Source organism: Flavimarina sp. Hel_I_48, from assembly GCF_000733945.1.
In the GTDB taxonomy this organism is placed as follows: Bacteria; Bacteroidota; Bacteroidia; order Flavobacteriales; family Flavobacteriaceae; genus Leeuwenhoekiella.
The window spans coordinates 2,900,482-2,958,152 of the sequence record NZ_JPOL01000002.1; the positions used below are offsets into that span (position 1 = coordinate 2,900,482).

Genomic DNA, 57,671 nt, shown 5'->3' on the forward strand with positions numbered 1-57,671 from the left:
TTAGTAAGTGCAGCACTCTCAATTTTATTGATCTCCATACCCATTTCTGGCATGACAAAGAAATCGGGATTGTCTTTTCCTGAAAGGTGATCTATACCTTTATCGGTTAATTCAATTTGATTGTTTTTCTCATCAATGGTAAAATACAGGTCCACGTCAATTTTTGGCATCTCGCGGTTATTGTCCTGCATGTAGTGATTTTCGGTCTTTTGAAGTAACTGCTTAATACCTTCTTCACTTAAGTATTTAATAAGCGGTTTGTTTTTTGGAAGTCCGCGGTATACCCGGTATAATAAATCTGCACCTTCTTTAGTATTACCGGCCTTGATCATTTTTTTAGCTTCGGCTAGCGTAGTGGTAAGCTGCTGACGCTGAATATTAACCAGATCATCAATTTTCGGCTTTAGGGCATCAAATTCGTGTACGTCTCCTTTCGGAACGGGTCCAGAAATAATAAGCGGGGTACGGGCATCATCTACAAGCACACTATCCACCTCATCTACAATGGCATAATTAGGGGCACGCTGCACAAGATCACCGGGGGAATGTGCCATATTATCACGCAAATAATCAAAACCAAACTCGTTGTTTGTTCCATAAGTGATATCTGCGGCATAAGCCTTTCTTCGGGAAGCGGAGTTGGGGCGATGGTAATCAATACAATCTACGGTAAGACCATGAAAGTTAAATATGGGCGCCATCCAGGCACTATCCCGTTTGGCAAGGTAATCGTTTACCGTTACCAGATGCACGCCACGACCGGTCAAGGCATTAAGGTACATGGGGAGCGTAGCCACAAGCGTTTTACCTTCACCCGTTTGCATTTCTGCAATTTTACCCTGGTGCATGGCGACACCACCTATAAGCTGTACATCGTAATGGATCATATCCCAGGTAATAGGCTTACCTGCGGCGTCCCAACTGTTAGACCAGATCGCCTGATCATCTTCCAGGGTCAGGTAGTCTTTGTTTGCGCTCAATTCCCTGTCAAAGGCACTAGCCGTAACTTTGATTTCGGTATTATGAAAAAAGCGGGTAGCGGTTTCTTTTACAACAGCAAAAGCTTCGGGAAGGATATCATTGAGTACCTCTTCACTAATTTCGTAAGCTTTATCTTTAAGAGCATCTATTTCTGCATAAATGTCTTCCTTGCGGTCAATATCCTCATTAGTATCTGCTTCGGCTTCCAGCTCTGCCATTTTTGCGTTGACCTCACTGAGTGCATCTGCAATTTTTGCTTTAAATTCAATGGTTTTTGCCCTTAGTTCATCATGGGAAAGTTTTTTTATGGCTGCTTCATAACTTTTAACTTTCTCAACTATTGGCATAATGGAGGCAACATCCTGCTTGGATTTATCGCCTACAAATACTTTTAAAACCTTATCTAAAAATCCCATGGTTGGTATGATCTTTTAATTGTAATTATTCCGTTCAAATTTAAGCAAAAAAAAAGCCTCTAAGTGAGACTTTATAGTTGTTTATGGTATGGGTATATTTAATACTCGTCCTCGTTCCAGAGATAATCATCTTCTGAAGGGTAATCTGGCCAAATCTCATCTATAGAATCATAAGAGTCACCCTCATCTTCCATAGCTTGTAGATTTTCCACAACCTCCAGAGGAGCTCCAGTCCTAATTGCATAATCAATCAATTCATCTTTTGTGGCCGGCCAAGGGGCGTCGCTCAAGTGAGATGCCAATTCTAAAGTCCAGTACATAGCGTAGCGTGTTTTTAATTTTTGCAAAAATAAATTTTTGAACGCTAAAACCAAGTAAATAATCAATTATTATCAAAATAATTTATAAGAACGTCTGTGCCGGCCTATTAATGCTGAAAATGAGGTCTAAAACACTAGTTTTCCTTTTCGGGAATCCATTTAATTTCTTCTGCTTGTAGTTCATGGGTCAACATTCGTGCCAGCATAAACAGATAGTCAGATAGTCTGTTGAGGTATTTCAATGAAAATTTATCAAAGGGTTGTTGCTCATAAAGTGCTGAGGCATTGCGCTCAGCCCTGCGGCAGACGCAGCGGGCAATGTGACAGAATGACACCGACTGATGCCCTCCCGGAAGCACAAAGTGCGTCATCTGGGGCAGATGGGATTCCATGCGGTCCATCTCATTTTCCAGGTGTTCCAGATCAGCTTCTTTTATTTTTTTAATATCCAGACGCTCTTTTCCATTTTTGAGAGTCGCTTTTTGTGGATCTGTAGCGAGAATGGCGCCAACGGTAAAAAGATTTTTTTGAATCTGGAGCAGGTTCTTTTTGTGAAGCTGGTCAATTTCCTGATCGCGTATAAGTCCCAGATGTGCATTGAGTTCATCTACCGTTCCATAGCTTTCTATGCGCAGATTGTGCTTAGGTACTCGTGTACCGCCAAATAGGGCAGTAGTGCCTTTATCACCCGTTTTCGTATATATTTTCATGCCGTGAGGAGTAATTTTTGATTTGTGTTAGCAGCGTTTATTTTCTTTGATATTCATGAAGATTCACTTTAGAATAATAAGAAAAGCTGTTTATGTTTTATTGCGTTTTTCTTCTTCCTGCTTGCGCTCCATATAATTTTCGCGAAAGCTCCTGCGTCTTCTGTCACTGTTCTTTTTAGTATTTTTTCGGTTGTTTGCGACGACTATTAAAAACAATACCGCAACAACGACAACGATTAGAATGCTTTGCATTTCTTCGGAAATAAAATCGAACATTTTATTAGTTTTTAAGAAGTTCTGACACTTCTTTTTTTAAAAGAGGTATGTCATTATGAATTATGTTCCACAGAATATCGTAGGAAACAAATTCATAGCCATGCGAGATTCTACAGCGGGTATCAATTATATTTCTTATCTGACTGATCTTTTCGGCTATATTTTGATCTTCTTTTAAAATTTTATTTGAAGCTTTACCTATTATTTTTAAGTTTCGTTCTACGGATTTAATGGTTTTGATGTCTCTTGAGAAATCATCAAATTGCGTTATTGCACGTATAAAAATCTGATTTCATTAATAGATCTATGAATATCATACAGGCAAGTTTTGATTTTGATGTTCATATACTAGAACTTTTGTGCGATCAAGTTCTTCTTTAAAATATGGATTACTGATCGCTCTTTCTTCCAATAAATCTATATTTCTGCCCAAAAGTTCAATTAATTTGAATTTTAGGTCAAAATATTTATCATTATAATTAAATGGATCCTTTTCCTCAATACCAACCACGAGATCAATGTCACTGGCGTCACTGAATCTCTCAGTAAGAACAGAACCAAATGCAAAAAGGCTCTTCACTTGATTTTTCAAGCAAAGTTCACGTATTTGATCCGCATGATCGAGAAGGATTTTCATACCTTAAAAATAAGGATTTAAGCTGAATTTCTTCCGTAGAAATCACAAAATCAAGCTTCGTTACATCTGCTGGTGCTTTGCGTAATTGCGCCATTTTTCAAAACAAGCTTGCATATCTTCTGGTATTTCACTGTCAAAGCTTTTCCATTCGCCACTAACTGGATGCTCAAAACCAAGGGTTTTTGCATGCAGCGCCTGCCGTGGAAGCACTTTAAAACAATTATCTACAAACTGCTTGTATTTAGTGAATGTTGTTCCTTTTAAAACAGCATCACCTCCATAACGTTCATCATTAAAAAGGGTATGGCCTATATATTTCATATGTACGCGAATCTGGTGGGTACGACCGGTCTCCAGCTTGCAGGAAACCATGGTAACGTAGCCAAAACGCTCCAGGACTTTATAATGGGTGACTGCTTCCTTACCGTGGTCAGATTCTTCAAAAACGATATTTTGCATTCTGTTTTTAGGGTGGCGGGCGATATTGCCTTCTATAGTGCCACTGTCATTTTCCACATTTCCCCATACGAGCGCCACATATTCCCGCTCACTGGTCTTGTTAAAAAACTGCTTGGCCAGATGGGTCATGGCATCGTCTGTTTTTGCGACCACCAGGAGTCCGCTGGTGTCTTTGTCTATGCGGTGTACCAGGCCGGGCCGACCACTGCTGTTTTCCGGCAGGTTTTCAAAATGGTAGGTAAGCGCATTGATAAGTGTGCCGCTATAATTGCCATGACCAGGGTGAACCACCATTCCGGGAGGTTTGTTTACCACAAGCAACGCATCGTCCTCATAAACGATATCAATGGGAATATTCTCTGGGACAAGTAAAAATTCATAGGGCGGATGTTCAAAAAGCACGCGCACCACATCATTTGCCTTTACCTTATAATTCTGCTTGACAACCTCGCCATTGACCTGAATATTGCCATTTTTTGCCGCTTTTTGAATCTTGTTACGGGTCGCTTTTTCCACAAAATTCATTAAAAATTTATCTACGCGCAAAGGTTCCTGACCCTTACCGGCGGTAAAGTTATAATGCTCATAAAGCTCATCGTCCTGCTCTTCGTTATCGGTGGTATTCTCGTCCTGCATACCTATAATTTTCAATCCCTTGAAGGATTCATTAGTTGACCCTAAAGGTCGAAATCTTATACTTTTTCCACATCAAAATCAGCGCGCAACTCATAAATAGAGTAACCCTGAGACCTGATTTTATTTGAAAATATTTTAAGGCTTAATTATCGTATCCGCTTTTGCCGTCGCCCAGAACAAGATCTATCGTTGCTGTTTTCCGCAAGGGTACGCCCTCTTCCAGTTTTTTGCCTTCGTGCCGCATTTCCAGTACTTCATCTTCGGCAATGTAGGGCTTGTAGGTAATTTTGCCTACTTTAAAACCCATAGCGATAAGCGTAGGTTCCGCTTGTCTCAAGGTACGTCCTATAATACTGGGCACTTCGATCTGGCGGTAACCAGAAGGGTTCATGACCAGGTATATTTTTCGGTTTTCCTTTACAAACTTTCCGGGTGCCGGGGTTTGTTCAATTACGGAATATTTCGGGAAATCCGGGTTGTAGTTAGAAGAGTCAATCACTACATAATTGAGGTCAGATTCCTTCAGCTTTTGCTTTACCAAAGCCAGGTTCATTTTGCCAAGGTCAGGCACGGCAATACGCTGGTCGTGATTTGTTGATCCCTGTAGCCAGTACATAGAAAGAAAAACAAGCCCCACGATAATCACAGCTGCCAGAGCCAGCTGAATTAAAAAAGATTTACTGAATATAAAGCGTATAAAACCCATTTGATTAGCCTTTTTTGTAGCTGCAAATTTAGTTAAAATTGGTTCGGTTTGTTGGTCGTTTCTTTTTTTGTTTAAATGTCCCCTAGATCATGAGACAAACAAAATGCTGAAAAAGGGTCAAAATCTCAAAATTGTCCTTGCTTTTCGGTCAATGTTTGTACTTTTAAACGCTTATAGTTTATATATATGTCAAAGAAAAATATAGCCATTGTGATGGGCGGCTATTCCAGCGAGGCTCAGATTTCCTTAAAAAGCGGGCGTACCGTTTTTGAAAACCTCGACCGTACTATTTATGAGCCTTATGCCGTTGAGATCCTTCGTGATTCGTGGCATTGTGTACTGGCAGACGGTTCAAAAATTGCTATAAATAAAGCCGATTTCAGTATTGAAATTGACTCAAAAACCATCTTTTTTGACGCGGTTTTCAATACTATTCATGGTACCCCGGGAGAAAACGGATTGTTTCAGGCGTATTTGGAATTGCTTGATATCCCGCAGACCGCGAGCGATTTTTATCAGGCCGCGCTTACCTTTAACAAAAGGGACTGCATCAGTGCGTTAAAACCTTATGGAATAAAAACCGCAACCAATTATTACCTCAATCAGGGTGATGTCATTGATGAAAAGGCCATTGTTGAACGTGTGGGGTTGCCGTGTTTTGTAAAGGCCAATAGGGCGGGGAGCAGTTTTGGTATTTCAAAAGTATATGAAGCCGAAAATTTGAAAGATGCAATCGCTATTTCTTTTAAAGAAGATAATGAGGTGATCATTGAATCCTTTTTAGAGGGTACCGAAGTTTCCATTGGCGTGGTTGAATATGAGGGTCAGGTAATGGCCTTGCCGGCAACCGAAATTGTAAGCGAAAATGACTTTTTTGACTACGATGCTAAATATGAAGGTAAATCGCAGGAAATTACCCCGGCGAGAATTTCCGAAATTCAGGCGCAGGCATTAAAGCAACAGGCCGAAACCATCTTTAAGGTTTTAAAACTAAAGGGCATTACCCGTGCAGAGTTTATTTTTCACAATGGGGAGCCGCACTTTCTGGAAATAAACACGACTCCGGGTCTTACCCCGGCAAGCCTAATCCCTCAGCAAGCTAAAGTAGCGGGGATTTCGTTACAAGATCTCTTTGGGGAGATGATCACAAATGTGCTTAAAGAAGAGAAAAACAGTTAAAAAAGGACTGAAAAACGACCTATTGAACCTAAAATTAGAATTATGAACAAAGCAGTCTTTCCAGGATCTTTTGATCCATTGACTTTGGGACATTACGATATTATTGAGCGTGGTCTCACCCTTTTTGATGAAATTATCTTGGCGCTGGGCAATAATGCACAGAAAAAATATATGTTTTCTGAAGATCAGCGCGAACACTTTTTAACCGAAACCTTCAAGGATGAGCCCCGTATCAAAGTGATGCGCTATCAGGGCCTAACGGTAGAATTCTGCAAAGCAAACGATGCCGGTTTTATATTGCGTGGCCTGCGCAATCCAGCCGACTTTGAATTTGAAAAGGCGATTGCACATACCAACCGTAAACTGGCTAAAATTGAAACGGTATTCCTACTTACTTCTTCCGGGAAAAGTTATATTTCTTCATCTATTGTACGTGACGTGATACGAAATAATGGTGATTATACAGAGCTGGTGCCGGGGGCGGTGAGAGTTTAGCAATTTTAGGTGGCCTTATATTTTTTAATGGTTTTGGGCGTTTCCCTACGGGCCGGGCTTTACGTTTCAATCTTTTTGCTCGTTCCTCGCAAAAAGGATTTTCACTGCAATCCCTAACGCAAACAGGCTTTTGTTTTTAGATATTTTAAAATGTCATAGTCTAACGTTACCCTGTTCAGATAGCTATAGGAATGGCTCAGTGTTGCAAAAGCAGCTCAAGTACTTTATTTGAAAAACGGCTATTTTTAGTGTGTTTTCAGCCATTTTTGGAATGTTTTTATCGGTTTCTGGGCGTTCCCCTTCGGGCCGGGTTTTACGTTTCAATCTTTTTGCTCGTCCCTCGTAAAAAGGATTTTCACTGCAATCCCTAACGCAAACAGGCTTTTTGTTTTTAGATATCTTTAAAATATCATAATCTGACGTCACCCTGAATTTATTTTGGGGTAGCATAAGCTGCTCTAGCATTTTAGTTGAAAAAAGGCCGATATTCGGGTGATTTTGGCCGTTTTAGATGGTTGTGGGCGTTTTCCTTTGGGCTGGGCTTTTCGCTTCAATATGTTTACTCGTCACTCGTTAAAAGGATTTTCACTGCAATCCCTAACGCAAATAATATTTTGTTATCAAGATGATGACTAGTTTACAAATGATAATTCAAACGCAACCCAACATAATAATTCACAGGATCACCGGGGTAATAATACCGTGGTGCAGCGCCGCCAAAGCCAGTGGCATTGGGTAGGATCTGGGCGGCATAATCCGTATCGGTTAGATTATTCACTCCAGTGTAAATAGTGAGGTCAAGTTGTTGTAAAAGTTGAAAACTATAATCTGCCCGTGCATTCAGTAAATTATAAGAGTCACTATAAAGCGTATTTCCATCATTTAGCGGGATCATTCCGGTATGTCTGTAATTTATATTGAATTTAAATCCGCTGTTCTGAACTAAATCTATACCCAGATTATAAATCTGATCAGGAACACCGGTTAGATCGTTGCCATTATAGTTGACGTCGTTATCTACAAATTCATCAAAACTATAATCGTTCAGCGTAAGTGAACCATAGGGTTTTAAAAACCAACCCGGGGCGATACTTTGGTTGTAATTTATAAGCAATTCGATTCCGTTATGATCGGTTTTACCAATGTTACGGCCCACATATTGATCTTCGGCAATGCGATCTGCCACAATGAGATCGTTTACCTGGATGCTGTAGAGTGCAAGTTCTGTATAAAGCTTTTTGTTGAGCCAGGTCGCTTTAAGCCCCAGTTCGTAATTGATACCAATTTCTGGCTCAATAGTAGTATTTATAGCGCCTTCCGGAGTTAAGGTTTCCGCTACTGATGGTAGTGAGAATCCTTTGCTCACATTGGCATAAATAAATTTATCTGAAACTACTTCATAGGTAAGACCTGCTTGTGGCAAAAATTGGCGGGGATAGGTATACTTGCCAGAACGGTCTTCCCCGGTATTGTTCAGGCTATCGTCAAGAACATAACGGCTGTGGTTATAGCTCACACCCACTTCGCCTTTTAAGCGTTCTGTAAATTGCAGGCTGAATTGCGCAAAAAGGTTCAGGTATTTGCGGTCCTGATGCTGCTCGCTAAAGCTATTCCCCTGTAAGGTACCGTTGCCATTATTATCTTCATATAAGTTCTCAAAAAGTTGAACATCATAACTTTCATCAAAATATTCAAGTCCCAGGCTGCTTTTTACGGGTATGCTACCAATAGTAAAAGCAGTGTTAAAATTACTGCGAATACCGAATGCAAAAGATTCTTCGTCAAGAATATCAAACGGCCGGGGCTCATAACCGTCACGGTAATTTCCAAAAATACTGGTCGTCCAGGCAGATTTATCGCTAAAATTCCAGGTATGGGAGAGTCCGGCAATTGCTTTATCATAGGATTCATAACCTTGCGCCTGTCCCCAGGTAAAAGCTGCTTTATCCGGATTTTCATTGAAGTCCTGTAAATTTATGGAACTGGGTATAAATGCTTTCAGCTTTGTGAAATTTCCGAAAAAAGCAAGGGAATGTGCAGGGGCGAGTTGGGTTTTCGCGTAAGCGGTAAAGGTATCCCTATCATACGTACTATTGTCCCTAAACCCATCGCTTTCCAGATGATTGTAGCTAAAGAGTGCAGAAGCGTTGCCAGAGGCAAGTGCCGCGGTAACACCGCTTTTAAAAGTGCCAAAAGAACCTACCAGTCCATTTAGCTGTATGGAAGTGCTTTCCTGCTGCGGTTTAATTATAGAAATATTCATCACCCCGCCCAGGCCGGCACCATACGTACTTGATGCGGGACCTTTTATGATCTCAATACGTTCAATGAGGTTGAGGTCGATATCTTCAAGGGTGGTTTCCCCTTCACCTGTAGTGAGCGGGATGCCTTCAATGTAGGCTTTTACCCTGTTTGTAGAATACTGGCTGCGGGCGCCAAGACCCCTGATGCTGATGCGGCTTAAGTTTAATGCGCCCTGTTGCATCTGTATCCCCGGATTTTTATTGATTTCGTTGGCGAGTGAAAGTTGGTCCCCACGCTGTAAATCTGCCGCGCTAACCACATTCACTGATGCCGGAATGCGCTGCAGGGTGTCAATAATGGGCGTACTGCGAATCAGGACTTCGGGAAGATTGTTTTCTTTGTTGGGATTTAGCGAATCTTTTTGTTGCGCTACGAGATTGGGTATGCAACAAAAAAATAGGGCTACACCCAGGATGTACTTGAATAGTAGGGAGCGCTGTAAGTAATTTTTGTTCATTTGTTAAAACTGTTTTCAGTTTAAAAAAATTCAGCTTCCTGATGGGGTTTGCCAAAAGGAAGCTGAATAATTAGGAATTTAATATGTTATTTATTTGCTGGCGGCCACCCTCCAGATAATACCACTGTCATCATCATTAACTAATAGGGAACCGTCTGGTGCAGTAGCCACACAAACTGGGCGACCATAAACTTTGCTCTCATCGTTAGTGTCTATAAAACCCGTAAGGAAATCCTGAGGTTGTTGTGGTTTTCCGCTTTCAAAAGGGATAAATACCACTTTATAACCAGAAAACGGTTCGCGGTTCCAGGAACCATGCTGGCCTATAAATGCTCCATTTTTATATAAATCTGGGAAATTATCTGCGGTATAAAATGTAAGTCCCAGGGATGCTGTATGGCTTCCTAAAGGAACATCTGGCACAATGGCTTTATCTACCATTTCCTGATGGGGATCGTCAGACCAGCGTGGATCTTTTATTTGACCATAATAGCTATAAGGCCAGCCGTACCAGCCTCCTTTTTTTACGCTTGTTGCATAATCTGGCACAAGGTTGTTCCCAAGTTCGTCACGTTCATTCACGGCCGTCCAAAGCTCGCCGGTTTCTGGATTCCAGTCCATTCCCACCGGGTTGCGCAATCCATCAGCATAGACGATCTCTCCACTACCGTCAGGGTTTACTTCCAGGATATTAGCGCGTCGTTCTTCTTTTTCCATTCCCTGATCGCCTACGTTACTGGCAGAACCTACAGAAATGTATATTTTATCTTTTGCTTCGTTTGTAATGATATTACGCGTCCAGTGATTGTTATAACCGCTAGCGGAAAGAGCCACTATTTTTTCACCTTCAGCAGTCATTTCTGTTTGACCTGCTGTATAAGGATAGCGGTACAGGCCATCTGTATTTGCTACATAAAAGAAATCCCCTAAAACGAGCATCCCAAAATTCTGATTAAGACCCTCCATAAAGACAAACTGATCGTCTACCGTACCGTCCTTATCGTTGTCCCTTAATAATGTTATTCGATTGGCACTATCTTTTGTGTCAGATTCAGCCACAAAAATATCATTGTTTGGCGCAACGTACGTCCAGCGTGGGTGTTTAAGATCTGTTGCAAAACGTGTTACCGTAAAACCTTCTGGAGCCTTAGGGGACTGATTTTCTTCCCAGCCTATGACCTTGCTGCTGTTGTTTACAGATTCTGAAGCAAAAGGTGCGGCAAGTTCAACAGGGCCAGTAGCCGTCTCTACGATGGTCATGCCATTATCTGCCAATTCTTTTTTATCCTCTTCGGCTACTGTTTTTTTATTCTTACAGCCTATGGTGAGCGCCACTAAAAGTAGGGGCAATATGTATTTTTTCATGTTGTTTAATTTTGGTTCTAATATAGGTCTTAGATGTCAGTAGTTCATTACAAAATAGTCGATTAGTAAATGTTTAACCTTTGACTAGCATTACAACCTTCTAGTTGTTTTCAACTAGGAAATTTTAAGGAATTCAGGTGTTAAAAGTCCTAAAATTCGTTAGAAATAAGTACTGTTTTCATCCTATTTCAGCCATTATTAAAAGTAATTAGATGATTTGAAGCATTCAAAAGTTTTTGGGAATAAAAACATCTCTTCCAACAACTGTCTTAAAAATCAAATCTCCAGTATTCAGTGAGAGTGTGTTTTGAGGTGATTTTTTCAAATACTACCCAGTTTGCCTAAAAAGGTTATTTTTGCAAAAATTTTATGGTCAAAATCACAAATTTTAGGCTAAGTAGGTTTCTTTAATTTGAAATAATCAGGTTAACAAAGCCGCTAAAAGAGCATTTAATTTTTTTTTTGGATACAGCATTAAAAAGATCTGTATCTATCCTTCATGATTTCAAACAGAAGATCATGGCACATCTATTTATAGCATTTTATGAAAAAAGTACTCAACTTATTTGACCTTACTCAAAAAGTTAATTACAAAACAGAAGTATTGGCCGGTTTAACCGTGGCAATGACGATGATTCCAGAATCTTTATCGTTTGCAATCTTGGCCGGTTTTCCTCCATTAATGGGATTGTATGCGTCTTTTATTGCCGGTCTGGTCACTGCAATATTTGGAGGAAGACCGGGAATGATTTCTGGTGGTGCAGGAGCAACAGTTATTACCTTGATTGCTTTGATGCGTTCTGACGGACTGGAATATGTTTTTGCGGCGGTTGCGCTGGCCGGTGTGATCCAGATTTTTATAGGTGTTTTTAAACTGGGAAAATTTATAAGGCTTGTGCCACATCCGGTAATGTTTGGGTTTGTCAATGGGCTGGCCATTGTCATTTTTATGTCACAACTGGATCAATTTAAAACCATAGTGAACGGTGAAGTGGCCTGGCTTTCTGGGACGTCCTTATATATTATGGCCGGTCTGGTAGCCCTGACGATTGCCATCGTGGTTTTATTGCCGAAGATTACCAAAGCGGTTCCTGCTTCCCTGGTTGCCATAATTGTGATTTTTGCAGTGGTTTATTTTCTGGGCATTGATACTAAAACCGTAAAAGATATTGCCTCAATAAGCGGTGGCTTTCCTCCCTTTCATATTCCTAACATACCCCTCACCTGGGAAACCCTTAAATTGATCGCTCCCTATTCTCTGGTGATGGCAGCAGTAGGTTTGACCGAAGGTCTTTTAACCCTGAGCCTTGTAGATGAAATCACAGAAACCAAAGGTCATGGAAACCGCGAATGTATCGCGCAGGGCGGTTCTAATATCCTCAACGGATTTTTCTTCGGAATGGGAGGCTGCCCTATGATCGCACAAACATTGGTTAACCTTTCCGCAGGTTCAAGGGCCAGGTTGTCTGGTATAATTGCGGCCCTGACCATTCTGGTAATTGTATTGTTCGGGGCGCCGGTCATTGAGAAACTTCCCATGGCGGCTCTGGTGGGCGTTATGATAATGGTCGCCATAGGAACCTTTGAATGGGTCAGTTTGAAAATCATCAATAAAGTGCCTAAAAAGGACGTTTTTCTGGTCATAATCGTAGCCGTTATTACTGTTGTACTGCATAATTTGGCCCTGGCCGTCCTTGTAGGTGTTATTCTATCTGCGCTGTTTTTTGCATGGGAAAGTGCTAAAAGGATTCGCGCGAGAAAACATATTGATGAAGATGGGATCAAACATTATGAAATATACGGACCCTTATTCTTTGCGTCCACAACTAATTTTACCGAAAAATTTGATGTGCAGAATGACCCTGACATTGTAATTATTGATTTTAAAGAAAGCCGTGTTTCAGACATGTCTGCTATTGAAGCGCTCAATGTGATCACACAGCGCTATCACAAAGCAGGAAAGGAAGTTCATCTCAGACATCTAAGTGAAGATTGTATCCGGTTGCTAAAGAATGCCGAAGCCATCATTGATGTCAATATCATGGAAGATCCTACGTATAAGCTTGCTGCGGATAAGCGGGATAAATAAAACTTTAGGTTACTGGTTATCAGTGCAAACTTAAAATTCAACCATAAAAAAAAGCCGATACAATTATGTATCGGCTTTTTTTGTCTAAAGTTGGATAAGGGTACTTACTTTTTATTCTGTTGGTCTTTTATTGTTTTTTTATCAATGTCCACCTTATTTGTCTGATCCTTATTCTTTTTTCCGCCAGTACTCAAAGGGTTGTCTTGTTCGGTCTTACGTTCAAATTTCTTAGCCATAATAAAAGTTCTTTTTAATTAGATTCTAAAGATAGAAGAAGTCTCCGTTAAATTTTGACAAGGAAATAATAAGAAACGGTTAATTAATTGGCCGTTTTCATGTCATTTTAGCGGATTTTAGACACAAAATCGCCAATTTTATCAACGCCCTGCGCTGTAATATGTTTGATAAAAGCAGAACCTATAATAGCTCCCTTGGCGTTCTTGGTCGCTGCTTTGAATGTATCGTTGTCTTTAATACCAAAGCCAACAATCTGCGGATTTCTCAAATTTAAAGAGGCTATGCGTTCAAAATAATCGTGCTGTATGGCATCAAAGCCTCCGGTTCCACCGGTCGTACTCGCACTGCTTACCATATAAATAAACGCGTCACTGGCCGCATCAATTTCACGTATACGCTCCTCAGAGGTTTGTGGAGTGATAAGGAAAATAAATTTCAGGTCGTTTTCCTCAAAAATCGCTTTGTAGTGCGCTTCATATTCGGCAAGTGGAAGGTCTGGTAAAATGATACCATCAATGCCTACTTCTTTACATTTCGCACAGAATGCTTCTACACCATATTGCAAAACAGGATTAAAATATCCCATAATTATTAGGGGAATCTCAATTTTCTCCCTAACGTTTTTGAGCTGTTCAAAGAGTTTTACCGTGGTCATTCCATTTTTCAGCGCATGCGTAGAACTTTCCTGTATCGTGGGCCCGTCTGCCAAAGGATCGCTAAAAGGCAAACCAATTTCAACCATATCTACCCCCCGCTGCTGAAGGGCTTCTAGTGTAGGCATGGTATCTTCAATCTTGGGATAGCCCGCGGTAAAGTATATGGAAAGCAGCTTTTTGTCTTCCGCTAATTTTTTATTTATTCTGTTCATTTATATATCTTTTTTTCATTTCCGACCTTCAACAAGCTCAGGGTAAACTTTGGAGGAAATCTTAATATTATTTATCTGAATTCTCAAAGCAACTGTGTTTTTTTGCTCCTTCCATTTTGAAGGGAATGTGGCAGGGCTAAGCGCTGACGGAAGGGTTGAACCACCCCTATTCACATAAAATTGGAATTTCCCCTCCTTTAAAAGGAGGGAAGCCCATAATAAAACTTCAATTTGACTTAAGCCAAATCAAAATACTCAATGTACGTATTCAAGTCCTTATCACCGCGACCGCTCAAATTCACTACCACAACATCGTCTTTTTCAAATTTACGATCTTTAAAAATCGCCAGCGCGTGCGCCGTTTCTATAGCCGGAATGATACCTTCCAGTTTGCTCAGTTCCAGCCCGGCTTCCATGGCAGCGGCATCAGTAACGCTAATGAATTCCCCGCGTTTACTGCGGAAAAGATGCGCGTGCATAGGTCCCACACCAGGATAATCAAGTCCGGCAGAAATGGAATACGGTTCTGTAATCTGACCATCTGGCGTTTGCATGAGCAGGGTCTTGCTTCCGTGAATAATGCCTTCTTTTCCCAGAGCGGAAGTGGCTGCACTTTCCCCAGAATCAATCCCTTTTCCGGCTGCTTCCACGGCAATAATCCCCACTTCGGGATTATCCAGATAATGGTAATATATACCGGCAGCGTTACTACCGCCTCCCACGCAGGCCACCACATAATCTGGATCTTCCCGGCCTTCTTTTTCTAACAATTGTTTTTTGACTTCCTGTGAGATCACACTTTGAAAACGCGCCACCATATCAGGATAGGGGTGCGGACCTACAACACTTCCTATAATATAATGGGTGTCGGTAGGATTACTGATCCAGTCGCGAATGGCCTCATTTGTGGCATCTTTTAAAGTTTTACTGCCAGATTCCGCCGAAATAACCTTCGCTCCCAGCATTTTCATGCGCGCCACGTTGGGGGATTGCCTTTTGATATCTATCGCGCCCATATACACAATACATTCCAGTCCCATAAGCGCACAAACCGTTGCGGTGGCAACACCGTGCTGGCCTGCGCCAGTCTCAGCTATGATACGGGTTTTGCCCAGCCGCTGCGCCATGAGGATCTGACCTATCGTATTATTCACCTTGTGCGCGCCGGTATGGCAAAGATCTTCACGTTTGAGATAAACTTTTGCGCCATATTTTTCTGAAAAGCGTTTTGCGTAATACAGCGGTGTAGGGCGTCCCACATACTCCCGAAGCAACTCTTGAAATTCTTTCTGAAAATCTTCGGTTTGCATGATTTCCAGATAATTCTGGCGTAGTTCTTCTACATTGGGATATAGCATTTCTGGGATATAAGCCCCACCAAAATCGCCATAATATCCTTTCTCATCTACGTTATAGTTCATCTTTTATATCTTAATTTTTTACTTCCACAAAAGCGGAAATCTATTTTTCTAGTATTGAGGATTCTAGTTTTTGCAAACTGCAACCTTAGACCTGCAATAGTTTTTCTTTAAAATCCCTCAACAGTTTCACATCCTTCGACCCGGGTTCTGTTTCAAATTTACTGTTTACATCAATGCCGTAAAGGGGCAAATCTGTTTTTGACAATTCTTTAAGCTTGTCTAGCTCCTGTGGACCTATGCCACCACTCAAAATAAACGGTTTTTTTGAAGGATATGCCTTTAAGACTGACCAGTCAAAGGTATACCCATTTCCTCCTTTTGCCTTTCCTTTTGTGTCAAAGAGAAATTTATCCACTAAGGGTTCATAATCTTTTAATATGGAAAAATTGAACTCGTCTTTTATACCGAAAACTTTCCAGACTTCGACAGGCTCAGTCCGGAGAACTTCGACAGGCTCAGTCCGGGGAACTTCGACAGGCTCAGTCCGTGGAACTTCGACAGGCTCATTCCGGGGAATTTTGACAGGCTCTGTCCGGGGAACTTCGATACGCTCAGCAAAGCTTAATTTGCTTTTTAGTTCGGCTTTTAATTTTTCACAGTATGCTGCCGATTCATTACCGTGTAATTGAATGATATTAAGTTTAAAATGGTCAATTTTTGCCAGAATATCACTGATTTCAGCATCTACAAATACGCCAACTTTTTTAATTTCTTCCGGCAATGCCTTCAGTTCTTCCGCAAAAGTTGCCTGCTCCTCACAATACCGCGGACTGCCCTTATAGAATATAAAACCCAAATAATCTGGCTGAAGTTGGCCCACTTCAGCCATGTTCAATTTCATTCCGCAGATTTTAAGTCTCATGATATTTTTTTAAAGTTCCCGCCTTTCTTGAAGGGAAGGGCTTAATTACACCTCTTTCAGCTTCGCTGAAATTTTCCCCTCATTGAAAAAGAGGGGAGGCGTAAGACATTTCAGTTCCCCCTTTGGGGGCTAGGGGGATTTATTTTTGCAATAAACTCCTTCGCACTTTTGCCCGGATCATTGGTTTTCATAAAATTCTCACCTATTAAAAATCCTTTATAACCATAAGGCTGCAGTTCTTGTATTGCGTTTATTGAACTGATCCCGCTCTCAGAAACCTTGACAAAATCATTGGGGATTTTATCAGAAAGGCTCTTGCTGATCTCGAGGCTCACCTCAAAGGTTTTGAGATTCCTGTTGTTCACGCCCAGCATATCCAGAGAAGGCATAATCGATTTTTCAAGTTCGTCAAGGTTGTGCACTTCGAGCAACACATCCATTCCCAACTGTTTTGCTAGTTCAGAAAAAGCTTTGATTTCGCTCTTTTCAAGCACTGCGGCGATCAATAAAATAACATCTGCACCATAAGCTTTAGCTTCCAGGATCTGATATTCATCTATTATAAATTCCTTGCGCAATAGCGGAAATTTAACCGAAGCCCGCGCAATTAAAAGATCGTCCAGTGAACCACCAAAATATTTTGCGTCTGTTAAAACACTCATGCCACAAACCCCGGCCTGCTCATAACCCTGTGCCACATCCTGTACGTTGAGTCCATTATTGATGACCGACTTACTGGGTGAGCGGCGTTTGTGTTCAGCGATTATTCCAGAACTGCTTTCCCGTAAAATAGTGGCTAAAGATGCCGATTTTCGGTCAAAAAGCACCGATTTTTCGAGCTGTTTTACCGGAATTAATCCTTTTCTCAAAGCAACTTCCTTTCGTTTGTCTGCTACTATTTTATCTAGAATGTTCAAAATCAATTATTATTACTATTTATATTTTTATTAAAGCCCTGTTTTATAATTTCCCCTTCGGAGGTTAGGAGGATTAAATTCCCCCTTTGGGGGCTAGGGGGATCAATGTATTCAGTTTCTCCAGCGCTTTTCCACTTAATAACGTTTCTTTTGCCAGTTCAAAACCAGCTTTTGGTTCTAATTTTTTAACGGTTGCGATAGCCATTCCTGCATTTGCAGAAACCACATTATTCTGAGCTTCGCTGCCTTTACCAGAAATCACTTTCATAAAAATCTCAGCCGATTCTTTTACGCTTTCTCCGCCGTAAATGGCTTCTTCCTCGATTTCTGTTACTCCAAAATCTTCTGGAGACAGCATACGCTCGCTATTGTTTGTAATGGCCTTCGTTTTTCCGGTTAGGGCAATCTCGTCATAGCCGTCAAGCGCGTGCAGGATGGTAAAATTTTTATCGCCTTTTTGATACAAATAGCCATACATACGGGCCAGTTCCAGATTAAATACGCCCACCAACTGATTTTCTGGAAATGCAGGGTTTACCATGGGCCCCAGCATATTAAAGAAGGTTTTAACCGCAAGATCCCGGCGAATTGGGGCAACGTTTTTCATCGCAGGATGAAAGAGTGGGGCGTGCAATACACAAATCCCGGCTTCGTCCAGACAACGTTTCAGGAAATCCTTATCGCTGCTGAAACTAATCCCTAAATGTTCCATCACATTGCTGCTTCCACTCACCGAAGAAACGCCATAATTGCCATGTTTTGTGACGTTCACACCAGCACCGGCGGTCACAAATGAAGAAAGTGTGGAGATATTAAAAGTATTTTTGCCATCGCCCCCCGTGCCGCAAAGGTCAATGCTGTTGTATCCTTCAAAATCTACCGCGAGACAAAGGTCTAAAAGCGCATCACGAAAACCTTCCAGTTCCCCTATAGATACGCTGCGCATCATATAAACGGTCATAAAAGAAGCAATCTGGCTGGGATTATATTTCCCTTCGGAAATGTTTACCAGCACCTCGCGCGCCTCTTGTTTGTCAAGCTGCTCGTGATTGATAAGTCTGTTTAATATATGTTTCATTATTGCACTCTAACTCCCTCCAATGAGGAGGATTTTATTATTTGATTTATATGCTATTCCGTGTTTTTTATCAAGAAAACACCCAGTTTTCGATCATTTTCTTGCCTTCTGGTGTCAGTACAGATTCTGGATGAAACTGCACGCCGCGCAGGTCAAAGTTTCTATGGCGCAGCGACATGATCTGGCCGTTCACATCTGTTGCGGTGATCTCAAGATCTTCTGGAAACTGGTCTGGGGAAACCACCCAGGAATGGTACCTTCCTATTTTAAACTCGCGATCTATATTTTTGTACAAAGGTTCGTCATCAACGGTTTGCGTAGCGGTAGTCGCCACGCCGTGAAAAACCTTATCCAGATTGATCAGGCTTCCGCCGAAAACTTCTCCAATGGCCTGTTGTCCCAGACAAACGCCGAATATGGGTTTTTTCCCTGCATATTCTTTGATTATTGGTTTTAAGAGTCCGGCTTCATCGGGAATTCCGGGTCCTGGAGAAAGCAGGATTTTGTCATAGGCAGCAATTTCTTCAAGCGTTACTTTGTCGTTGCGCTTTACGGTAACAGCACAATCCAGCGCTTCCAGATAATGCACCAGGTTGTACACAAAACTGTCGTAATTATCGATGACCAGTATTTTAATCCCCATCCCTTCCCCAGAGGGGAAGTGAGTCTGTTCTGATTGTGTCTTATCTTTATGCTTCATTGTTGAATTTTCTAATTGCTTCAAAAACCACCCCTCTTACAGCTTTGCTGAAATTTTCCCCTCTTAGAAAAGGAGGGGAGCTTTTTTCTTTTTTTATTCCCCCTTCGGGGTTAGGGGGAGGAATTTATATTTCCTCCGCCAGTTCAAGCGCGCGGGTGAGTGCGCCCAGTTTATTATAGACCTCCTGCAATTCGTTTTCCGGTTTGCTATCGCTTACCACACCGGCGCCGGCCTGATAGTGTAACTTATGATTTTTACTAAGAAAAGAACGGATAATGATCGCATGGTTAAAATCGCCGCTAAAGTCCATAAAACCGATCGCACCACCATAAAAATCTCGGTTTACGGTCTCATAATCTTCCAGCAACTGCATGGCGCGGTGTTTAGGCGCCCCGCTCAAAGTTCCCGCAGGGAACGTGTCTGCCACGACCTGTAGGGTGGAGGTCTGCGGATTTTTTGTCGCGGTCACTTTGCTTACCAAATGGATGACATGGGAAAAAAACTGAACCTCCCGATACGTTTCCACTTTGACATCTGTACCGTTACGGCTTAGGTCGTTGCGGGCGAGATCTACAAGCATTACATGCTCGCTGTTTTCCTTTGCATCTTCCGAAAGCGTCTTGGCCAGTGCGGCATCCTGCTCATCATTCCCCGAACGTTTAGTGGTTCCCGCAATGGGGTGAATTTCGGCTTTGCCTTCTTTTACGACCAACTGTGCTTCTGGCGAACTTCCAAAAATCTTAAAATTCCCGTAGTCAAAATAGAAAAGATACGGGCTGGGGTTTACGCTGCGCAACGCGCGATATACATTGAACTCGTCACCGGTAAATCCCTGAGAAAAACGCTTAGAAGGGACAATCTGAAATACATCGCCGCGCTGGCAGTGTTTCTTGCATTTTATGACCAGTTCTTTATACGCTTCATCAGTAATATTGGATTCTGTCTCACCTTCCCGACTAAAATGGTATTCAGCGAAATTTTTGACCTTGAGTGCTTGTTCAATAGTGTCTAAATTATGCGTTTCCGTTGTACTGTGCGAAAACAGGTAGGCCTGATTATTAAAGTGGTTTATGGCTATAATATTGCCATAAACGGCATAATAAAGATCTGGAATTTCAAGATCGCCTTTTTTCTTATGTATTTCTACCTGTTCAAAATAGCGTACTGCATCGTAGGACATGTAGCCAAAAAGCCCATTGTCAATTACTTTATGATCGGTTTTTTCTGTAGTGAAGCTTTGGGCAAATTGCTCGAGGATTTTTACCACATCCGTTGATTGCTCAATTTTTGTAATGGTCTGTTTTCCATCGGGAAATTCCTGAAAAATGGATTCGTTTTCTACTTTTATCGATGCAATGGGATTACAGCAGATATAACTGAACGTATTATCATTTGCCCGGTAGTCGCTACTTTCAAGCAGGAGACTGTTAGGGAACTTGTCCCGCAACCTAAGATACACTGAAACCGGTGTGATCGTATCTGCCAGTAATTTTTTGCTTTTGGTTTTAAGGCTGTACTTCATGTCTTCTCTTTCAATGGTTATCTTTTGTTACTTTCTGCTTCCAATCACTTTTTCCTCTTTCTCAGAAATGAAAAAGGCCCGTCGTGATTGACGGGCCTTTTGTATATGATTTTAATACACGGGGTCACTCACGACGTTAACGTTGTGTGATCCACCACCAGGTATTTACTATGTTTGTTCTCATGGAGCCTCAAAGATAGAAATCACTTTTTAAAATGCAAACTATTTTTGAATTTCTCTCTGCTTTTTATTTTCCGCGGAAAAAATCAGTTATAAATTACATGTGCAGGGTAATATCCAATTCAAAGTTATCACGGATGGTCTGGTCACCAAGATTGTCAAAAAATTTACCAGAACCGTAACGTACATTAAATTTTGAACGGTCAATGGTCAGTTTTGTGTGTGCTGTGTTACCATCTACATCAAGTTCAAAAGCAAGGGGCTCCGTATTTTCCTTGATAGTAAGATCGCCCACCATAGAATAGCCTTTATCTGTTCTGCTTACTTCAGACATATTTAGTGTTGCGGTAGGATACTTATCAACCCCAAAGAAGTCATCATTTTTTAAATGGCCTTCAAGGTTTTGTTTTTCTTCACCGTCAAGATCTGTTACGGTTATGCTTGGCATATCAATGATGAAATGCCCGCCTATGATGGTATCTCCTTCTTTTTCAAAATAACCTTCTTTTAGGTCGATGGTACCATGGTGCTTGCCAAGTACCTTTTTACCTGTCCAGTTGATTGTGCTTGATTTGATTGCTATTTTTTCCATTGTATTCTATTTGTATTATTAATCAGTTAAAATTTAAAATTTTTGACATTTGGTCATTTATGGTTTGAAACCTGTATCCTAAATAGTTTCAAAAAGTTCGGCTTGTGGCCTTCTGACTTTTTTATCGTACTGATGTTTGTCATCTTCACTTCTATAACCTACGGCGACAACCGCTACTGCATGTAAATTTTGATCCTTAAGATCGAGTATTTTATCAAATGCATCTGCGTCAAAACCTTCCATGGGGCAGGCATCAATTTTAAACATTGCAGCGGCACTCAATAAATTGCCAATCGCGAGATAAGCCTGTCTGGCAGACCAGCCACTTTTAGCTTCCTGAGGAAGATCCATAAGCGAATTTTTCATCACTTTCTCATAATCTTTTAGGCTTCCCTCTTCTATTTCCTGAATACGTTCTGCATGCGAAATGTAGGAGTCAACCAACTCCTCTCCAAAATCCGTACGATGGGTGAAGACAAAAATGTGGGATGCATCCGTAAATTGAGATTGGCCGTAACCTGCTTCTCTTAATTGTTGCTTTACTTTTTCATCTTCTACCACTAAAATCTTATAGGGTTGCAAGCCATAAGAAGAAGCGGAAAGCTGCACGGCTTCTTTAAGTAATTCTAAGTCTGAGGTACTTACCTTTTTTGAGGCATCAAACTTTTTTGTTGCGTAACGCCAGTTCAACTGGTCTATGTAGTTATTCATTAGTCCTGATTTTATTTAATAGATCATTTAATAATATGCACTCCTCCTTGCTCAAATTAGAGAGGTTATTTTTATTGGCTTCCTCGGTTAGGGGATCTACTGTTTTGAGAAGTTCAAGCCCAGTGGTAGTGATTTCTATCTCTACTTTACGCCGGTTAGTGGGACAAATCCTACGCTTGACAAAGTTTTTGACAATGAGCTTGTCCACGAGACGTGAGGTATTGCTGTTAGTATCTACCATGCGTTCATGAATAGAGGCAAGGCTTGCCGGTTTCCCTTTTTGTCCCTTTAAAATGCGTAACACATTGTATTGTGGCAAGCTTATATCATGTACTTTAAGTATAGAGGCCACTGACTCTTCAAGCATGCTTGTGGTATATCCTATGTTGATCACCACCTTCGTAGGGAGGGTAGTCGCTTCGCTCAGTTTAAGGATATTTTCAATGGTCATAGTTGTATGTACAATTGTTGTAGGTACAAATGTATGGCTTTTTTATAAGCGCAACATTTGTTTATTAAATTTTAACACTATTTATGAAATCCTAAATCAGGATTGCCTTTTGCGTTGATTTAGTAAAGAAGGTGGTTCTTGGGGATAAGTAAAAGACTAACGACTATTTCCTAGGATATTTTCCATTGTATTTTGCTGGATAAATGTCGATTTATGGTTAATCAATCGCTCTTAAAAGTTAACAGGATAACTTTAAAGGTTCAGTCTAATAGGTTGAACGGAATATGAGGTCTGTAAAAACAATAATTTGCTTAATTTTATGCATTCACAGCGTGGGCATTTTGCATGCGCAATAACAGAAGATAACCATCCGTAAACCGGAACGATAAAAGCAATACCATGAAAAATATCACACAGGAAGAGTGGGCAAAAGGCATCGCTGAAGATGAAAACGTAGAAATACTTGACGTGCGTACTGATGAAGAGGTAGAAGCGGGGATGATCCCAAATGCCCGTCAAATAGATATTCACAAGGGACAAGGTTTTATTGATGAAGTGGAAAAAATAGACAAATCAAAAAACGTGTATGTCTATTGCCGTAGCGGTGCCCGAAGTGGCCAGGCCTGCCAAATCATGGATAGCCTGGGTTTTGAGAGCACTTATAATCTTGAGGGCGGATTTATGAAATGGGAAGGGGAAACCACCCAGCCCGAAGATTAATTCCACAAACATCATTCATATAAAAACGGCTTCAAATAGGTGTAAATCACCTTTTCTGAAGCCGTTTTTACATTATATTTCAAGATTTTAGGCTATAAAACAATTTTTTGGGAGCCATTTTTAGCCGATTCAAAAATTGCTTCCACGATGCGTATATCGCGCAACCCTTCAGTTCCAGGGACCATCATGGGTTTGTTGTTTATAATTGAGAGCGCATCATCATCCATCTGGATGGCCTGCTGCACGCATTCACAGGGAGGTAATTTTTTTCCGTCTGAAGTAGATCCTTTTACGCCGGTATAACTTTGAAAAGGGGAAAGTTCATAACTTCCATCTGCACATTGTATGTCCAGATTGTTATAGCCATCAGCGTAGGACACCTTGCAATCTGCCATAATTTTCCCGGGAAACTCCATATTGAAGTAGGTGATCTCGTTAGCTCCATTAGTAAATAAATCGGGACGGGTATTTTCATGGCGCGCGGTTACCGAAATAGGTTCCAGCCCAGTGCTGTACCGGGTTGCGTTGAGCGGATAAACCCCCATGTCATAAATAGCGCCGCCCCCTTTTGACCCATCCAGCCTCCACCCGCCGGAAGAGCCTATCTTAAAACCAGCTGCTGTGGTTATGCTTTTCATCGTACCATAAGGTTTTGATTTTGCCCATTGCATGATTTGACGTGTGTTTTTTTCATGTTGCATGCGATAACCTATCGCCAGTTTGACTTTATTCTCTTTGCAGGCATCTATAATTTGTTGGCACTCCGCAGCAGTCATAGCCATTGGCTTTTCGCAAAAAACATGTTTTCCCGCATTTGCCGCGGCAGTAGCGTATTTTGCATGCAAAAAAGTGGGTGTGACAATGTAGATGACATCTATAGCGTCATTAGTTGCGATATCGCCCATATTATCATAACTATAAACATTGGCATCCTGAATATTGTATTTCTTTTTCCATTGGGGTATTTTTTCCGGACTCCCGGTTATGATCCCGCGAAGTTCAATATGCTTAGTTTCCTGAAGTGCGGGCGCCAACTGTGTCGAGGCGTAATTGCCAAGACCTAAAAGGGCTACACCCAATTTCTTTTTTTGTCCAAAAATAGCCTGCGGAAAGGGCATAGTGCTGGCAGCTAGAAATAAACCAGACTTCTTTATAAAACTTCTTCTATTCTCCATAAGTATCTTTATTTTGATGCCATCAATAGCTTTGAAAGTGTTAAAACAGATGAAATAACGTCTACTGAATTCTGTGTAAAAGTTAATCAAAGACGTTAAAAATCACTTCGGAATTAACTGATTTTTAATGTTTTTCGTAAATAATGAATATTAAAGAAATTCTTTACGGAAGTAGTATGGGAAACAGTTCTTTACCTAAAAGAATAAAATTTCTGTCCACTATTTCGTAGAAAACGCTCAAAAGACGCTCTTTTTTGGCCAAAAATCAGAAGTAATTGTTCAAAAATACCCGCTTATTTCAAGATTTTCATCGGGTTCTTATCTTCATCGATGGCCACAAAAGTAAAGGCGCCGCTTACCGCCCTGATCCTGTCTTCAGAATACATTTGTTCCACAAAAATTTCCACACGCACGGTAAGGCTGGTAGTACCTATTTTCTCCACTTTTCCTACCAGTTCTACAATGGTGCCCGCGGGTATGGGTTTTGAGAAATCAATACGTTCTGAACTTACGGTGACCATACGTTCCCTACTGAACCGGGTCGCGGTAATAAAGGCGGTCTCGTCCATAAGCTGCATGGCCGTACCGCCAAAAAGGGTGTCGTAATGGTTTGTGGTATTGGGAAAAACAGCCTTAAAAATGCTGGTGGTTGATCGTTCTATGCGTTCTTGTGTGGTCATTGTTCTTTAAAATAAGGGCCCAGGATTTTTTTCAGGCTTTGGTTGTGTTTCATTAGATTGTATTCGCTGCGCAGTTCTTTGATACAGGTAGCGCAAAGGCAGTCTGTATACTGTATATTCAAGTATTCGCGCTGGGCAAAAGTGAGCTTTACGGCACTGCACTGGCACAAAATAATAGAGCCCACCTTGCACTCAAAACGAGCTTTGCAACGTGGGCAATATTTTTCTTCATGACTGGCCATTGGCTAGATTACGGCTTTTTTAGAAAGCGCGGCCCTCATGTTCTTGGCTGCGGAAACCATTTCGGTAAGGGCAGCTTTGGTCTCTTCCCAGTGGCGTGTTTTGAGTCCGCAATCTGGGTTTATCCACAGTTGGTCTTCCGGGATAACCGCTTTGGCCTTTTCCAGGAGTGCTACCATTTCCTTTTTATTGGGAACCCGGGGCGAATGTATATCATAGACGCCGGGACCAATTTCATTGGGATAATTAAACTTTGCAAAGGCATCCAGCAATTCCATCTGGGAGCGTGAGCATTCTATGGTGATCACATCCGCGTCCATGGCTGCAATATGCTGTATGATATCGTTAAATTCTGAATAGCACATGTGAGTATGAATCTGGGTTGCATCATTCACCCCAGAAGCAGAAATACGGAAGGCGCTGATCGCCCATTCCAGATAATGTTCCCAGTCTGCTTTGCGAAGGGGCAGGCCTTCGCGCAATGCCGGTTCATCTATTTGAATAATTTTGATGCCTGCTTTTTCCAGGTCTGTCACTTCATCGCGAATGGCAAGGGCAATCTGCTTGCACGTCACCGCACGCGGCTGATCGTTACGTACAAAACTCCATTGTAAAATAGTAACTGGTCCCGTGAGCATTCCTTTTACCACTTTATGGGTAAGACTTTGCGCATAGGTGCTCCAGGCCACGGTCATTGCTTCTGGACGCTCTATGTCGCCATAAATTATGGGCGGTTTAACACAGCGGCTACCATAGCTTTGTACCCAGCCAAATTTTGTAAAAGCAAAACCATTGAGGCGCTCCCCAAAATATTCAACCATGTCGTTGCGCTCAAATTCGCCATGTACCAGCACATCAAGGTCGATTTCTTCCTGCCAGCGAATCGTTTTTTCGGTTTCTGTCTGGAGCAGGCGCTCATATTCGGTGATGCTAAGATCGCCTTTTTTGAACTGGGCGCGCCAGGCCCTCACTTCTTTGGTCTGGGGAAAAGAACCTATTGTTGTGGTAGGATAGGCGGGCAGTCCCAGATTTTTGCGCTGTATATCTTTGCGTATTTCAAAGGCATTTTTGCGCTGGGTATGTGATGTAGCGATCGCTTTGGCGCGTTCTTTTACTTTTGAATTGTGTATGGTTTTAGCTGTTTTTCGGCTTGCGGTGGCCGTTTTTGAATCTTCAAGCAATGCAATAGTTGTTGCTTGCAAAGTTTCATTTGTAAGGTCCTGAAGTGCGGTTACTTCTCTTACTTTTTGTTTGGCGAAGGCCAACCAGCCTTTTACTTCCGCAGCAAGTGATTTAACATCGTTTTCTAAATCGAGGTCGCAGGGCACGTGCAACAGCGAACAGCTGGGCGCGATAAGAATACGGTCAGGACCTACTATTTTTTCAGCCTTTTTTATAATGGCAAGGGATGACTCGAGGTCGTTCTTCCAGATATTGCGTCCATCTACGAGCCCCAGCGAAATGCTAAGTTCTTCCGGCGCATGCTCCAGTACCTCCGTAAGTTGCTCGGGATTGTGCACCAGGTCAATGTGCAGGGCGCAAATAGGAAGTTTTAAGGCCAGTTTGAGGTTGTCTTTTAGACCTTCAAAATAGGTTGCTACCAGTATTTTTAACTTCGGAAAATGTTTTTTAATCGTTGAATACGTATTATTTAAGGCCATTTTTTCGGCTGCGCTGAGGTCAAGGGCCAGAAAAGGCTCATCAAACTGTACCCAGGTGGCACCCAGTTCTTCCAGTTGGCCAAGGATATCCAGATACACCGGAAGCAGTTTTTCAAGAAGTGCTACCCTATGGAAACCACTGGCTTTTTCCTTGCCTAGCAATAAAAAGGAAACAGGTCCCACAAGCACTGGTTTTGTGCTAATACCAAGGTGTTTTGCTTCTTTAAATTCATCCACGATCTTGGTTGAGAATAATTTGAATTCCTGATTGGGATAAAATTCTGGAACGATGTAATGGTAGTTGGTATCAAACCACTTTGTCATTTCCATAGCGGTAATATCCAGCGTATCTTTTTGATACCCGCGCGCCATGGCAAAGTAGAGGTCCAGTTCTGTATTTCCTTTTTCAAAGAGTACTTCATGATAGCGCTTTGGGATGGCATTCACGGTCAGCGCCATATCCAGGACGTGATCATAAAACGAGAAATCGTTAGAGGGGATGAGGTCAATCCCTGCATCTTTTTGAAGTTGCCAGTTGTGTTTTTTTACCTCGTGGGCAGCCTTCAGCAGGTCATTTTTAGAGATTTTGCCAGCCCAGTACTGTTCGCAGGCTTTTTTGAGTTCCCTGTGGCTACCTATTCGCGGATAGCCAAGAATGTGCGTTTGCATTTTACTTACTTTTAAAGATTAAACAATGTTTAAAAGTTTTGCAGAATTTCTGCTTTGCAAATCGTGAAGTGATATTTTGTAAGGTAGGTACACGCAAGATTGGGGAGTGCCATAACCCCCTTTAAAGCGTAACAAACCAGACGAAAAGCTTCAGATCGCGAAAGCAATGTCATTGCGAAAAAGGCAGGTCTCCTGACTTGTAACGGTTTTATCGTCCTTCCCATCTTTACAGACAGTGGATCACGTGGATAAAACCTGTAGTGTTACTTACAGTTGCGCGACAGTCCTGGATTTGCACCAGGTTCCCTATTAATGCACGTTAAGTGTAACCTTTTTCGGTTGATGAAATAATGTAAGAACTTTTATTATTGTGGTAAATGTACCTCTTTAGAAAGTATTAATGGGCAACGAGCGGGTTATTATACTTCAATAGTGCTATGTATTTTAGGGTAAAAAGACCATATTGCTGCATTTTTGAGTTTAAAACCATCCTAGGGTGGTCAATGTGGCAACTTTTCTCTTAAAATGCCATATACAAAAGTGCCCAGCAATGCGCCAGCTATTACTATGAGTATGGAAAAATATCCCGCGCCGGCAAGAACATACATAGGCCCGGGACATGCGCCCGCAAGCGCCCAACCCATACCGAAAATCAGTCCGCCGATCGCATATCTGAAAAAGCTTGTTTTTTTAGGCGTTAACTGCATTTCCTGCCTATTTATGGCTTTGAGGTTTTTGCGCTTAATGATTTGTACTCCCACGATACCAATAGCAAGTGCAGAACCAATAATACCGTACATATGGAAAGAACCAAACTGAAACATTTCATAAATCCTAAACCAGGAAGCAGCCTCAGATTTATACATTACTATTCCGAAAAAAGTACCAATTAGAAGGTAAGTTGCGTATTTCATTTAGCTAAAGATTAAAGGGAAAAGTATGTGAACCATAAAAAGCCCACCCACAAAAAAACCAATTACGGCTATAAGTGACGGTAATTGCAAGTTGCTAAGGCCAGAGATGGCATGGCCGGATGTGCAGCCACCGGCATAACGGGCACCAAAACCTACCATAAATCCGCCTAGGATCAAGAGTGCAAGCACGAAGGGATCGCTTAAATTTTCCACTGCAAAAAGTTCGGTGGGCAGGTAGGAACTTCCCGCACTGTGAATATTGTATTCCTGGGAAAGTTGGTTGGCAACTTCCGGATTGATTTGTACAGTGTTATCAGAAAGGAACTGAGAAGCGAAAAAACCACCCAAAACAGATCCCAAAACCACCATTAAGTTCCAGCGTTCTTTTTTCCAGTCTATATTAAAGAATGAATTTACTTTTCCTGCTCCTGCAACGGTGCACATGGTACGCAGGTTTGAGGACATTCCAAATTGTTTGCCCATAAAGAGCAGTGCAAACATGGTCAGCGCGATCAATGGGCCAGCAACATACCATGGCCAGGGTTGATAAATGAAATTCAAATTTTTATATTTTAGAGAGTTGTTCGTTTGCTTTATTTCGAAGAATCGAGCTTTTAAGACTGCTGTACAGTAGCTGTTGTGGAAATGGAAGTTTTCTTGATCGCCTGCAATCCACCTTCTATATTGACCAGATTGTGATAACCTCTTTTTTTTAAGATAGAGGCCGCAACCATACTACGGTAACCACTGGCACAGTGCATGTAAAAAATGCTTTTCTGCGGAAATAGGGAAAGGTGCTCATTTATAAAATCGAGCGGTGTGTTTTTTGCGTCCAGTACATGTTCGGTATCATATTCGGTTTCTTTTCGCACGTCAAAAACCTCAAAATCAACCGTTTTTTCGCCTTTTTCATACCATTTATTGAGGTTTTCGGCAGAAATTGAATCGATTTTATCCACTGGTTTAGACGCTTCTGCCCAGCGTTCAAAACCGCCTTCAAGATAGCCTAGCGTATGATCAAAGCCCACACGTGCGAGACGGGTAACGGTCTCTTCCTCACGGCCGGGTGGAGTGACCAATAAAATAGGTTGTTGCACATCTGCGATCAATGCACCTGCCCAGGGGGCAAAGCTTCCATCAATGCCTATAAATATAGCATTGGGGATGTGTCCTTTTTCATATTCGTCCTGATGACGTACATCAAGAATCACGGCACCGGTTTCATTAGCGGCACGTTCAAAAGCTCCTGGTGACAAGGTGCGGGTACCGCGTTTTAATACCTCATCAAGGTCAGCATAACCTTCCCGGTTCATTTTTACATTCAATGGGAAATATTGCGGCGGTGCCAGCAGGCCATCGGTTACTTCCTTTATAAATTCTTCTTCGGTCATGTTTTCGCGCAGCGCGTAGTTCATTTCTTTCTGGTTGCCCAGCGTATCCACCGTTTCTTTCATCATATTTTTTCCGCAGGCGGAACCGGCACCGTGGGCGGGATATACCACAACGTCATTTGCAAGGGGCATGATTTTTTCGCGCAGGCTTTTAAATAATAATCCGGCGAGCTCTTCCTGGGTTATCGTGTCTGCTTTTTGCGCAAGGTCAGGCCTCCCCACATCACCTAGAAAAAGGGTATCGCCAGTGAAAATCGCATGGTCCCTGCCATTTTTATCCTTTAATAAAAAGGTGGTGCTTTCCATAGTGTGGCCGGGGGTGTGCAAAGCGATAATGGTAAGTTCACCCAAACGAAATTCCTGACCATCTGCAGCAATAATGGCGTCAAAAGTAGGATTTGCATTAGGCCCATAAACAATGGGAGCGTCCGTTTCTTTAGAAAGGGTTACGTGCCCACTCACAAAATCAGCATGAAAGTGTGTTTCAAAAATATAGTTGATCGTAGCGCCATTTTTATGTGCTCGTTCCAAATAGGGTTTGACCTCGCGCAGCGGATCTATAATTGCCGCTTCCCCATTACTTTCAATATAATATGCACCCTGTGAAAGGCAGCCCGTATATATCTGTTCAATTATCATATTATTTTATTTTTTTACCGAATGCGATAAGCATTCAGCAAGATTATTTTTCTTTATTTTCAAAAACTGTGATCATTTGATTTAATGCTTCTGGGAAACATCTAGATAAAGAGTTCTTTATACATAATGTAAAGTCCCATAACCAGCACAAACCAACCAAATCCCTTCTTTAATTTTTTACCGTCGATACATTTATTTAGCCACATACCAACAAAAATACCCACGATCGCAAGGGTGGTGAAAATCAATAAAAACGGCCAATCAATAGTTGTATGGGATACATCGCCCAGAAACCCTATTAAAGAATTTAAGGCGATTATAAGCAAGGAAGTACCCACGGCTTTTTTCATGGGCATGCGCGCGATCAGGACAAGAATTGGGATAATTATGAATCCGCCGCCGGCGCCTACCAGACCGGTGATTACGCCCGTTAGTGATCCAAGCACCAGTAATAATGCGTAGTTTATATCATTTGTGCCCTCATTGTTGTTTGAGGATAGAATCTTTTTGGAATCAAAAATCATAGAAAAGGAAGCTGCGAGCATAAGCAGGGCAAAAAGAACCATGATCGCCATTTCTTTTGTAAGTATGATATTGTTGCTGCTCCAAAGAACCTCTGGGATGGCCGGCACTAGAAATTTACGTGTGGAGAACACCGCGATAACTGCCGGCACACAGAAGGCAATGGCACTTTCAAAATTCACAAGTCCTTTTGATAAATTTCTTGCCGCACCCACAAAGGATGCGCTTCCCACAACAAAAAGCGAATAAGCGGTTGCGGTGACCGCCTGGATGGAAAGTAAATAGACCAATATGGGCACAGTTAGAATAGAACCGCCGCCACCTATGAGACCAAGTACAATTCCTGTTATTAGTGCCCCAAAATACCCAAAAAACAATGAAGAATCCATACCTTTTAATGTCTTGAGGTAAAAGTATATACTCTTTATCTCTTAAAAGGTAACATGAGTTACATAAGGCTTAAATTTCGGTAAGTATATCAATACTGTTACGGCCCAGGGAAATAATATTCATGATTTCAAGCTTCTTTAAAAGTCTCGAAACAACCACCCTCGAGGTATTTAGATCGTAGGCGATCTCTTGATGCGTAGTTTGAATACGGTTGCTGTGGGTTACTTTTACCTTATTCTTTAAATACTGGAGCAGGCGGTCATCCATGTTTAAAAACGCGATGCTATCTACGGTCTGCAATAGTTCCATAAGGCGGTTGTGGTAACTTTCAAAGACAAAATTCCGCCATGATTTGTACTTTTCGGTCCATCTTTCCATGTTATTTACGGGTATCATGACCAGTTTTACTTCTGTTTCGGTAATGGCTTTGATCTCGCTCATCGTATCGCCCATACAACAGGTCATCGTCATGGCACAGGTATCGCCAATTTCAAGAAAGTAGAGCAGCAGTTCATCGCCATTATCATCTTCCCGCAATACTTTGATCACGCCAGAAAGTAACAGGGGCATGGACCTAATGTATTGTCCTATCTCCATAAGCGTCGTGCCTTCGGGAACTTCCCTGACTATTCCCACTTCGTTGATCTCCGCCAATAATTCTGGTTCAAAGAGCCCTCCATAAAACTCCTGCAGTTCTTTAAGCATACCTTATAACTGATTAATGATAATACTTCAATACACATTTACGCAAATTAACACCTTAGTGGCAAGTTGACAAATTCAAAATATAGGTTTACGGAAGAGTAACCAGTGCTAACGAAAACGTTTTACGTTAAATCAATCAAAAATTTAAATTAAACAAATGTTTGATTTAAACAATCGTTTAATTTTGTTTCTCTTAATTTTTGATTATGAATATGAGTCAAAAGAAGGTTCAGATCATGGAAGTTGCCGAGAAGCTCTTTGCTGAAAACGGTTATGACGGTACTTCGGTAAGAAATATTGCAAAAGTGGCAGGCATAAATGTGGCAATGATCTCATACTATTTTGGGTCTAAGGAGAAACTTCTTGAAGCCATGTTGTTACATAGGATATCAGACTATATGAGTGAACTGCAGCAAACCATTACGCCGGCGATGACACCGCTTGAGAAAATGAATTGTTTTATAAAGGTCGTGATTTCGCGCGTTCACCTCAACAGGCGTATGCACAAAATCGTAAACTTTGAATATACCAAAGATGCACGCAGCCTTGATTTTGATAAGTACATAGATCAGAAAAAGGAAAATTATAAGATCATTGAAGATTTTATAAAAAGTGGTCAGGAAGATGGCAGTTTTAGAAATGATATTGAGCCTGTGCTGGTCGTGCCCACCGTTTTAGGAACTTATCTCCACTTTTATTATAACAAACGTTTTTTTCAATCGGTACTTCACTTACCAGATGAAAAAGCCATTGATGATTATGTCCATAATACATTGATACCACACATTCAAAGAACAATAAAAGCCCTGCTTACCCATGAAAAATAATCGGCTGTTACCCTTAACTCTAATGTTTTTCTGTTTTTTCCATAGCTACGCACAGGACATTAAAACCCTTACTCTGGACGACGCCGTGCATCTTGCACTTGAAAAAAGCGATGACGCCAGGATTTCTGAAATCAGGGTACTTACCGCACAAAATGAGCTCCAGACCATCAAAAACGGTCAATATCCAGAAGTTTCCGTATCTGGCCAATATCAATATTTGACAAATGCAAATGTTGAATTTAATTTGCTGCCTCGATCCACTACCTTAGAAGGGGAGGACGCACAACCTGCCACCACACCGCAGATCAATCAATTATTATTAGGCCAGGCCAGCATTTCCATGCCGCTTTTTTCTGGTTTTAAGCTTAAAAATGCAGTCGAAGCGGGAGAAAATCAGTTAAAAGCGGCCACTTTTTCCGCTGCAGGGGATAGGGAAACTATTGCCCTTCAAACCATTCGCCAATATATCGCCCTATACAAAGCGCAGCGTACCGTAGAACTGTTAAATGAAAACCTCAAGAGTGCACAGCAACGTGTAACTGATTTTTCCGCTATGGAAGAAAATGGATTGCTTGCCCGTAATGATCTATTGAAAGCCGAATTACAAAAAAGCAATGTAGCCCTTACCGTAGAACAGGCGAAGAAAAATGTGACCATTTTAAATTACAGGTTGGTTACGTTTTTAAAACTTCCCCCGGAAACGATTATTTCCCTAAATGAGGACAATTTTACCATTTTGCCGACATTTTCAGAGATACCTATGCAGTCCACAAGGCCAGATTTGGAAGCGCTTGACTTTCAGAAACAGGCAGCGGAACAAAATATCGACGTGGCACGCGGTGATTATTATCCCAGCGTTGCGCTTACCGGTGGTTATATAGCCCTTGACTTGCGCAATGCGCTTACCGTTACCAATGCCATGAATGTGGGTGTTGCCGTCTCCTACGACCTTTCATCTATTTTTAAGAACAAGAGCAAGGTTCGCACGGCGAAGAGCAAAGCCGAAGAATTACAATATACCTACGATAAAGCAGCTGATCAGGTAAATATTCAAATAAAAGACGCTGAAGAAGAGTATACCCTGGCACAAAAGAACCTCGTGGTCTATAGCCAGTCTGAGGAACAGGCAATAGAAAATTATAGGATCGTAAAAGACAAATATGATAACGGCCTGCAGGATACCAATGATCTTTTAGAGGCAGATGTACAGCGCTTGCAGAGCAAGATCAACCTGGCAAATGCCAAAGCTGATATAACGCAGCGCTATTATGAATTACAGGAAGCAGAAGGGAATCTCACCAATCAATTGAACCAATAATCTATCCATCCCATGGAAAAGGAAACCAAAAAGAAAACGAACAGGAAATTTATCATTATCGTAAGTGCACTTGTTCTTGTGGGTGCAATTTACGGGGGTTATAAATACATACATTCGCTCTCCCATGAGGAGACTGATGATGCGCAGATACGTGCAAACATGACCCCCATCATACCTCATGTGAGCGGTTATCTCAAAAAGGTTTATGTCACCGATAATAATAAGGTAAATCAGGGGGATACCCTTTTTGTTATCGAGTCTCAGGACTATCAGGTACAATTTGAACAGGCAAAGGCCAATCTGGCTGCCGCCGAAAGTGAGGTTGCGGTCTCTAAAGCAAGTATAGGTTCCTATCAGGCAAATGCCAATGCTTCACGGGCGCAGTTGAGTTCGGCTGGGGAAAGTATTGAGACAGCACGCGTAAAATTGCGCCGTGCATCAGATGATTTTGAAAGGTATAAAAACCTTTATGCAAATCATTCTATTACTGCGCAGCAGTTTGAGCAGGCAGAGGCGGCGAAAGAGGAGGCGCAAAATCAACTGGCCATGCTTAAAAATCAGGAACGTGCCAGTGCCAGCCAGAGCAAGGCGGCCTCGTCGCAGACTGAGATCTCTGAAAAACAGGTGGACGTGGCACATGCTAAAGTAAAAGCGGCACAGGCGCAACTGGAAGCAGCAAAAATTAACCTGGGCTATACCGTTGTTACCGCGCCAATCGCTGGCCAGCTTTCCAATGTGGATATTCAGCAGGGACAGTTCGTTAGTCCCGGGCAGGCATTATTTTATCTGGTCAACAGTCAGGATAAATGGGTGATCGCGAACTTTAAGGAGACCCAATTAACCGAGATGCTTTTGGGTCAAAAAGTAGGGATTGACGTAGATGCCTATCCCGATACCGAATTTGAAGGTGAAGTTGCGGCATTTTCACCGGCCACAGGAGCACGTTTTTCCCTGCTTCCGCCAGATAATGCCACTGGTAATTTTGTAAAAACCGTGCAGCGCCTTCCGGTCAAGATCAATTTCACTAATGCAAACGATCAGGAAAAACTTGGAAAATTACGCTCTGGGATGAACGTAAATGTAGATGTTCACCTCAAATAAATACTGTTGAAATTAGGCATAAAACACTGTAAAATAGGATGTTTTTAAGTGGATTTTGACCATTATCAAGCATTGACCCATGGCAGAAGCAAAGCGCATTGAGGATAGTGATTTAGTTGAATACGGTTTCCGTCGTTTTATTGTGACCCTGACCGCGATTTTGTGTGCACTTTTGGAGATCGTGGATACCACGATCGTGAACGTGGCCCTCAATGATATGCGCGGGAGCCTTGGGGCGACCTTAAATGATGTGGCATGGGTGATAACGGCCTACGCAATTGCTAACGTGATCATTATCCCCATGACAAGCTGGCTCTCCAAACAGTTTGGCCGAAAGAACTATTTTGCCGCTTCCATCATGATATTTACAATTTCCTCTTTTTTATGCGGGAATGCGACCAATATCTGGGAACTTGTTGCCTTCCGTTTTATACAGGGTATGGGCGGTGGCGCGCTACTCGTTACCGCGCAAACCATTATTACCGAAAGTTACCCGGTTGCTAAACGCGGTATGGCGCAGGCTATCTATGGTATGGGTATCATCGTGGGGCCTACACTTGGCCCACCTCTGGGGGGCTATCTGGTAGATAATTATTCTTGGCCCTATATTTTTTATATTAACCTTCCCATTGGTATCATCGCGACCATTTTGACCATATTATACATTCGTAGCCCCAAATACGGGAATAAACTGACGGTAAATCAAGTAGACTGGATAGGTATAATTACCCTTGCTGCATTTATAGGTTCGCTGCAATTTGTACTTGAGCATGGGCAGCAGGATGACTGGTTTGAAGATCCTGTTATTGTTTTGCTTTCGGTGGTTTCCCTTTTTGGGTTGATATTCTTTATTTGGCGAGAACTCGTTTACGAGCATCCCATTGTGAATCTACGGGTTTTGCGGGACAGGAATTTGAGCGTGGGCACGGTGCTTACCTTTATTTTAGGCTTTGGTTTATTTGGTTCTACCTTTATCATTCCTATTTACACACAGTCGGTACTGGGGTGGACGGCCACAGATGCTGGTCTGCTACTTATTCCAAGTTCTATCACCACTGGGATCATGATGCCCATTATCGGTAAGCTGCTAGAGCGTGGCGTTCCGCAGAAATATCTGGCTGCCGGTGGATTTTTGATCTTTTTTATCTACAGTTATTGGATGTTTGGCGTCATGACGCCAGATACGGGATCTGAACATTTTTTCTGGCCGCTTGTAGCGCGGGGATTGGGATTGGGTTTGCTTTTTGTACCCATTACCACGCTTTCGCTTTCTACACTTGAGGGAAAGGATATTGGAGATGGTGCCGCATTTACGGGTATGATGCGTCAGCTTGGCGGTTCTTTTGGTATAGCTATTATAACCACTATGGTGTCGCGCTTGAGTCAGCAGCACCGTATTGACCTGATCCCAAACATAAGCGCGATCAATTATCAGGTACAACAACGTATCCATGGGCTACAGCAAATGTTCATCAGTAAGGGTTTTAGCGCTAGTGAAGCCCTGAGTCGTGCCTATCAAACCCTTGAGGGTGGTGTGATGCGCCAGGCAACTGTGCTTTCATATATGGATATTTTTCTTTATCTGGGTATTCTATTCCTTGTCTGTATCCCGTTTGTGCTGATCATCAAAACCGTTAAGAGAAAAGTAGATACTTCGGCGTTGCATTGATCTTGTAAAGTGCTTTTTGTTAGTCTTCGTTATTATCTAATATTGATAGTATATTCACCTTAAGGCGGAAATAATAGCTTTTTTCGGTTATTATTAGGAATTTTACGGAAACTCTATACTTCCTTATGATCAAGACCAATTTCCTTTTGATTTTTGCCTATTTCCTGACGTTTTATACACAGGCCCAACAACAATTTACAAAGGCAGATAGCCTTCGCGGGAGCATCACCCCAGAGCGCGCCTGGTGGGACGTCATGCGCTACGATATTTCGGTAACACCAGATTTTGACAAGAAATTTACATCGGGATTTAATACCATTACCTATAAAGTGGTACAGGAAGAGCATCCCAATGTTATGCAAATTGACCTGCAGCAACCCTTAAAAATTGACAGCATTATTTATGACGGAACAAAAGCCCTGAAATTTACCAGAAATGACGCCGTTTTTCTCGTACAGACCCCTGCCCAAAAAATGGGTTCTGAGCATGAGGTAAAAGTTTACTTTAGCGGGAATCCGCACGAGGCCGTTCGCGCGCCCTGGGATGGTGGCTGGACGTTTACAAAAGACAGGCAGGGCCGGCCGTGGATGACGGTTACCTGCCAGGGAATAGGGGCATCTATCTGGTATCCCAATAAAGATCACCAGAGCGATGAGCCAGACCGCGGTGCTTCACTGACCATGCGCGTTCCCAAAGAACTGATGGCCGTGGCGAATGGCCGCATGCTGGATAAAACTGATCACAAGGATGGTACGATTTCCTATACATGGGGTGTGGAAAACCCTATTAATAACTACACGATCATACCGTATATAGGCCATTACAAGAACTTTTCTGAAGTTTATACCGGGATCAAGGGAGATCTCGACCTCAATTACTGGGTACTGGATTACAACCTGAAAAAAGCCAAAGAGTATATGCCCACCGAAGTGCATAACATGCTTACCGCTTTTGAATACTGGTTTGGTCCGTATCCTTTTTATGAAGATGGCTACAAACTGGTAGATACAGAGCATCCCGGTATGGAACACCAGTCTAATGTTTCCTACGGAAATTACTATGCCCCCGGCTACCGCGGCCGTGATGCATCAGGAACGGGCCTGGGGATGACCTGGGATTTTATCATTATTCATGAAAGTGGTCATGAATGGTTTGGCAACAACATCACCAGCAACGACCTGGCCGATATGTACGTGCACGAAAGCTTTACCAATTATAGCGAAACCCTTTTCATTGATTATAACTACGGTGAGGAAGCCGCAAATGATTACAATTATGGCACGCGTGGCGGGATTTTGAACGATAAACCCATCATAGCGCCTTACGGTCTCAACGCGCAGGGAAGTGGCGATATGTACCCTAAGGGTGGAAATATGATCCATAGCATACGCCACAGCATCAATGACGACAAATTGTTCAAGAATATCATGACCGGCCTTAATATGACCTTTCACAATAAGACGGTAGATGGGACGCAGGTACAAGACTATATTTCAGAAAAGGCGGGCTATGATTATGACAAGGTATTTGAACAATATCTGACCACCACCCAGATTCCTACTTTGCAATTATACGTAGATGGCCCAGATAGTAAAATATTTTACCGCTATATAAACAGTATTGACGGTTTTGACCTTCCGCTGGTGCTCAAGGGAACTCATGAATCGTTAAAGATCATACCTTCTGGAGAATGGCAAAGTATCGATATTCAGCATAAAAACCAGTATTTGTTTACGCCCTGGAGAATCGAGCATATGTATTACCTCAATGTGGAATTAGTTAAAAAAATGGAAGAATAAATGTTTTCAAAAAAAACCTACCAAAACCGCCGAAAAACACTCAAAAACCGACTTAAATCTGGACTTTTAATTTTTCCCGGAAACAAGGAAGTCGGGATGAATTATGCGGCCAACTGGTATCCTTTTCGGCAGGATAGCACTTTTTTGTATTATTTCGGTATCAATCAACCTGATCTTTATGTGGTGATCGATATAGAAGAAGACAGTGAAATGCTCTTTGGCAATGCGCTCACCCCAGAAGACATGGTCTGGGTAGGTGCGGCAGAACCGCTGGAAGATCAAGCTAATAAAGCAGGGATTACCAAAGTAAAACCGCTTTCCGAGCTTCAGAAAACCATAAAAAATGCCCAAAAAATGGGTAAGAACATCCATTTTTTACCCCCATACCGAAGTAAAACCACCATTGAAATCAGTGAACTTACCGGTATTGCGGTAGGTGAAGTCAAAGAAAAACAATCTATTGAATTCGTCAAAGCAGTCATTGCACAGCGCGCCATTAAATCTGCCGAAGAAGTCACGGAACTGCACAAAGCGGTCAATATTACCGCGGCCATGCACCGTCACGCGATAAAAAACACAAAACACGGTGTCACCGAAAAGCAGATTGCAGGTGAACTACAGGCGATCGCCATTGCCGGTGGCGGAAACATCGCTTTCCCTATAATTTTGACAAAAAACGGACAGTATTTGCACAATCACGCCACGCAGGCGGTAGTGCAAAATGGAGATCTCGTGCTGTGTGATTGCGGCGCGGAAACCGCGATGAACTATACCGGTGATATGACGCGTACATTTCCGGTGGCAGAGCGTTTTACAGCTGTTCAGCGGGATATTTATTCCATTGTTTTAGACGCGCACGAGTCGGCGGCGGCGGCTTTAAAACCGGGATATCGTTTTAAAGACGCGCATTTGCTGGCGTGTTCCAGAATTGTGGAAGGTTTAAAAGGAATGGGACTCATGAAGGGAAACACCCAGGATGCCGTAGATGCTGGTGCGCATACACTCTTTTTTCAATGCGGACTGGGACATTTTATGGGGATGGATATTCACGACATGGAAAACTTCGGTGAACAGCTCGTAGGTTATTCTGACAACCTTCAGAAAAGCACCGAATTTGGCCTGAAATCGCTTCGTCTAGGGAAAGAATTGGAAGCGGGCAACGTACTTACGGTAGAACCGGGAATTTATTTCAACCCCTTTCTTATTGATGAGTGGCGGGCAGAAGGAAAATATACTGATTTTGTGAATTATGATGCCGTGGAGAAATTCAAGGGTTTTGGCGGTATGCGCGTGGAGGAAGACTTTTTGATCACGGCAGATGGTAAGGAATTACTTGGTGAACCTCTTGAAAAAACGGCAGATGAAATTGAAAGATTGAAGGCCAGCTAAATTCTTTCCCCCTAACCCCCAAAGGGGGAATAAGCAACTTGCTCAAAGCTCCCCTCCTTAAAAAGGAGGGGAATGAATTCGCCAAGGCGAAGAAAGGGGAGGTTAAATAACGAATAGAACTATAATTATCAACTCAACAAATAGATGAAAAAAACGCTCCATTTTCTAATCCTGTTCTTTGCGGGAATAGTGATCTGCGACGCCCAGCAAGCCACAGATTCCCTGCTCACGTTAGATCGTATATATAATTCGGCAGAATTTCGAGGGGAATCGCAGGCACCTATTTTCTGGATCGAAAATGGGGACGCTTTTGTCACCATAGAACAAAACAGCGCAGGGAACGATGAACTGATTCAATACCAGAGTAAAAACTATAAAAAAAGCGCTTTTCTTTCCGCAGAAAAACTAAATGTAGATGGGGAAAACTTATCCATTGAAGCGTTTACCCTTTCGCCAGATGGCAGTAAAGTTTTGATTTTTACAAATTCCAGCAGGGTTTGGCGCAGCAACACAAAAGGGGATTATTGGGTTTATGATTTTAAAAGTGAGAAGCTAAAACAGCTGGGCACTGACTTCCCTTCTTCTTCGCTGATGTTCGCAAAATTTTCTGAAGACAATCAGTTTGTGGCCTACGTTCAGGATTTCAATATCTATAAGGAGGATTTTAATACCGGGGAAGTTGCCCAACTCACAACTGATGGGAACGGCGATATAATAAATGGTACGTTTGATTGGGTTTACGAAGAAGAATTCGGGATGCGCGATGGTTTTAGTTGGAATCCAGATGGATCGACGATCGCTTACTGGCAGCTTGATGCTTCGGAAATTGGTACGTTTTATATGATCAACACTACAGATTCTGTCTATTCTGAACCCATCCCGCTGCAATATCCCAAGGCCGGTTACGATCCTTCTTCGGCAAAAATCGCCCTGGTGGACACAAAAACGGCAAAAAGCACCTGGATTTCGGTTCCCGGAGATCCCGTACAGCATTATATTCCTGCTATGCAATGGGCAAACAAAGATTTGCTGCTTATTCAGCAATTGAACAGAAAACAGAATGAACTGAACATTTTCACTTACGTTCCCTCTACCGGTAAACTTGATAAAATCTATACGGAAACTGAAGAAACCTGGGTAGATCTACGCTATCCTGATATCGCTTCAAACCAGTGGGGAAACAATGATTTTCTACTGGCAGATAACGGCAATTCGCTGCTGCGCATGACCGAAAATGATGGTTGGCGGCACGTGTATAAGATTGATTTAAAAACCGGGAAAACGACCTTGCTTACTCCCGGCGATTACGATGTTGCCGCGTATTATGCCACAGATTCCAGGAACCTGTACTTTGCGGCCTCTCCCGAAAATGCAACACAACGCTATTTATTCAGCGTTCCATTAAGTGGAAGTGGAAAAACAACCCAGATTACACCAAAGGAATTTAGCGGGGTCAATACATATAACATCTCTCCAAACGGCAACTACGCGATGCATAAACATACGGATGCAAAAACGCCGCAAACAACTCGATTAATTAGCCTTCCGCAGCATAAAACAGTGCATAATCTGGTCAAAAATGAGCAATTAAAGGAGAAATTGGCCAGTCTGTCGCTTCCGGAAACCAGTTTTTTTACCGTTACCACGGAAGAAGGGATTGAAATGGACGGCCGCATGACAAAACCATTGAATTTTGATGAAAACAAAAATTATCCGGTGCTTTTTCATGTATATGGCGAACCCTGGGGCGTAGTTGCCACAGATACCTGGGTGGGGCTTTATGAGATTTTTATGGCGCAAAAAGGATTTGTCGTCATCAATATGGATAACCGCGGTACACCCAGTTTAAAAGGCAGCGACTGGCGAAAAAGTATTTATCAAAAAGTGGGCGTCCTCAATACAAAAGACCAGGCGCTGGCCGCTAAAAAAGTGCTTGAAACCTATGATTTTCTCGATAAAAACCGTGTAAATGTGTGGGGCTGGAGCGGTGGTGGCTCCATGACCCAAAATCTGCTTTTTAGATATCCTGAAATTTATAAGACCGGCGTAGCGGTTGCCGGCGTGGCAAATCAACTGTTTTACGACAATATTTATCAGGAACGCTATATGGGACTTCCCAGTGAAGACCAGGATAAATTTGTGGAAGGTTCACCGGCTACTTATGCGAAAAACCTTGAAGGTAATTTACTGCTTATTCACGGTACAGGCGATGATAATGTGCATTATCAAAACATGGAATTTCTGGTAAACGAACTCATAAAAAACAACAAACAGTTTGATATGATGGTTTATCCCAACCGTTCGCACGGTATTTATGAAGGCGAGAATACCAGTAGGCACCTCTATACCTTAATTACGAATTATTTTCTGGATAAAAACGGAATGTAAACGTAGTTAACAACCAAAAAGCATGATACAAATTTAAATGCAAATCCGGTTCGATTAAGCTAACTGGCGGTATTGTGTAGGCGTGATTCCCTTGAGTTCTTTGAACTTTCGGTTAAAGTTGGCAATATTGGGAAAACCACAAAGTTCCGAAGTATTTGCTACGGAAAGGTCCTGATCCTGATTGAGTAATTTACAGGCGTGTTCAATACGTATTTCAATCAGAAACTGAAAAAAGGTTTTATTGGTACGCTTTTTAAAATACCGGCAGAAGGCATTCTTGCTCATGTGCGCTTTTTCAGAAACCTGATCCAGTGAAATTTGTTCGTGATAATGGTTCATTGCAAATTGAAAAACCTCATTCATTCTTTTTCCTTCATCATCTGTATATTTTTTCTGATAAACGAAGGAAGATAAAGGCTGTTTTTTCGAATGGATAAGCAGGTTGAGAATTTTAAGCAGCGTGGCGATACGTTCTATTTTTCCCTGGCGTTTTAAGTTGTTGAACCACTTAAAGGCTTTCGGCTTTGCCTTAATTTTCATGCCATATTCAGACTCATCAAAGAAATCCTGCACATCTGCAAGATCTGTAAGGTTAAAAAAGTCCTTCCCGAAGGATTTTTTTGTAAAAAACAACGTGTACATAATAGATAAAGGAGAAGCCTTAGGATCACTTTTGAATACATGGGGAACATGTTCACCAATGACCAGAATATCATCTGGTTTAAAATCATTTATAGTGTCCCCTACGATTAAGGAACCACTTCCCTGTATAATGTAACTTATCTGTATTTCTTCATGACTGTGCAGCCGGTCGTAAAAAACCGTTTCATGATCCTCCTGATAGACAAGAGCTTCTTGTTCAGGCTTAGGGATTTTAAAAGGCAACACTTTAATCATCGTAGAATTTTTGTAAATATTACTAAAATCCCTTGAAATTCTTATCATAAGGGGTAATATAGTATCAATTCTCGCTAATAAACAAGAAAAGGGAGTTTTGAGTAACCTGTAATTTTGCTCAAAACAGAAACAATGAGCATAAAATGGGAAGGGGTCATGCCCGCAGTAACGACAAAGTTCACTACAGACGATGAACTTGATCTTGCAACTTTTGAAAAAAATATAAAAGCGCAACTAGCCGCCGGGGTTCACGGTATAATCCTGGGAGGTACACTGGGCGAAGCCAGTACACTTACTCCAGAAGAGAAAGAAACCCTTGTATCAAAAACCCTTGAAATTGTGGGTGGTAAGATGCCGGTGATCATCAATATTGCAGAGCAATCCACAAAAAATGCCATTCAAGTAGCACAACGTGCAGAAGAATTAGGTGCTAATGGACTCATGTTGCTTCCTCCCATGCGTTATAAGGCGACAGATCATGAAGTGGTGGTTTATTTTAAGGAAATCGCCAAGAGCACTTCACTTCCCATTATGATCTACAACAATCCCGTGGATTATAAGATCGAAGTTACCCTGGATATGTTTGAAGAACTGCTGCAATTTGACAATATTCAGGCTGTAAAAGAATCTACACGTGATATCAGCAATGTGATACGCATCAACAACCGTTTTGGCGATCGTCTTAAAGTACTTTGTGGTGTAGATACGCTGGCGCTTGAGAGTCTTGTCGCTGGTGCGCAGGGCTGGGTTGCCGGTCTTGTAGCCGCATATCCTGAAGAAACCGTTGCCATTTATACGTTGGTCAAAAATGGCCAGATAGAAGAAGCGCTTACAATTTACCGCTGGTTTATGCCCCTTCTTGAACTAGATATTTCACCCCAACTGGTACAAAATATAAAACTGGCCGAAGTTGCCACTGGTCTGGGCACAGAACATGTGCGTGCACCACGTTTACAATTGCAGGGAGAAGAGCGTAAGCGTGTAGAAGGGATTATCGAGAAAGCAATGGCAACTAGACCAAAGCTAATGGATTATAGAAAACTTTAAATCCATATGTATGTATTAAAAATGCTAAAAAGTGCTATTTTGATTCAAATGATTTATATTAAGGGTATTGTAGGATTCGTTTAGCAAAAAAATGGATCATTCTAACTTAAATCACATACCAAAGATGAGCAATATGATAACAGGAAAGAATTATATAGGAAAGACACTTTCCAATGGAGGTAAAACAACTTATAAAACCATAAATCCCGCAGCAGGTTCAGAAAATGAGATTACTTTTTTTGAAGCCACGCAGGCAGAAGTAGACCAGGCGGTAGAGAAAGCGGCCAGTGCTTTTGAGATTTATAAAAAGAAAAGCGGAAAGGAAAAGGCTGAATTTCTTGAAGCGATCGTAGCAGAATTGGAAGCAAACGCAGAAGCTCTAAAAGAGATCTATAGACTAGAATCTGGCCTTCCAGAGGGGCGTTCCAATGGTGAATTTGCCAGGACGACCGGTCAACTTAGGGCTTTTGCAACCATGTTGAAAGAAGGTAGTTGGGTAGAGGCGATCATCAATAATCCCGAAGGAAAACCAGACCTCCGCAGGATGCAGGTGCCTTTCGGCCCCGTCGCCGTTTTTGGAGCGAGTAATTTTCCTTTTGCCTTTTCCACCGCAGGTGGTGACACCGCGAGTGCGCTGGCAAGTGGATCTCCCGTAGTGGTAAAATCGCACCCCATGCATGCGGGCACCGGTGAACTTGTTTCTAAAGCGATTATAGACGCTGCCAAAAAAACCGGGATGCCAGACGGTGTATTTTCAAACCTTAACAGCAAAGGGATAGAAGTAGGGGAATGGCTTGTAAAACATCCTAAAATCAAAGCAGTGGGCTTTACGGGTAGTTTTAAAGCGGGTACCGCGCTCAGTAAATTGGGTGCCAACCGCGACGAACCTATTCCTGTTTATGCCGAAATGGGCAGTATCAACCCGGTTCTTGTTTTGCCTTCTGCCCTTGATGAAAAAGCTCAGTTCTGGGCAGAGCAATATGCGGGATCCATTACTGCCGGCGCCGGACAGTTTTGTACGAATCCCGGGCTGATTTTGGGTTTAAAAAGCCAAAAATTGGATGATTTTATGCAATTTTTGAAGGAAAATATTGAAAAAGTAGCGCCTTCGGTGATGTTACATCCCAATATTAAAAAACAGTATGATTCCGCTAAAGGCGAAATGCTTCAGCAAAAAGGCTATACCTCAGTTGCCGAATATACAGAAGAGGTTAATGGAAACCTTGGAAAACAGCAGGTAATCAAAGTTTCTGGGGAAGAATTCCTCCAGAATAAAAATTTCCATAAAGAAGTCTTTGGTCCGTTTTCTATCGTTGTTGAATGTACAGATAAAGAACAATTAGGCAAAATCATAAAAGATCTTGAAGGTCAACTTACGGGGACGGTTTTAAATGCAGATGCTCAGGAACTCAAGGAATTTTCAGAAAGTATTGAGGCGCTAACGGCTTCTGTGGGACGTCTAATTTACAACAGTGTACCCACTGGTGTGGAGGTATGTGCCGCGATGACACACGGTGGGCCATTTCCGGCAACGTCAAATGCCAAGTTTACTTCTGTGGGATTAACCGCCGTACAACGCTGGGTGCGGCCGGTTTCCTATCAAGATTGGCCAGATGCTTTATTGCCAGATGCCTTAAAAAATGATAATCCGTTAAAAATAGTACGGGAACTTAATAGTGAGCGCACCAGCGCTTCAATTTAAATGGCAAGAAAGACTTTTTTTTGTGTAGATGCCCATACCTGCGGTAATCCCGTGCGAGTTGTGGCCAGTGGTGGCCCTTTTATAGAAGGGGCAAACATGAGTGAAAAACGCCAAAATTTTATCAAACAATACGATTGGATACGCCGCGGACTCATGTTTGAGCCCCGGGGGCACGATATGATGAGCGGGAGTATACTTTTTCCTCCCGTAGACCCTGCAAATGATTGCGGGATCCTATTTATTGAGACCAGCGGCTGTCTGCCCATGTGCGGCCACGGCACCATAGGTACGGTAACGGTGATGATAGAAGAAGGACTGGTTACCCCTAAAGAACAAGGAAAATTGCGCCTGGAAACCCCGGCCGGTCTGGTCATGGTTTCCTATAAACAGGAAGGTAAAAAAGTCAAATCTGTAAAGGTCGTTAATGTAAAATCATATCTGGAAGCAGAAGGTATTGCGGTTGATTCCGCCGAATTAGGCCCTATTAAAGTAGATGTTGCCTACGGCGGAAACTTTTACGCCATCGTGGAAGTTCAGGAAAATTTTAAAGGACTCGAAAATTATCAGGCGAGCCAATTGATTACCTGGAGCCGGGAGTTGCGCAAAAACCTCAACCTAGACCATTCTTTTGTGCATCCTGAAAATGATACGATCAATGGACTTAGTCATATTTTATGGACAGGGAAGGTCATAGAGCACAATTCCACAGCGCGCAATGCGGTGTTTTACGGAGACAAGGCAATAGACCGCTCGCCATGTGGCACGGGAACATCGGCGAGAATGGCGCAATGGTACGCTAAGGGTAAACTCAAAAAAGGAATTCCTTTTGTACATGAAAGTATCATAGGAAGCACCTTTATAGGAAGAATAGAAGAAGAAACGACGCTGGGCGACAAAAAAGCGATTGTTCCCAGTATTGAAGGTTGGGCGCAAGTTACAGGTTACAATACGATCATTATTGATGATGACGATCCATATGCCCATGGTTTTCAGGTGTTGTAAATCCCCCTAGCCCCCGAAGGGGGAACTTGTTTGTCAACGAACTACCAAAGCACTATACTAAGTTTGTTGAGGCTTTCAACCTTTTACATTGACTTCTTGTAGGTTCATCTAAATTTTTTCTTTTAGGAAGTGGAAGTGCCGAAATGCAGAATGCCTTAAGCATAAGATTTTTTCTATAATCCAAATCAAAATTAATAGACATTGAAAAAAATCATCATCATAGGAGCGGGAATCTCGGGATTATGCAGCGCTTATTATCTGGTAAAAGCAGGATTTGAAGTTAGTGTTATAGACAAAGGGGATATGACTACGGGCGCGTCCTATATCAATGCAGGTTATCTCACTCCCAGCCATTTTACCACGCTTGCAGAACCCGGCATGATTACCCAGGGACTTAAATGGATGATGAATAGTGCGAGCCCATTCTACATCAAGCCACGCTGGGATACCAGTTTTTTCAAATGGACATGGAATTTTAAGCAATCAGCTACTTCTTCAAAAGTAGAAAGGGCTATACCCATTATAAAAGAACTTAATTTAAAGAGCCGTGACCTGTATCTGGAGATTCAGGAATCTGGCGATTTTGATTTTCATATGGAACGTAAAGGACTATTAATGGTCTATAAAACGCCAAAAAATGAAGAACACGAGATAAAATTGGCCGAAAGAGCTCAAAAAGAGGGTCTTGAGGTCAAAATACTAAACAAGCAAGAGCTCCACGCACTGGAACCTGTTTTTGCAGATGATGTTTTGGGAGGTATACGCTATGATTGCGATGCTCACACAACCCCTCATATTTTTATGAAGAATATGAAAAACTGGTTGCAGCAGCAAGGCGTCAGTTTCAAGTTGGATGAAAAAGTAGTGGACTTTAAAACCGAAAACAATAAAATCAAAGCAGCAGTAACAGAAACCAACCTTTATGAGGGCGATGAATTTGTACTGGCCTCTGGCGCGTGGACCTTTCAACTTGCAAAACAATTAAGGCTTAATATCCCAATTCAAGGCGGAAAAGGGTATAGTATTAATGTGGCGCAGCCCACTAATATTACGATGCCTGCCATCTTGATGGAGGCTAAATGTGCGGTAACGCCCATGCAGGGTTTTACACGCTTTGCCGGTACGATGGAGTTTTCTGGCAACAATGACATTATACGCGCTAATAGGGTGGAGGCGATCGCTAACGCGGGTACACGTTATTATAAAAACCTTGAGTTTTTGCAAGAAGTCAAAGAAGGGGCAACCTCTGGACTGCGCCCGGTTTCCCCAGATGGGTTGCCTTATATAGGGAATTCCGCAAAATTTGCCAATCTTAATGTAGCCGCTGGACATGCCATGATGGGATGGAGTCTGGGGCCCATTACGGGAAAATTGATTACGCAGAATATTATGGGAGAAGAACCTGAACTTAATTTAGTGCCCTTCAAGGTTAATAGATTTCGTTTTTAATTATGAATATTTCTATAATTTGTAGATTACAGTGGGAAAAATACAGGCACGATGTAGCAGAAAGACAGTAAATAATTTAGATTCTGAGCGAGACTGCTGGAAATATCTTTTTATCTATATGATGTAGAAACTAGAAAAATAAAAAATAAGATCACTTCCGGAAACTCGTCGGTGCGCGATGTGTTAGAAGTAGATGATAAAAAGCGCTAAATTTATTTTACCGGCAGCGGAATAGCCTCCTATTACATTCAATAGTGCCGCATCGATTTTTTACGCAGCAAGAAATCCTTGTAGAACTGACCACTGCTGCAAAAAGCAGGATTTACTTTGAACCAAAAAAATTGTGGATAACCCTGGAAGCAGGTTCCATTGAAAAACTCGTCTATAACAAAAGCTCTGGAAAATTAAAACTAAGCCTGGGCAAAAAACAGCCGCCACTCCGGTTGTTTATCTGCGCAGTTCAAAACCTTCGGATCTGGAATATGATAAAATGAACGGGGCGTATATAATTCCACTATCAAATCAAGAAACGCAGGTTAGCTTCTAATCCTAATTTTTCAAAATGTTATGAGGTAGGGTGTTAAACTTGTTGTTCACGCTGCCTTAACCCAAATTTAAACTTAGGGATTCCTAAATCTCTGCTTTATTGGTTTCATTTGCGCATCAGTCAACCCGGATGAGACCAGCATATCTTCAACTTTCAGACAAACGGCTCGCGTTACTGTTGCACAAGAACGATAAGCAGGCATTTCATGTTATTTTTGATCGTTATTGGAAAAGACTCTACAGCTACGCATACCGCATACATGGCGTAGAAGCGGTGTGTGAAGATTGCATCCAGGAGATTTTTATTACGCTTTGGGACAAGAGAAAAGAAACCTTCCATTCTAAATCTTGAAGGTTATCTTTTTAGGGCAGTTAAATATAAAGTCGCCACCCAACTTAGGGATTTAAAATTCACCCGCGCCCAGGATGAAGTACTACAGCAGATTCCGGTTTCTTCAAAAGTGGATACAAATCTGGAATATCAGGATTTTGAGCGCTTTTTAAATGCCCGAATAGAACAGCTTGCACCCCGTTGCCGTAAAGTGTTTATGCTGAGTCGGTTTGAGCATTATTCTAACGGCGAGATCGCAGACCAGCTTAATATTTCCATACGCACCGTAGAAAAGCACATTAGCGATGCCATTAAAGAATTGCGCGCCGGTCTGGCGCACCCTTCCCTTTAGGTTCTTTATTATCTCAAGGTTTGCGTTGTGTTAAGAAAAGACCGCCAATTTAAAGGAACGGTTAAATCCACTTTTTGCACTACGTGCTGCCCATCAAAAGGGAGACTTACTTTAAAAGGTCCCATTGAACAATTCAGAATTTAAAAAATTACTTTACAAATATACCGCGGAAACGGCTACGGAAACCGAGCGCCTTAAAGTAGAGTATTTCTTATATAAACTACAGCAGAATAACCAGGATTTGCCTGTTCCGCTGGGAGATGCACAGCACAGAGGAATTAAAAATCGCATTGATTCGGCACTTGCTTCCCCAGTCAAAACCGTTCACCTGCAGGTAAAAAAAATATTATGCCTGGGCTGCGGCAATCGCGGTTTTAATAGGTGTTTCAGCATTCCTTGCATCAAGTATAGGGCAAAACACGATCACGGTTTCCAGCGCGAGGGGAGAACATAAAGAAATTGCCCTGGCCGATGGTAGCCACATCTTTCTAAATGCAAACAGCAGTATTGCCTATGAAAAAGATTTTGAAAGCAGGCGGGATGTGACCTTGAAGGGCGAAGCGTTTTTTGAAGTTGCCCACAATCCCCAAAAACCTTTTACAGTTACTTCCGGTGCTATTAAAACCTGTGTTCTTGGTACTTCCTTCAATATAAATTCAAGCGAAAAAATGACCATTATAGGGGTGAAAACGGGCAAAGTAGCGGTAAAATCAACAAATAATCCCCAAAAAAGAGCAGTTCTAACCAAAAATCAACAAATCGTTTTTGAAGCGGGAAAAACCACAAAAATAACCAGGGTAGATGGTTTAGACATCACAGCGTGGACACGTAATGAAATTGTGCTGAATCAAACCAGCCTTTTAGAAACTGCTAAACTACTGGAAAATCAATACGATGTCACTATAGATTTTGAAGATGAATCGCTTAAAAACTATACACTTTCCGGAAAGTTTAAAGATGAAAAATTAGAAAATGTGCTCTCAAGTATTGCCCTTCTCAAAAACCTAACTATTGAATATTTAACACCTAAACACATTCTTATAAGAAAAAAGATACAACAATCCTAATAAAGACCCAGTGCCAAATGGCAACAAAGCCTACACTAAAAATAAACCAAATAGCCCGATTGAAAATGAAAATAAATTTAACCCAACTATTTCGGAAACATAAAATCACACCGTTTCATATTTTTTTTATTCTTTCTACCCTTACTATAGCCACAGCAAAAGCAAATAACGACCAGGATCTTCGTGAAAGTTTTATTACCACGCACTTAGAAGACGTGACCATAACAGAAGTTTTTAAAAGTATTGAAGCACAAACTGCATTTACCTTTGTTTACGATGATGCTCTTGTTCAAAGTGAAAAGCGTTTTAATTTACAAGCTACTCACGAAAATCTTGAATCGGCTTTAAATAGGTTAGGAAAACAGGCTTCCTTCACCTTTAAAGCAATCAATACCACTATTACCGTATTAAGTCAAGATGCGAGTCAACAAACCATAACCGGAAAAGTCACCGATGAAGCCGGAATGCCGCTTCCGGGAGCAACCGTAATGCAAAAAGGGGGCAATAGGGGGACTACAACAGATTTTGATGGTAATTTTAGCCTTGCTGTTTCAGAAACCTCTACGGTTCTTGTAATCTCGTATGTAGGTTTTCAAACAGAGGAAATACCTGCTGCTCAAGGCACTCCTATAACTGTTGTTTTAAAAACAAGTGAAAACGCACTTGATGAAGTGGTCGTTACTGCATTGGGAATAAAACGCTCCCAGAAAAAGCTGGGTTTTTCTCAGGCAAGTATCAGTGGGGATAATCTGGATCAAACCAATCCAAACAATTGGTCATCTGGACTGAAGGGCAAAGTAGCGGGGCTTAACTTCCTTTCTGCCGGATCTGGACCCATCAATTCGCAGAAAATTACGTTGCGCGGGGATGCTTCCCTAAACCCTAACAACAACGCAGCCCTTATTGTGATAGATGGAGTGCCCATAGACCAGGAGATCAATACTTCCGGTACGGGCAGTGCGTATGGCGGCAATGATTCTCCTATAGATTTTGGGAATGTTATTTCAGATTTGAATTCACAAGATATTGAGAGTGTTTCTGTACTTAAAGGTGCTGGTGCAACCGCTTTGTATGGAAGCCGCGGCCAGAATGGCGTAGTGCTCATAACAACAAAATCAGGCAAACGTGGAAGTGGCCTTGGGGTAACGTATAACAGTAGCGTAAGTTTTGATATCATTCAGCGCTGGCCAGACTGGCAATATAAATACGGCCAGGGGAGCGGAAAATCTTTTGATGAAGATGGAGAACCTTATTATTCTTATGGTGCCTCGCCCGATGGTTCAAATACCGGAAGTACGAGCAGCGCCTGGGGCCCTGAATTTAATGGGCAGTATTATTATCAATATGATCCTACCATTGAAAGTCAATCTACAGCCCCGCAACTCTGGAGGCCTTATAAAGACAATCGAAAAGATTTCTGGAATACCGGAATGACTTTTAAAAATTCTATTTCACTGGCAGGTGGAGATGATAATGGTTCGCTGCGGGCTTCTGTGGGGCACTCAAAAAACGAATGGATTATGCCAAACACCGGCTATGAGCTTTTGAATGCGTCGGTAAATGCGACCTATGATATTTCAGACAGAATCAATGTTTCGTCGTTGGTAAACTATAGCAACCGTACCAGTGACAATATACCCAGCACGGGTTACAACAACGGTTCTATCGCTTATTTTATGATTTTTCAGAATCCTAACGTTGCTATGGACTGGTACCGACCCATCTGGCAGCAGGATCAATTTCAGATCCAGCAAATACAACCGTTCAGTTCGTATATAGACAATCCATATCTTATTGCTTATGAAGCCACTAATGGTATGCAAAACGACCAGTTGATAGGAAATCTTACCACCACCATTAAACTGGCCGATAAATGGAATTTACTCTTACGAACCGCATTAAACACTTACAATCAGGAACGACAGCTTAAAAGGCCGTACAGCATCAACAGATATGCGCAGGGTTATTATGAGACCCAGAGTATCTGGAAACAAGATATAAATTCTGATTTCCTGCTCACGTTTGACAGTAAGATTACTGAAGATTTTTCGGTACAGGCTTCTGCGGGGGGAAACAGCAGGGACTATAAATACCGCCGGGTAGATGCCTCGGTCGAAGATCTTGTGGTTCCGGGAGTATATAAGTTGGCTAACGGTGTAAATAACCCGCTGGTAGGCCGAAATGATTCCAATTTTAAAGTCAATAGTCTGTATGCCCTGGCCAATTTTTCTTTTCGGGATCAGATTTTTGTAGATCTAACGGCAAGAAATGACTGGTCTTCTACATTACCCAAGAAAAACGACAGTTATTTTTATCCTTCGGTAAGTTCGAGTTTTATTTTATCAGACATTTTTAATATGTCTGGCACTATGGATTATCTAAAATACCGGTTTTCCTTTGCACGCATAGGTAATGATACAGGACCTTATAGAACAAGCAAGTACTACAGCCAGAGTGATTTCCCCAGTTCTGCTACTGTTCCTACCACCTTGTATAACATTGATTTTAAACCGGAAGTAAGCAGCAGTTTTGAGACGGGATTAGATATACGTTTCTTCAAGAGCCGCCTGCGCCTTGATGCAACCGTTTACCAGACCAATACTAAAAATCAAATTTTAGATGTGCCTATAGATATTACCACAGGTTACAGTTCTGCAACACTCAATTCTGGAGAAGTACGCAACCGGGGCCTGGAGTTTACACTTTTGGCACAACTGTTTAAAAAGGATAAATTCAGCTGGGAATCTACCCTAACTTTTTCAAAAAATTGGAATAAAGTACTTTCCCTTGCCGAAGGTATTGACAACCAGCAGGTAATAGGCGAAGGAGGCCAGGCAACTATTCTCGCTAAAGTAGGCGGTAGTGCAAGTGCCGTGTATGGCTACGGGTTTTTAAGATCTCCAGACGGCAGGATTATTTATGATGATGCCGGCTTGCCCGCATATCCGGAATCTGGGGATATTCAAAAAATAGGAGATGCCAATCCAGATTTTAGGGCGGGGCTTTACAACAGTTTCCGGTTGGGTAATGTAAGCCTGAATGTAATGTTAGATGCTCAAAAAGGGGGCATTATTTATTCTCAGACCCATCACAAACTTACCGAACAAGGTAAATTGAAATCTACGTATTACGGTCGTGAAGATGGTTTTATTGTAGGCGATGGTGTTGTTTTAAATGATGACGGCACCTATTCTGAAAATACAACCGAAGCAGCTACACCAGATTGGTACACCAGGTATTACCGCAGGGCAAATGTAGAATCAAATTCTTTTGATGCCTCGTATATCAAGTTGCGGGAAATAAGCCTGCAGTACAACATGCCGGCCAAATGGCTAAGAGGTACCGGTATACAGGATCTCAACCTCAATTTCTTTGGAAGAAACCTGGCCATGATTACAGATTTTCCCATCTACGATCCTGAAACTGCAGCACTTAACGGAAGCACGCTGCTACCAGGTGTAGAAATAGGCCAGATGCCTTCCCCGGCAACGTATGGTATGGGCTTACAAGTTAAATTTTAAAAAACATTGAAAATGAAAAAGTTATATTTAATAATAATCGGTATCAGCCTTTCCGTTTCGTTTCTTTCCTGTGATAATAATTTTGAAGAAGTAAACGAAGATCCCAACCGACTCGCAGAAATAAGTCCGGCAACGATTTTAAATCCCATTATCTACGGTCTGGCAAGTCATAATGCAGACCGCAGCTGGGCTGTGAATTTTGACCTTATGCAGGTTACCCTTCCTTTTCCCAGTGTTTCCGGTGGTTTGCACCGCTATGATGTAAGTCTGGGGGTGGGTAATTCTTCGTATTACTGGTATTATCGTTGGGCAAATAATATCAACGAGATGCAGGAAGCGGCAGACGAAGACGAAAATCCCAATTACCAGGCCATCGGACTTACTTTACATGCAATGGCCTATGCTAACCTCACGGATATGTTTGGCCCGGTACCCATGACCGAGGCATCAAGTGGGGAACAAGGTACGTTTTATCCCAGGTTTGATTCTCAACAAGTTGTTTATGAAACCATTCTTGCTGATCTGGAACGTGCCAATGAATTGTACGATACTGGAAGAACTATGGAATACGCCAGCGATATTTTGTACCAGAACGATGTTTCCCTGTGGCAGAAATTCACCAATGCACTTCATATGCGCCTGCTGCTCAGAATTTCTAACCGTACCGAAACCAATGCTTTCCAAAAACTGGCTGCAATGATCAATAATCCGGCGAAATATCCGGTTTTTGAGAATATGGGGGAATCGGCAGTGCTAGATATTACCGGTGTTGCACCCAATGTTTCCCCATGGGGAAGACCACAGGATTTTAGGTTGGGCGTAAAAATGTCTGAATTTTTTGTGGACAATCTGAACAACTGGGACGATCCGCGGCGTCCTATTGTTGCTACAACAGCAGACAGCAGCGATATAAACATAGGTTATAAAGGTATCCCCAGTGCCTACGCAGGCCCAGAATCGCAGTTTGGTTTTGATGCATCTACCTTAAATATCGATCAGGTTACAGATCCTATGCAGATTTTCTTCCTGACCTATGCAGAGGTAGAGTTTATAAAAGCAGAGGTAGCCCAGCGTGGGTTTACAAATGATGCACAATTGCATTATGAGAACGGGGTGAGAGGCGCGATGGAACAGTTGGGTGCCGTTCTTCCAGAAGGTTATTTTGATAATGCGGCAGCAGGTTACGATGGTACTTTAGCGCGTATTATGCTTCAGAAATATTATGCCCTTTACTTTGTAGATTACCAGCAGTGGTTTGAATATCGCAGAACCGGTTTGCCAAAACTTCCTACTACAGAAGCGATGTTTAATGATAAAAAAATGCCTTCCCGATTTTTTTATCCCACGGATGTGCAGATCAGCAATACTGCCAATTATAAAGCTGCGCTGGAACTTTTGGGCGGTCCCGATCATATTAACACAAAAGTATGGTGGGATACCGTTGATTAATAATCCTTTAAAAAGTAATCTAATGAAAAATATATTCCTAATAAGCCTGATGCTTCTTGGTTTTACTGCGCCTATTCCCGCGCAGCAAATGGCCAGGGGAAGCGTTTATGAAGATAGCAACAAGAACGGAAAAAAAGAGCGTCGCGAAAAAGGTATTGCAAACGTGTCAGTAACCAATGGAAATGAAGTGGTGGTTACCGATGCTTCCGGAACTTATGAACTCCCGCTGGGTGATGATAATATCATTGCGGTTATTAAACCCGCAGGATATGCGGTTCCTCTGGATGCGTATAATATTCCGGTTTTTTATTACAATTACAAACCCAATGGGTCACCAGAAAGTAAATTCCCAGGTGTAAAACCTTCCGGAAAATTGCCAAAAACGATCGATTTTGGACTATTTCGGGCAGAAAATAACAAGGAATTCACTGCGCTTATTTTTGGCGATCCGCAGCCTTACAATCGGGATGAAATAGATTATTTCGTCCGTGGGGTGGTTGTAGAAGTTGAGGGGATTGAGAATATTCCGTTTGGACTGAGTCTTGGGGATCTGGTGGGTAATGATCTTGATCTTTTTATGCCCTATGCAGAAGCGGTAAAAAAAGTGGGCATACCCTGGTACAATGTGATGGGCAACCACGATATGAACTTTGATGCAAAACAGGACAGCCTGAGTGATGAAACGTACGAGGCACATTTTGGCCCGGCGAATTATGCGTTTAATTACGGGAAAGTACATTTTATTGTCCTTGATGACATCTTGTATCCAGATCCACGTGATGATGAAGGTTACTATGGTGGTTTCCGGGAAGAGCAGCTCAATTTTGTGGAGAACGATCTAAAACATGTTTCTAAAGACAAGCTTATTGTGCTGTCGTACCACATTCCGCTCAATGAACAGGGCGGTGATTTCTTCCGGGGGGCAGATAAGGAACGTTTGTTTTCTATTCTAAAAGAGTTTCCGCATACCCTTTCGCTTTCAGCGCATACGCATATTCAAAAGCAGGATTATTTTGGGAAAGCAGATGGTTTTAATAGAGAACAGCCGCATCATGAATACAATGTAGGCACGACCTCCGGCGACTGGTATTCTGGAAAACTGGACGAAAACGGAATCCCTATTTCCGTAATGCGCGATGGAACTCCCAAAGGATATGCATTCCTCCATTTTAATGGAAATCAATACAAAACCGAATATAAAGTTGCCGGAAAACCCAAAGAGTATCAGATGAAAATTTTTGTCCCACAGGTTGTGGCACAGGGAAGAAATACAAAAGCTGGGATTTATGCTGATTTTTTTATGGGTCAGCCGGGCGATGAGGTACTTTACAGCGTAGATAACGGCAAATGGGAATCTATGGCTTACGTAGAAGAAGCAGATCCTTCTTATGTAGCACTGGTCTATGAATGGGATACCTCAGACAAACTTATGGCGGGAAGGCGTTCTTCAAATCCCATTGTGAGTACCCACTTGTGGCGCGGTGATATTCCTGCAAAACTCGAGCCGGGGGAACATAAAATAGAAATTAAGGCTACAGATCA

54 protein-coding genes and 1 riboswitch (2 of these 55 only partly in view) are annotated in these 57,671 nt (G+C 42.0%); of the genes, 23 read left to right on the plus strand and 31 right to left on the minus strand.

Translation table 11 applies throughout. From position 1 onward, the window contains the following. The 8 genes from secA to P162_RS12710 all read right to left on the minus strand — a co-directional run. On the minus strand, window positions 1–1,397 hold the 5' portion of the coding sequence (secA, locus tag P162_RS12675) for a preprotein translocase subunit SecA (RefSeq protein WP_031427826.1). 1,966 nt of this gene lie to the left of the window's left edge; the window shows 1,397 of its 3,363 coding nt (coding positions 1–1,397); the start codon lies at window positions 1,395–1,397; its stop codon lies off the left edge, out of view. 98 nt (window positions 1,398–1,495) lie between these two features. Further along, window positions 1,496–1,717, minus strand: a complete 222-nt coding sequence (locus tag P162_RS12680) for a DUF2795 domain-containing protein (protein WP_009781131.1) — start codon at window positions 1,715–1,717, stop codon at window positions 1,496–1,498. Window positions 1,718–1,851: 134 nt separating this feature from the next. Further along, window positions 1,852–2,427: a cob(I)yrinic acid a,c-diamide adenosyltransferase gene (locus P162_RS12685; RefSeq protein WP_031427829.1), complete on the minus strand. Its 576-nt coding sequence runs from the start codon at window positions 2,425–2,427 to the stop codon at window positions 1,852–1,854. A gap of 90 nt (window positions 2,428–2,517) precedes the next feature. After that, window positions 2,518–2,703, minus strand: coding sequence for a hypothetical protein (locus P162_RS12690; protein ID WP_031427830.1), 186 nt, complete (start codon window positions 2,701–2,703; stop codon window positions 2,518–2,520). A gap of 4 nt (window positions 2,704–2,707) precedes the next feature. After that, complete coding sequence (locus tag P162_RS18075) at window positions 2,708–2,989, minus strand: HepT-like ribonuclease domain-containing protein (RefSeq protein ID WP_081868474.1); 282 nt, start codon at window positions 2,987–2,989, stop codon at window positions 2,708–2,710. Window positions 2,990–3,016: 27 nt separating this feature from the next. After that, window positions 3,017–3,340 carry a nucleotidyltransferase family protein gene (locus P162_RS12700; protein WP_031427831.1) on the minus strand — a complete coding sequence of 108 codons (324 nt, stop codon included), beginning with the start codon at window positions 3,338–3,340 and terminating at the stop codon, window positions 3,017–3,019. A gap of 60 nt (window positions 3,341–3,400) precedes the next feature. Continuing rightward, window positions 3,401–4,435 carry an RluA family pseudouridine synthase gene (locus P162_RS12705; RefSeq protein ID WP_031427833.1) on the minus strand — a complete coding sequence of 345 codons (1,035 nt, stop codon included), beginning with the start codon at window positions 4,433–4,435 and terminating at the stop codon, window positions 3,401–3,403. A gap of 142 nt (window positions 4,436–4,577) precedes the next feature. Beyond that, window positions 4,578–5,141 carry a PASTA domain-containing protein gene (locus P162_RS12710; RefSeq protein ID WP_031427835.1) on the minus strand — a complete coding sequence of 188 codons (564 nt, stop codon included), beginning with the start codon at window positions 5,139–5,141 and terminating at the stop codon, window positions 4,578–4,580. Between the two features lie 186 nt (window positions 5,142–5,327). Between P162_RS12710 and P162_RS12715 the strand changes: the two genes are divergently transcribed. Beyond that, window positions 5,328–6,320 (plus strand): D-alanine--D-alanine ligase, encoded by a 993-nt coding sequence (locus tag P162_RS12715; protein WP_031427837.1) that lies wholly within the window; start codon window positions 5,328–5,330, stop codon window positions 6,318–6,320. Window positions 6,321–6,362: 42 nt separating this feature from the next. Further along, window positions 6,363–6,815 (plus strand): pantetheine-phosphate adenylyltransferase, encoded by a 453-nt coding sequence (gene coaD / locus P162_RS12720; RefSeq protein WP_031427838.1) that lies wholly within the window; start codon window positions 6,363–6,365, stop codon window positions 6,813–6,815. A 637-nt stretch (window positions 6,816–7,452) separates the two neighbouring features. Here coaD and P162_RS12730 read toward each other — a convergent pair. After that, window positions 7,453–9,576, minus strand: a complete 2,124-nt coding sequence (locus tag P162_RS12730; protein WP_051907884.1) for a TonB-dependent receptor family protein — start codon at window positions 9,574–9,576, stop codon at window positions 7,453–7,455. Between the two features lie 90 nt (window positions 9,577–9,666). Beyond that, window positions 9,667–10,941 carry a PQQ-dependent sugar dehydrogenase gene (locus P162_RS12735; RefSeq protein WP_031427843.1) on the minus strand — a complete coding sequence of 425 codons (1,275 nt, stop codon included), beginning with the start codon at window positions 10,939–10,941 and terminating at the stop codon, window positions 9,667–9,669. Window positions 10,942–11,485: 544 nt separating this feature from the next. On the opposite strand from P162_RS12735, the gene P162_RS12740 reads away from it, so the two are divergent. Next, complete coding sequence (locus P162_RS12740) at window positions 11,486–13,030, plus strand: SulP family inorganic anion transporter (protein ID WP_031427844.1); 1,545 nt, start codon at window positions 11,486–11,488, stop codon at window positions 13,028–13,030. A gap of 104 nt (window positions 13,031–13,134) precedes the next feature. On the opposite strand, the gene P162_RS17960 is transcribed toward P162_RS12740, so the two are convergent. The 11 genes from P162_RS17960 to P162_RS12790 form a co-directional block, all read right to left on the minus strand. Continuing rightward, entirely contained in the window at window positions 13,135–13,266 is a 132-nt protein-coding gene (locus P162_RS17960; protein ID WP_262493921.1) for a hypothetical protein, read from the minus strand. A 107-nt stretch (window positions 13,267–13,373) separates the two neighbouring features. Then, on the minus strand, window positions 13,374–14,135 hold the full coding sequence (gene trpA, locus P162_RS12745) for a tryptophan synthase subunit alpha (protein WP_031427846.1): 762 nt from the start codon (window positions 14,133–14,135) through the stop codon (window positions 13,374–13,376). 236 nt (window positions 14,136–14,371) lie between these two features. Further along, window positions 14,372–15,556, minus strand: coding sequence for a tryptophan synthase subunit beta (trpB, locus tag P162_RS12750; protein ID WP_031427848.1), 1,185 nt, complete (start codon window positions 15,554–15,556; stop codon window positions 14,372–14,374). An 85-nt stretch (window positions 15,557–15,641) separates the two neighbouring features. Beyond that, window positions 15,642–16,418, minus strand: a complete 777-nt coding sequence (locus P162_RS12755) for a phosphoribosylanthranilate isomerase (RefSeq protein ID WP_081868425.1) — start codon at window positions 16,416–16,418, stop codon at window positions 15,642–15,644. A 110-nt stretch (window positions 16,419–16,528) separates the two neighbouring features. Beyond that, entirely contained in the window at window positions 16,529–17,335 is an 807-nt protein-coding gene (gene trpC / locus P162_RS12760; protein WP_031427851.1) for an indole-3-glycerol phosphate synthase TrpC, read from the minus strand. 73 nt (window positions 17,336–17,408) lie between these two features. Then, window positions 17,409–18,413 (minus strand): anthranilate phosphoribosyltransferase, encoded by a 1,005-nt coding sequence (gene trpD / locus P162_RS12765; RefSeq protein ID WP_031427852.1) that lies wholly within the window; start codon window positions 18,411–18,413, stop codon window positions 17,409–17,411. A gap of 70 nt (window positions 18,414–18,483) precedes the next feature. Further along, window positions 18,484–19,056, minus strand: a complete 573-nt coding sequence (locus P162_RS12770) for an anthranilate synthase component II (RefSeq protein WP_031427854.1) — start codon at window positions 19,054–19,056, stop codon at window positions 18,484–18,486. Between the two features lie 181 nt (window positions 19,057–19,237). Then, window positions 19,238–20,635 carry an anthranilate synthase component I family protein gene (locus P162_RS12775; RefSeq protein WP_031427856.1) on the minus strand — a complete coding sequence of 466 codons (1,398 nt, stop codon included), beginning with the start codon at window positions 20,633–20,635 and terminating at the stop codon, window positions 19,238–19,240. A gap of 277 nt (window positions 20,636–20,912) precedes the next feature. Beyond that, the gene (locus P162_RS12780) at window positions 20,913–21,407 is read right to left on the minus strand and encodes a YceI family protein (RefSeq protein WP_051907885.1); all 495 of its coding nucleotides are present in this window, start codon (window positions 21,405–21,407) and stop codon (window positions 20,913–20,915) included. A 78-nt stretch (window positions 21,408–21,485) separates the two neighbouring features. Continuing rightward, complete coding sequence (locus P162_RS12785) at window positions 21,486–22,118, minus strand: NAD(P)H-dependent oxidoreductase (protein ID WP_031427859.1); 633 nt, start codon at window positions 22,116–22,118, stop codon at window positions 21,486–21,488. Then, window positions 22,111–22,569, minus strand: a complete 459-nt coding sequence (locus P162_RS12790; RefSeq protein WP_031427860.1) for a MarR family winged helix-turn-helix transcriptional regulator — start codon at window positions 22,567–22,569, stop codon at window positions 22,111–22,113. Before P162_RS12790 ends, P162_RS12785 begins: the two co-directional genes overlap by 8 nt. Before the next feature lie 399 nt (window positions 22,570–22,968). On the opposite strand from P162_RS12790, the gene P162_RS12795 reads away from it, so the two are divergent. Beyond that, window positions 22,969–23,289 carry a rhodanese-like domain-containing protein gene (locus P162_RS12795; protein ID WP_031427861.1) on the plus strand — a complete coding sequence of 107 codons (321 nt, stop codon included), beginning with the start codon at window positions 22,969–22,971 and terminating at the stop codon, window positions 23,287–23,289. 92 nt (window positions 23,290–23,381) lie between these two features. Here the strand turns inward: P162_RS12795 and P162_RS12800 are convergent, their stop codons facing one another. The 9 genes from P162_RS12800 to P162_RS12840 all read right to left on the minus strand — a co-directional run bounded on the left by P162_RS12800 (window position 23,382) and on the right by P162_RS12840 (window position 32,275). Further along, window positions 23,382–24,464, minus strand: coding sequence for a Gfo/Idh/MocA family protein (locus P162_RS12800; RefSeq protein ID WP_031427862.1), 1,083 nt, complete (start codon window positions 24,462–24,464; stop codon window positions 23,382–23,384). A gap of 293 nt (window positions 24,465–24,757) precedes the next feature. Beyond that, complete coding sequence (locus P162_RS12805) at window positions 24,758–25,144, minus strand: acyl-CoA thioesterase (protein WP_031427863.1); 387 nt, start codon at window positions 25,142–25,144, stop codon at window positions 24,758–24,760. Then, window positions 25,141–25,386 (minus strand): cysteine-rich CWC family protein, encoded by a 246-nt coding sequence (locus tag P162_RS12810; protein WP_031427864.1) that lies wholly within the window; start codon window positions 25,384–25,386, stop codon window positions 25,141–25,143. The genes P162_RS12805 and P162_RS12810 overlap by 4 nt, the downstream gene beginning before the upstream one ends. Before the next feature lie 3 nt (window positions 25,387–25,389). Further along, a complete protein-coding gene (gene metE / locus P162_RS12815; protein WP_031427865.1) occupies window positions 25,390–27,714 on the minus strand; it encodes a 5-methyltetrahydropteroyltriglutamate--homocysteine S-methyltransferase in 2,325 nt (774 codons plus the stop codon). A gap of 164 nt (window positions 27,715–27,878) precedes the next feature. Continuing rightward, window positions 27,879–28,063, minus strand: a riboswitch (cobalamin riboswitch). A 151-nt stretch (window positions 28,064–28,214) separates the two neighbouring features. Next, window positions 28,215–28,628 (minus strand): DUF6691 family protein, encoded by a 414-nt coding sequence (locus P162_RS12820; protein WP_031427866.1) that lies wholly within the window; start codon window positions 28,626–28,628, stop codon window positions 28,215–28,217. Next, window positions 28,629–29,225 carry a YeeE/YedE family protein gene (locus P162_RS12825; protein WP_262493929.1) on the minus strand — a complete coding sequence of 199 codons (597 nt, stop codon included), beginning with the start codon at window positions 29,223–29,225 and terminating at the stop codon, window positions 28,629–28,631. A 17-nt stretch (window positions 29,226–29,242) separates the two neighbouring features. Beyond that, window positions 29,243–30,658: an MBL fold metallo-hydrolase gene (locus tag P162_RS12830; RefSeq protein WP_031427870.1), complete on the minus strand. Its 1,416-nt coding sequence runs from the start codon at window positions 30,656–30,658 to the stop codon at window positions 29,243–29,245. Between the two features lie 101 nt (window positions 30,659–30,759). Continuing rightward, window positions 30,760–31,569, minus strand: a complete 810-nt coding sequence (locus P162_RS12835) for a sulfite exporter TauE/SafE family protein (RefSeq protein WP_031427871.1) — start codon at window positions 31,567–31,569, stop codon at window positions 30,760–30,762. A gap of 70 nt (window positions 31,570–31,639) precedes the next feature. Further along, entirely contained in the window at window positions 31,640–32,275 is a 636-nt protein-coding gene (locus P162_RS12840) for a Crp/Fnr family transcriptional regulator (RefSeq protein ID WP_031427872.1), read from the minus strand. A gap of 212 nt (window positions 32,276–32,487) precedes the next feature. Here P162_RS12840 and P162_RS12845 point away from each other — a divergent pair, with 212 nt between their 5' ends. From P162_RS12845 to P162_RS12875, 7 genes are all read left to right on the plus strand, one after another. Then, the gene (locus P162_RS12845) at window positions 32,488–33,102 is read left to right on the plus strand and encodes a TetR/AcrR family transcriptional regulator (RefSeq protein ID WP_241077771.1); all 615 of its coding nucleotides are present in this window, start codon (window positions 32,488–32,490) and stop codon (window positions 33,100–33,102) included. A gap of 22 nt (window positions 33,103–33,124) precedes the next feature. Then, window positions 33,125–34,420 carry a TolC family protein gene (locus tag P162_RS12850; RefSeq protein WP_241077772.1) on the plus strand — a complete coding sequence of 432 codons (1,296 nt, stop codon included), beginning with the start codon at window positions 33,125–33,127 and terminating at the stop codon, window positions 34,418–34,420. A 12-nt stretch (window positions 34,421–34,432) separates the two neighbouring features. After that, a complete protein-coding gene (locus P162_RS12855; RefSeq protein WP_031427877.1) occupies window positions 34,433–35,521 on the plus strand; it encodes an HlyD family secretion protein in 1,089 nt (362 codons plus the stop codon). 79 nt (window positions 35,522–35,600) lie between these two features. Beyond that, window positions 35,601–37,190, plus strand: coding sequence for an MDR family MFS transporter (locus tag P162_RS12860; RefSeq protein ID WP_031427878.1), 1,590 nt, complete (start codon window positions 35,601–35,603; stop codon window positions 37,188–37,190). 125 nt (window positions 37,191–37,315) lie between these two features. After that, window positions 37,316–38,989: a M1 family metallopeptidase gene (locus tag P162_RS12865; protein ID WP_031427879.1), complete on the plus strand. Its 1,674-nt coding sequence runs from the start codon at window positions 37,316–37,318 to the stop codon at window positions 38,987–38,989. Further along, complete coding sequence (locus P162_RS12870) at window positions 38,990–40,378, plus strand: aminopeptidase P family protein (protein ID WP_031427881.1); 1,389 nt, start codon at window positions 38,990–38,992, stop codon at window positions 40,376–40,378. Window positions 40,379–40,522: 144 nt separating this feature from the next. Beyond that, entirely contained in the window at window positions 40,523–42,766 is a 2,244-nt protein-coding gene (locus tag P162_RS12875) for a S9 family peptidase (protein WP_031427883.1), read from the plus strand. 54 nt (window positions 42,767–42,820) lie between these two features. Here P162_RS12875 and P162_RS12880 read toward each other — a convergent pair whose 3' ends face one another. Then, window positions 42,821–43,660, minus strand: a complete 840-nt coding sequence (locus tag P162_RS12880; protein WP_031427885.1) for an AraC family transcriptional regulator — start codon at window positions 43,658–43,660, stop codon at window positions 42,821–42,823. A gap of 135 nt (window positions 43,661–43,795) precedes the next feature. Here P162_RS12880 and P162_RS12885 point away from each other — a divergent pair, with 135 nt between their 5' ends. The 12 genes from P162_RS12885 to P162_RS12935 all read left to right on the plus strand — a co-directional run. Continuing rightward, window positions 43,796–44,710 (plus strand): dihydrodipicolinate synthase family protein, encoded by a 915-nt coding sequence (locus P162_RS12885; protein ID WP_031427886.1) that lies wholly within the window; start codon window positions 43,796–43,798, stop codon window positions 44,708–44,710. Between the two features lie 133 nt (window positions 44,711–44,843). After that, window positions 44,844–46,412 (plus strand): aldehyde dehydrogenase (NADP(+)), encoded by a 1,569-nt coding sequence (locus P162_RS12890; protein WP_031427887.1) that lies wholly within the window; start codon window positions 44,844–44,846, stop codon window positions 46,410–46,412. Next, window positions 46,413–47,414 (plus strand): 4-hydroxyproline epimerase, encoded by a 1,002-nt coding sequence (locus tag P162_RS12895; protein WP_031427888.1) that lies wholly within the window; start codon window positions 46,413–46,415, stop codon window positions 47,412–47,414. Between the two features lie 201 nt (window positions 47,415–47,615). Further along, entirely contained in the window at window positions 47,616–48,863 is a 1,248-nt protein-coding gene (locus P162_RS12900) for an NAD(P)/FAD-dependent oxidoreductase (protein ID WP_031427890.1), read from the plus strand. A 254-nt stretch (window positions 48,864–49,117) separates the two neighbouring features. Next, complete coding sequence (locus P162_RS12905) at window positions 49,118–49,357, plus strand: DUF5695 domain-containing protein (protein ID WP_031427891.1); 240 nt, start codon at window positions 49,118–49,120, stop codon at window positions 49,355–49,357. A 182-nt stretch (window positions 49,358–49,539) separates the two neighbouring features. After that, window positions 49,540–49,761 (plus strand): RNA polymerase sigma factor, encoded by a 222-nt coding sequence (locus P162_RS17900; protein ID WP_241077773.1) that lies wholly within the window; start codon window positions 49,540–49,542, stop codon window positions 49,759–49,761. Next, window positions 49,688–50,092 (plus strand): sigma-70 family RNA polymerase sigma factor, encoded by a 405-nt coding sequence (locus P162_RS12910; RefSeq protein WP_241077774.1) that lies wholly within the window; start codon window positions 49,688–49,690, stop codon window positions 50,090–50,092. The genes P162_RS17900 and P162_RS12910 overlap by 74 nt, the downstream gene beginning before the upstream one ends. A gap of 124 nt (window positions 50,093–50,216) precedes the next feature. Then, a complete protein-coding gene (locus P162_RS12915; protein ID WP_031427892.1) occupies window positions 50,217–50,546 on the plus strand; it encodes a hypothetical protein in 330 nt (109 codons plus the stop codon). 28 nt (window positions 50,547–50,574) lie between these two features. Beyond that, on the plus strand, window positions 50,575–51,159 hold the full coding sequence (locus tag P162_RS12920) for a FecR family protein (protein ID WP_241077810.1): 585 nt from the start codon (window positions 50,575–50,577) through the stop codon (window positions 51,157–51,159). A 65-nt stretch (window positions 51,160–51,224) separates the two neighbouring features. Continuing rightward, window positions 51,225–54,680, plus strand: a complete 3,456-nt coding sequence (locus P162_RS12925; RefSeq protein WP_031427895.1) for a SusC/RagA family TonB-linked outer membrane protein — start codon at window positions 51,225–51,227, stop codon at window positions 54,678–54,680. Between the two features lie 12 nt (window positions 54,681–54,692). Next, on the plus strand, window positions 54,693–56,129 hold the full coding sequence (locus P162_RS12930; RefSeq protein WP_031427897.1) for a SusD/RagB family nutrient-binding outer membrane lipoprotein: 1,437 nt from the start codon (window positions 54,693–54,695) through the stop codon (window positions 56,127–56,129). Between the two features lie 22 nt (window positions 56,130–56,151). Further along, window positions 56,152–57,671: the 5' portion of a calcineurin-like phosphoesterase C-terminal domain-containing protein gene (locus tag P162_RS12935; protein ID WP_031427899.1), read on the plus strand. 58 nt of this gene lie beyond the right edge of the window; only the first 1,520 of its 1,578 coding nucleotides appear in the window; it begins with the start codon at window positions 56,152–56,154; its stop codon lies off the right edge, out of view.

Excerpts from the sequence above, each read along its gene's own strand:
- P162_RS12885 (WP_031427886.1), top strand. The coding sequence starts at position 43,796 with ATGAGCATAAAATGGGAAGGGGTCATGCCCGCAGTAACGACAAAGTTC.
- P162_RS12850 (WP_241077772.1), top strand. The coding sequence starts at position 33,125 with ATGTTTTTCTGTTTTTTCCATAGCTACGCACAGGACATTAAAACCCTT.
- P162_RS12690 (WP_031427830.1), bottom strand. The coding sequence starts at position 2,703 with ATGTTCGATTTTATTTCCGAAGAAATGCAAAGCATTCTAATCGTTGTC.
- P162_RS12715 (WP_031427837.1), top strand. The coding sequence starts at position 5,328 with ATGTCAAAGAAAAATATAGCCATTGTGATGGGCGGCTATTCCAGCGAG.
- trpD (WP_031427852.1), bottom strand. The coding sequence starts at position 18,413 with ATGAAACATATATTAAACAGACTTATCAATCACGAGCAGCTTGACAAA.
- P162_RS12775 (WP_031427856.1), bottom strand. The coding sequence starts at position 20,635 with ATGAAGTACAGCCTTAAAACCAAAAGCAAAAAATTACTGGCAGATACG.
- P162_RS12700 (WP_031427831.1), bottom strand. The coding sequence starts at position 3,340 with ATGAAAATCCTTCTCGATCATGCGGATCAAATACGTGAACTTTGCTTG.
- P162_RS12930 (WP_031427897.1), top strand. The coding sequence starts at position 54,693 with ATGAAAAAGTTATATTTAATAATAATCGGTATCAGCCTTTCCGTTTCG.
- P162_RS12805 (WP_031427863.1), bottom strand. The coding sequence starts at position 25,144 with ATGACCACACAAGAACGCATAGAACGATCAACCACCAGCATTTTTAAG.
- P162_RS12870 (WP_031427881.1), top strand. The coding sequence starts at position 38,990 with ATGTTTTCAAAAAAAACCTACCAAAACCGCCGAAAAACACTCAAAAAC.
- P162_RS12730 (WP_051907884.1), bottom strand. The coding sequence starts at position 9,576 with ATGAACAAAAATTACTTACAGCGCTCCCTACTATTCAAGTACATCCTG.
- trpA (WP_031427846.1), bottom strand. The coding sequence starts at position 14,135 with ATGAACAGAATAAATAAAAAATTAGCGGAAGACAAAAAGCTGCTTTCC.
- coaD (WP_031427838.1), top strand. The coding sequence starts at position 6,363 with ATGAACAAAGCAGTCTTTCCAGGATCTTTTGATCCATTGACTTTGGGA.
- P162_RS12890 (WP_031427887.1), top strand. The coding sequence starts at position 44,844 with ATGATAACAGGAAAGAATTATATAGGAAAGACACTTTCCAATGGAGGT.
- P162_RS12810 (WP_031427864.1), bottom strand. The coding sequence starts at position 25,386 with ATGGCCAGTCATGAAGAAAAATATTGCCCACGTTGCAAAGCTCGTTTT.
- P162_RS12710 (WP_031427835.1), bottom strand. The coding sequence starts at position 5,141 with ATGGGTTTTATACGCTTTATATTCAGTAAATCTTTTTTAATTCAGCTG.
- P162_RS12845 (WP_241077771.1), top strand. The coding sequence starts at position 32,488 with ATGAGTCAAAAGAAGGTTCAGATCATGGAAGTTGCCGAGAAGCTCTTT.
- trpB (WP_031427848.1), bottom strand. The coding sequence starts at position 15,556 with ATGAACTATAACGTAGATGAGAAAGGATATTATGGCGATTTTGGTGGG.
- P162_RS12860 (WP_031427878.1), top strand. The coding sequence starts at position 35,601 with ATGGCAGAAGCAAAGCGCATTGAGGATAGTGATTTAGTTGAATACGGT.
- P162_RS12875 (WP_031427883.1), top strand. The coding sequence starts at position 40,523 with ATGAAAAAAACGCTCCATTTTCTAATCCTGTTCTTTGCGGGAATAGTG.
- P162_RS12740 (WP_031427844.1), top strand. The coding sequence starts at position 11,486 with ATGAAAAAAGTACTCAACTTATTTGACCTTACTCAAAAAGTTAATTAC.
- P162_RS12755 (WP_081868425.1), bottom strand. The coding sequence starts at position 16,418 with ATGAGACTTAAAATCTGCGGAATGAAATTGAACATGGCTGAAGTGGGC.
- P162_RS12780 (WP_051907885.1), bottom strand. The coding sequence starts at position 21,407 with ATGGAAAAAATAGCAATCAAATCAAGCACAATCAACTGGACAGGTAAA.
- P162_RS12895 (WP_031427888.1), top strand. The coding sequence starts at position 46,413 with ATGGCAAGAAAGACTTTTTTTTGTGTAGATGCCCATACCTGCGGTAAT.
- P162_RS12735 (WP_031427843.1), bottom strand. The coding sequence starts at position 10,941 with ATGAAAAAATACATATTGCCCCTACTTTTAGTGGCGCTCACCATAGGC.
- P162_RS12925 (WP_031427895.1), top strand. The coding sequence starts at position 51,225 with ATGAAAATAAATTTAACCCAACTATTTCGGAAACATAAAATCACACCG.
- P162_RS12830 (WP_031427870.1), bottom strand. The coding sequence starts at position 30,658 with ATGATAATTGAACAGATATATACGGGCTGCCTTTCACAGGGTGCATAT.
- P162_RS12795 (WP_031427861.1), top strand. The coding sequence starts at position 22,969 with ATGAAAAATATCACACAGGAAGAGTGGGCAAAAGGCATCGCTGAAGAT.
- P162_RS12685 (WP_031427829.1), bottom strand. The coding sequence starts at position 2,427 with ATGAAAATATATACGAAAACGGGTGATAAAGGCACTACTGCCCTATTT.
- P162_RS12865 (WP_031427879.1), top strand. The coding sequence starts at position 37,316 with ATGATCAAGACCAATTTCCTTTTGATTTTTGCCTATTTCCTGACGTTT.
- P162_RS12800 (WP_031427862.1), bottom strand. The coding sequence starts at position 24,464 with ATGGAGAATAGAAGAAGTTTTATAAAGAAGTCTGGTTTATTTCTAGCT.
- P162_RS12785 (WP_031427859.1), bottom strand. The coding sequence starts at position 22,118 with ATGAATAACTACATAGACCAGTTGAACTGGCGTTACGCAACAAAAAAG.
- P162_RS17960 (WP_262493921.1), bottom strand. The coding sequence starts at position 13,266 with ATGGCTAAGAAATTTGAACGTAAGACCGAACAAGACAACCCTTTGAGT.
- P162_RS17900 (WP_241077773.1), top strand. The coding sequence starts at position 49,540 with ATGAGACCAGCATATCTTCAACTTTCAGACAAACGGCTCGCGTTACTG.
- P162_RS12705 (WP_031427833.1), bottom strand. The coding sequence starts at position 4,435 with ATGCAGGACGAGAATACCACCGATAACGAAGAGCAGGACGATGAGCTT.
- P162_RS12855 (WP_031427877.1), top strand. The coding sequence starts at position 34,433 with ATGGAAAAGGAAACCAAAAAGAAAACGAACAGGAAATTTATCATTATC.
- P162_RS12680 (WP_009781131.1), bottom strand. The coding sequence starts at position 1,717 with ATGTACTGGACTTTAGAATTGGCATCTCACTTGAGCGACGCCCCTTGG.
- P162_RS12835 (WP_031427871.1), bottom strand. The coding sequence starts at position 31,569 with ATGGATTCTTCATTGTTTTTTGGGTATTTTGGGGCACTAATAACAGGA.
- metE (WP_031427865.1), bottom strand. The coding sequence starts at position 27,714 with ATGCAAACGCACATTCTTGGCTATCCGCGAATAGGTAGCCACAGGGAA.
- P162_RS12790 (WP_031427860.1), bottom strand. The coding sequence starts at position 22,569 with ATGACCATTGAAAATATCCTTAAACTGAGCGAAGCGACTACCCTCCCT.
- P162_RS12770 (WP_031427854.1), bottom strand. The coding sequence starts at position 19,056 with ATGGGGATTAAAATACTGGTCATCGATAATTACGACAGTTTTGTGTAC.
- P162_RS12820 (WP_031427866.1), bottom strand. The coding sequence starts at position 28,628 with ATGAAATACGCAACTTACCTTCTAATTGGTACTTTTTTCGGAATAGTA.
- P162_RS12840 (WP_031427872.1), bottom strand. The coding sequence starts at position 32,275 with ATGCTTAAAGAACTGCAGGAGTTTTATGGAGGGCTCTTTGAACCAGAA.